The sequence below is a fragment of the Escherichia sp. MOD1-EC6819 genome (genome assembly GCF_002965765.1).
Classification (GTDB): Bacteria; Pseudomonadota; Gammaproteobacteria; order Enterobacterales; family Enterobacteriaceae; genus Escherichia; species Escherichia ruysiae.
In genome coordinates, this window is sequence record NZ_PTRG01000001.1 from 230,687 (window position 1) to 288,357 (window position 57,671).

Genomic DNA, 57,671 nt, shown 5'->3' on the forward strand with positions numbered 1-57,671 from the left:
GCTTTCCATATCTGTTAACGCATAAAAAACTCTGCTGGTGTTCACAAATGCGCAGGGGTAAAACGTTTCCTGTCGCACCGTGAGTTATACTTTGTATAACCTAAGGAGGTGCGGATGCGTATAACCATAAAAAAATGGGGGAACAGTGCAGGTATGGTCATTCCCAATATTGTGATGAAAGAGCTTAACTTGCAGCCGGGGCAGAGCGTTGAGGCACAGGTGAGCAACAATCAACTGATTCTGACCCCCATCTCCAGGCGCTACTCGCTTGATGAACTGCTGATGCAGTGCGACATGAATGCACCGGAACTTAGCGAGCAGGATGTCTGGGGTAAATCCACCCCTGCGGGTGACGAAATATGGTAAAGAAAAGTGAATTTGAACGGGGAGACATTGTGCTGGTCGGCTTTGATCCAGCAAGCGGCCATGAACAGCAAGGTGCTGGTCGGCCTGCGCTTGTGCTCTCCGTTCAAGCCTTTAATCAACTGGGAATGACGTTGGTTGCTCCCATTACTCAGGGCGGAAATTTTGCCCGTTATGCCGGATTTAGCGTTCCGTTACATTGCGAAGAAGGCGATGTGTATGGCGTGGTATTGGTGAATCAGGTACGAATGATGGATTTACGCGCCCGTCAGGCAAAACGTATTGGTCTGGCTGCGGACGAGGTGGTGGAAGACGTGTTATTACGTTTGCAGGCGGTGGTGGAATAAGATGTGTTTATTTATCGCGGACATAAAAAACCCTTACTAACCGAAGCCCGGCGTTCAGGGTTATTGCGCTAGAAGAACTTATTTATTCTTTGCGCGCTCGAAGGAAGCAACGATTTCAGCTTTAGCGGCTTCGGCGTTATCCCAGCCGTCAACTTTAACCCATTTGCCTTTTTCGAGGTCTTTGTAGTGCTCGAAGAAGTGAGCGATCTGAGCCTTCAGCAGTTCCGGCAGATCGTTAACGTCTTTGATGTGATCGTATTCTTTGCTCAGCTTGCTGTGCGGAACAGCAACCAGTTTCGCATCTTCACCGGCTTCGTCGGTCATTTTCAGAACGCCAACCGGACGGCAACGGATCACAGAACCCGGCTGCAGCGGGTACGGAGTCGGAACCAGTACGTCAACCGGATCACCGTCCAGAGACAGGGTGTGGTTGATGTAACCGTAGTTGCACGGATAGAACATCGCGGTGGACATGAAGCGGTCAACGAACAGTGCGCCGCTCTCTTTGTCGATTTCGTATTTGATCGGATCTGCGTTAGCCGGGATTTCGATAACAACGTAGATGTCTTCCGGCAGATCTTTACCCGCAGGGACGTTGAGTAAGCTCATGTCTGTTTCCTTTAAAATATGTGGCAAACAAGTGCCGAGTATTATAGCCAACTCGCGCCGAATGTCTTCGCTTGTTTTCGTCCTCATATTCCTTTTTCGCCAGTTTTAAGACGGCTTGTGGAGCAGGAAAATCCATAACCGTAGCCGCATTTTTCATAGTGATATGAAAGCGATTACAAACTTGTGATTAACGTTTTATTTACTTTTTTGAAGTGTGATGTAACGCAATCCGTTACATAACGAATTGTCTATAGTTTTTTCGCGAACATCTTTTCACCAATAATAACTATCCCGACGAGGACAACCCTATGTGGAAACGCTTACTTGTAGTCTCTGCAGTCTCGGCAGCCATGTCGTCTATGGCGTTGGCCGCTCCATTAACCGTAGGATTTTCGCAGGTCGGATCAGAATCCGGCTGGCGCGCCGCAGAAACCAACGTGGCGAAAAGTGAGGCCGAAAAACGCGGTATCACGCTGAAAATTGCCGATGGTCAGCAAAAGCAGGAAAACCAGATTAAAGCGGTACGTTCCTTTGTTGCACAAGGGGTAGATGCAATCTTTATTGCTCCAGTGGTGGCGACGGGTTGGGAACCGGTATTAAAAGAGGCGAAAGATGCCGAAATTCCGGTCTTTTTGCTCGACCGTTCCATCGACGTGAAAGACAAATCTCTCTATATGACCACCGTTACTGCCGACAACATTCTGGAAGGCAAGTTGATTGGTGACTGGCTGGTGAAAGAGGTCAACGGTAAACCATGTAACGTGGTTGAGTTGCAGGGTACTGTTGGGGCAAGTGTTGCCATCGACCGTAAAAAAGGCTTTGCCGAAGCTATTAAGAATGCGCCAAACATCAAAATCATCCGCTCACAGTCCGGTGACTTCACCCGCAGTAAAGGCAAAGAAGTTATGGAGAGCTTTATCAAAGCGGAAAACAACGGCAAAAATATCTGCATGGTTTACGCCCATAACGACGACATGGTGATTGGTGCAATTCAGGCAATTAAAGAAGCGGGCCTGAAACCGGGTAAAGATATCCTCACGGGTTCCATTGACGGCGTACCGGATATCTACAAAGCGATGATTGATGGCGAAGCGAACGCCAGCGTTGAACTGACGCCGAATATGGCAGGCCCCGCTTTTGATGCGCTGGAGAAATACAAAAAAGACGGCACTATGCCTGAAAAGTTGACCCTGACCAAATCCACCCTTTACCTGCCTGATACTGCAAAAGAAGAGTTAGAGAAGAAGAAAAATATGGGGTATTGAGGGACATCAATACCTGATGCCAACTTGTACGCCGCCGGATAAGGCGTTTAGGCCGCATCCGGCAGTTGTGCAGTACCGGACTTAACACCATGCACAATCTGTCCCCTCGCCCCTTCGGGGAGAGGGTTAGGGTGAGGGGGACAAACGGCGCAGCTCTTAACATCAGGCACGATCTATTCCCAGACTTTTAGAGCGTGGCTAAGGGGGAAACCATGACGACCGACCAACACCAGGAAATCCTCCGTACCGAAGGATTAAGTAAATTTTTCCCCGGCGTCAAAGCGTTAGACAGCGTCGACTTCAGCCTACGGCGCGGTGAAATTATGGCGCTGCTCGGTGAAAACGGAGCCGGTAAATCGACGCTGATCAAAGCACTTACCGGTGTCTACCACGCCGATCGCGGTACTATCTGGTTGGATGGTCAGACTATTTCACCAAAAAACACCGCCCACGCACAACAACTTGGCATCGGCACCGTCTATCAGGAAGTCAACCTGTTACCCAACATGTCGGTAGCCGACAATCTATTCATAGGCCGCGAACCCAGGCGTTTTGGCCTGCTACGCCGTAAAGAGATGGAAAAGCGCGCTACAGAACTGATGGCATCGTATGGCTTCTCCCTCGACGTGCGTGAACCGCTCAACCGTTTTTCGGTGGCGATGCAGCAAATCGTCGCCATTTGTCGGGCTATCGATCTCTCCGCCAAAGTGCTGATCCTTGATGAACCTACCGCCAGCCTCGACACTCAGGAAGTAGAGTTGCTGTTTGGCCTGATGCGCCAGTTGCGCGATCGCGGCGTCAGCCTGATCTTTGTTACGCACTTTCTCGATCAGGTTTATCAAGTCAGCGATCGGATCACCGTCTTACGCAACGGCAACTTCGTTGGCTGTCGGGAAACCCGCGAGCTACCGCAGATCGAACTGGTCAAAATGATGCTTGGGCGCGAACTCGACACCCACGCGCTACAACGTGCCGGGCGGACATTACTTAGCGACAAACCCGTTGCCGCGTTCAAAAATTACGGTAAAAAAGGCACGATCGCACCGTTTGATCTCGAAGTACGCCCCGGCGAGATCGTCGGTCTGGCAGGATTGCTGGGATCAGGGCGTACCGAAACCGCTGAAGTTATCTTCGGTATCAAACCCGCTGACAGCGGTACTGCGCTGATCAAAGGCCAACCACAAACCCTGCGATCGCCACATCAGGCTTCGGTACTGGGCATTGGTTTTTGTCCGGAAGACAGAAAAACCGATGGCATCATTGCCGCCGCCTCGGTGCGGGAAAATATCATCCTTGCCTTACAAGCCCAGCGCGGCTGGCTGCGACCAATTTCCCGCAAAGAACAGCAAGAGATTGCCGAACGTTTTATCCGCCAGCTTGGCATTCGCACACCTTCAACTGAACAACCGATAGAGTTTCTCTCTGGTGGCAATCAGCAAAAAGTGTTGCTCTCACGCTGGCTGCTGACTCGTCCGCAATTTCTGATCCTCGACGAGCCAACGCGCGGCATTGACGTTGGCGCCCATGCTGAGATCATCCGCCTGATTGAAACGCTGTGTGCCGATGGCCTGGCGCTGCTGGTGATCTCCTCAGAACTGGAAGAGCTGGTGGGCTATGCCGATCGGGTGATCATCATGCGCGATCGCAAACAGGTGGCGGAGATCCCGCTGGCAGAGCTTTCCGTTCCGGCGATCATGAATGCCATTGCGGCGTAAGGAGAACAGTGTGATGCCTCAATCTCTCCCTGACACCGCGTCGTCGAAAAGGCGTTTTCGCTGGCCGACGGGAATGCCGCAACTGGCGGCGCTGTTGCTGGTGCTGCTGGTCGATAGTCTGGTCGCCTCACATTTCTGGCAGGTGGTACTTCAGGATGGGCGTTTGTTCGGTAGCCCCATCGACATTCTTAACCGTGCAGCACCCGTTGCGCTGTTGGCGATTGGCATGACGCTGGTGATCGCCACTGGCGGTATCGATCTTTCAGTTGGTGCGGTGATGGCTATCGCAGGAGCCACAACTGCCGCGATGACGGTGGCGGGATTCAGCCTGCCGATTGTTTTGTTAAGCGCCCTTGGCACCGGCATCCTGGCGGGATTGTGGAACGGCATTCTGGTGGCGATCCTCAAAATCCAGCCGTTTGTCGCCACTCTGATCCTGATGGTTGCCGGGCGCGGCGTGGCGCAACTGATCACCTCCGGGCAGATCGTCACGTTTAACTCGCCGGATCTCTCGTGGTTCGGCAGTGGATCGCTGCTGTTCCTGCCAACGCCAGTCATTATCGCCGTGCTGACGCTTCTCCTGTTCTGGCTGTTGGCCCGCAAAACGGCGCTGGGGATGTTTATCGAAGCCGTTGGTATCAACATTCGGGCGGCAAAAAATGCCGGAGTAAACACGCGGATCATCGTCATGCTTACCTACGTGTTGAGCGGGCTGTGTGCGGCAATCGCGGGCATTATCGTGGCGGCGGATATTCGCGGTGCCGATGCCAACAACGCCGGATTATGGCTGGAACTGGACGCTATACTCGCGGTGGTGATCGGCGGTGGATCGCTGATGGGCGGGCGTTTTAACCTGCTGCTTTCGGTAGTGGGGGCGCTGATCATTCAGGGAATGAACACCGGGATTTTACTTTCGGGCTTTCCGCCAGAGATGAACCAGGTGGTGAAAGCGGTGGTGGTGCTTTGTGTACTGATTGTTCAGTCGCAACGCTTTATCAGTCTGATTAAAGGAGTGCGTAGCCGTGATAAAACGTAACTTGCCACTGATGATCACCATCGGCGTTTTTGTGCTGGGCTATCTCTACTGCTTGACGCAGTTTCCCGGTTTTGCTTCCACGCGAGTGATATGCAATATCCTGACCGATAACGCCTTTTTGGGGATTATTGCTGTCGGTATGACCTTTGTGATCCTCTCCGGCGGGATCGATCTTTCCGTCGGTTCGGTGATTGCTTTTACCGGCGTGTTTCTGGCAAAAGTGATTGGCGACTTTGGGATTTCACCACTATTGGCCTTCCCGCTGGTGCTGCTGATGGGGTGTGCATTCGGCGCATTTATGGGGCTTCTGATCGACGCGCTGAAGATCCCGGCATTCATTATTACCCTTGCGGGAATGTTCTTTTTGCGTGGCGTCAGCTATCTCGTTTCGGAAGAGTCGATCCCGATTAACCATCCGATTTACGACACACTCTCAAGCCTTGCGTGGAAAATTCCCGGCGGTGGGCGTTTAAGCGCGATGGGATTACTGATGCTGGCGGTCGTGGTTATCGGTATTTTCCTCGCGCATCGCACCCGCTTTGGTAATCAGGTGTATGCCATTGGCGGCAACGCGACGTCGGCAAACCTGATGGGGATTTCTACCCGCAGCACCACGATTCGCATTTATATGCTTTCCACCGGACTGGCAACGCTGGCGGGGATTGTCTTCTCGATTTACACCCAGGCCGGATACGCGCTGGCAGGCGTAGGTGTGGAACTGGACGCTATCGCGTCGGTGGTGATTGGCGGCACGTTGTTAAGTGGTGGGGTAGGGACGGTATTGGGGACGCTTTTTGGCGTGGCGATTCAGGGACTCATTCAGACTTACATAAACTTTGACGGTACGCTGAGTTCATGGTGGACGAAAATCGCCATCGGCATTTTGTTGTTTATTTTTATTGCATTACAGCGTGGGCTAACGGTGCTGTGGGAGAATCGTCAGAGTTCACCAGTGACAAGAGTCAACATTGCGCAGCGATAAAAACGCCTCTCCGTGTGGAGAGGCGCAGGAGATTACGCGTCCGGGAACTCACGGATAAAGCGTTCGACATCTTCAACCATATGGTCATTGCCGACGAAGAACGAACGGCGCTGGTGCAGGGTTTCCGGGATGATATCCAGAATACGCTCTTTGCCATCGCTCGCTTTACCGCCCGCTTGTTCCGCCAGGAATGCCATCGGGTTGCACTCATACAGCAAACGCAGTTTGCCGTCCGGGTGGCTGGCGGTGCTTGGGTAGAGATAAATTCCACCTTTCAGCAGGTTACGGTGGAAATCCGCAACCAGTGAACCGATATAACGCGAGGTATACGGGCGGTTGGTGGATTTATCTTCTTCCTGGCAGAATTTAATGTACTTCTTCACCCCGTTAGGGAACTTAATGTAGTTTCCTTCGTTGATGGAGTAGGTTTTGCCTTTCTCCGGGAAGCGCATCCGTTCCTGGCACAGGCAGAAAACGCCGAGTGAAGGATCATAGGTAAAGGCGTGAACACCGCATCCTGTGGTGTAAACCAGCATGGTAGAGGAGCCGTATACCACGTAACCTGCGGCAACCTGTTTGTTACCAGGCTGGAGGAAATCTTCTTCCGTTACCGGCGTACCGACAGGTGTAACGCGGCGGTAGATGGAGAAAATCGTACCGACAGAGACGTTAACATCGATGTTGGACGAGCCATCCAGTGGATCCATCAGCACAACGTATTTTGCGTGTTCACAGCCTTCAAAGACGACAATCTCATCTTCTTCTTCAGATGCAATGCCCGCAACGATATCGCGCGCTTTCAATGCGGCTTTCAGTTTTTCATTAGCGAACAGATCGAGTTTCTGCTGAACCTCGCCCTGCACGTTCTCAGCACCGCTGGCACCCAGGATATCAACCAGTCCTGCTTTGTTGATATCGCGATGGATAATCTTGGCGCCCAGTTTTATTGCCGACAGCAAAGCAGTGAGCTCACCGGTAGCATGAGAAAACTCGTGCTGCTTTTCGACAATAAATTCACCTAACGTTTTCATAAAACTTTCCCTGCAATGTTTATGGAGTAAAGCGACCGCAACAATCTTAACAAATAATCTGAATGTTGCGCTCAGGTGAATCGCGCCAGCAAATTACGGATTATCCTGAAATGCGTTTCTCACTTGCCCGACATATGCGTAAAATGAGCGGTAGATTAAAAAAGGATAATGACGTATGCGCATTCATATTTTAGGAATTTGTGGCACGTTTATGGGTGGTCTGGCGATTCTGGCACGCCAGTTAGGCCATGAAGTAACGGGGTCGGACGCCAATGTGTATCCGCCGATGAGCACCTTACTTGAGAAGCAAGGCATTGAGCTGATTCAGGGTTACGATGCCAGCCAACTCGATCCGCAGCCGGATCTGGTGATTATTGGTAATGCCATGACCCGTGGAAATCCGTGTGTGGAAGCGGTACTGGAAAAAAACATTCCGTATATGTCGGGGCCGCAGTGGTTGCACGATTTCGTGCTGCGCGACCGCTGGGTGCTGGCCGTTGCCGGTACACACGGCAAAACCACCACGGCGGGAATGGCGACCTGGATTCTGGAACAGTGCGGCTATAAACCGGGTTTTGTTATTGGCGGTGTGCCTGGAAACTTTGAGGTTTCGGCGCGTCTGGGCGAAAGCGACTTCTTTGTTATCGAAGCGGACGAGTATGACTGCGCCTTCTTCGACAAACGCTCCAAATTTGTCCATTACTGCCCGCGCACGCTGATCCTCAACAACCTTGAGTTCGATCATGCCGATATCTTTGACGACCTGAAAGCGATCCAGAAACAATTCCATCATCTGGTGCGTATTGTTCCTGGGCAGGGGCGTATTATCTGGCCGGAAAACGACATCAACCTGAAACAGACCATGGCGATGGGCTGCTGGAGCGATCAGGAACAGGTGGGCGAGCAGGGGCGCTGGCAGGCGAAAAAGCTGACCACCGATGCTTCCGAATGGGAAGTATTGCTGGACGGCGAAAAAGTGGGTGAGGTGAAATGGTCACTGGTTGGCGAACATAACATGCACAACGGCCTGATGGCGATTGCTGCGGCTCGCCATGTTGGTGTTGCGCCGGCAGATGCTGCTAATGCGCTGGGGTCGTTTATCAACGCTCGTCGTCGTCTGGAGTTACGCGGTGAAGCGAATGGCGTGACGGTGTATGACGATTTTGCCCATCATCCGACGGCGATTCTGGCAACGCTGGCGGCGCTGCGCGGTAAAGTCGGTGGTACGGCGCGTATTATTGCCGTTCTGGAACCGCGCTCAAACACCATGAAGATGGGCGTCTGCAAAGACGATTTGGCACCGTCATTAGGTCGTGCCGATGAAGTCTTCCTGCTGCAACCGGCGCATATTCCGTGGCAGGTAGCTGAAGTGGCAGAAGCCTGTATTCAGCCTGCGCACTGGAGTGGTGATGTCGATGCGTTGGCAGATATGGTGGTGAAAACCGCCCAGCCTGGCGACCATATTCTGGTGATGAGCAACGGCGGTTTTGGTGGGATTCATCAGAAACTGCTGGATGGTCTGGCGAAGAAGGCGGAAGCTGCGCAGTAATTCTGAAGCTTAAGCCTGGAGTAGCATTGCCGGATAAAGCGTTTACGCCGCATCCGGCAAACCATACTCATATCAACAACAAAACTTACCCTTCGTTCTCTGCCAGCTCGCGCAGATACTGGAAAATCTGGCGTGCAGATTTCGGCGGCTTATTCCCTTCTTTCTCTTTCTTCGCGTTGCGGATCAGAGTACGCAGTTGCTGGCGATCGGCATCAGGCCACAGATTCAATACATCAGCGATGGCATCATCACCGTGATCGATCAAACGATCGCGCAGGTTTTCCAGTTTATGGAACAGCACCACCTGCTGGTTGTGGCGGTTTTTTAGCTTATCCAGCGCCTGACGAATAGGCTCTACGTCGCGCTGGCGTAGCATTTTACCGATGAGCTGCAACTGGCGGCGGCGACCTTCCATTTTAATACGCTGGGCTAACTCGATAGCCGCACGCAGATCCGCATCTAACGGGATCTTATCCAGCGCGTTTTTCCCCAGATCAACAATTTCCGCGCCCAGGCGTTTTAGCTCCTCGGCATCACGTTTAATTTCACTTTTACTGACCCAGATAATTTCATCGTCTTCGTCTTCGATATCATCACCGGGAACGTCGTCGAGCCAGTCTTCGGGCTGCTTAGTCATGTCAGGCTCCTTAAAAAAAGAGGCTAATGTTACCAGTTAAGATGCGCACTGAAAAACGGTTCTCTGTTAGACTTCAGAGAAACTCTCTACATTATGGCACTTGCAATGAAAGTAATCTCTCAAGTTGAAGCGCAGCGCAAGATTCTGGAAGAAGCAGTTTCGACTGCGCTGGAGTTGGCCTCAGGCAAATCGGACGGTGCGGAAGTTGCCGTCAGCAAGACCACCGGCATTAGCGTAAGCACGCGCTATGGTGAAGTGGAGAATGTCGAATTCAATAGCGATGGCGCGCTGGGGATCACCGTTTATCACCAGAACCGCAAAGGTAGCGCATCATCCACCGATTTAAGCCCGCAGGCTATTGCCCGCACCGTACAGGCGGCGCTGGATATTGCCCGTTATACCTCGCCAGATCCTTACGCAGGCGTGGCAGATAAAGAGCTGCTGGCCTTTGACGCGCCGGATCTCGACTTGTTCCACCCTGCGGACGTTTCCCCGGATGAAGCCATTGAACTGGCGGCTCGTGCTGAACAGGCGGCATTGCAGGCGGACAAACGCATCACCAATACCGAAGGCGGCAGCTTTAACAGCCACTACGGCGTCAAAGTATTTGGCAACAGCCACGGTATGTTGCAGGGCTATTGTTCAACGCGTCATTCACTTTCCAGCTGTGTGATTGCCGAAGAAAATGGCGATATGGAACGTGATTACGCCTACACCATTGGCCGTGCGATGAGCGATCTACAAACGCCGGAGTGGGTTGGGGCAGATTGCGCCCGCCGCACTTTATCGCGCTTGTCGCCGCGTAAACTTTCCACCATGAAAGCGCCGGTGATTTTTGCCAATGAAGTCGCAACCGGATTGTTTGGTCATTTGGTTGGCGCAATTGCCGGGGGTGCTGTCTACCGTAAATCCACCTTCCTGCTCGACTCGCTGGGTAAACAAATTCTGCCGGACTGGCTGACCATTGAAGAACATCCGCATCTGCTGAAAGGGCTGGCATCTACTCCATTCGACAGCGAAGGGGTGCGTACCGAGCGTCGCGATATTATTAAAGATGGCATCCTGACTCAGTGGTTGCTGACCAGCTATTCCGCGCGCAAACTGGGGCTGAAAAGTACCGGTCATGCGGGCGGCATCCACAACTGGCGTATTGCCGGGCAAGGACTCAGCTTTGAGCAGATGCTCAAAGAAATGGGCACCGGCCTGGTGGTGACGGAACTGATGGGCCAGGGCGTGAGTGCAATTACCGGTGATTATTCCCGTGGTGCAGCGGGCTTCTGGGTAGAGAATGGCGAAATCCAATATCCGGTTAGCGAAATCACCATCGCAGGTAATTTGAAAGATATGTGGCGCAATATCGTCACTGTTGGTAACGATATTGAAACACGCAGTAATATACAGTGTGGTTCTGTTCTGTTACCGGAGATGAAAATCGCCGGACAGTAAAAAACTGGCGCGACCTGCCGCGCTTAAACTAAAAAATTACACAAAATCATTCGCACAGCATCGAGACGGAAAGTGAATGAGAGCCGGGGAGCGTACTCGTAGTACGTGACTCGGGCGAATGAGCGTAGCCGTCGATGAGGTAGTGTGAAGGATGAAGTGTAAATAAAAAAGGAAGTGAGCAATGCGTAAAAGCCTGTTAGCTATTCTTGCAGTCTCCTCGTTGGTATTCAGTTCGGCGTCGTTTGCCGCTGAGCTGGAAGACAATATGGAAACCCTCAACGACAATTTAAAAGTGGTCGAAAAAGCCGATAACGCGGCGCAAGTCAAAGACGCGTTAACCAAAATGCGTGCTGCGGCGCTGGATGCGCAAAAAGCGACGCCACCGAAGCTGGAAGGCAAATCACCGGACAGCCCGGAGATGAAAGACTTCCGCCACGGTTTCGACATTCTGGTCGGTCAGATTGACGACGCGCTGAAGTTGGCTAATGAAGGTAAAGTCAAAGAAGCACAGGCCGCCGCAGAGCAACTGAAAACGACCCGCAACGCCTATCACCAGAAGTATCGTTAATTCCTTATTGGGCGGTGAAACGTTACCGCCCCACGCTTTCTTCTCCCTTCGTAAAATCACCGCAATATCTATTTTCACCACGGCATATTCCTGCGTGTCGTCCTCATTTTTGCGAGGCGTTTTCCAGAAATGAATGTAATGCATATGTAATGCTATAATGCATTACACTTCTCATAATTACCGGAGGCATAATGGCCACACTTAACGTCCGCCTGGATGACAAACTGAAAAATGAGGCTTATGCGGTGCTGGAAAAATTAAATATCACGCCTACTGAAGCAGTGCGGCTGCTGTTTCAGTACGTTGCGGAAAATGGACGAATGCCGGTAAAAACGCTCACTGTCAGTGATAGTGAAGAAGCCTTGTTACGCACTGTCAGGGAACGACTGGCCAACCCACAAGAGGCCATTAAGGTCCGACTGGATGAACTATGAGCTGGCTTTTGATCTGCGGGCGCTGAAAGAGTGGCAAAAACTGGGCGTGACAGTCCGGGAACAATTTAAAAAAAGCTTGAGGATGTGCTGAAAAGGCCGCGCAATCCATCGGCTAAACTGCGGGATTTACCGGACTGCTACAAAATTAAGCTGCACACACTGGGATATCGCCTGGTTTATCAGGTTAACGATAAAGAGTTGCTCGTGTTGGTGATAGCTATTGGTAAGAGAGAGAACTCAGCCGTTTATGAAGACGCGACTAAACGGCTGGATGAGTGATTAACGCAAATGATGCACCACCTGATTGCTGCTGCCGCGCCAGATCAAGGAAGGGTCTTTTAAATCCTGCACAAATTTGCCGTCGACCAGCACGTTAATCAAATCAACAACCTGCATTTGCGCAGCGTTGAGTTCGTCGAGTTTATAGCCTGTCCACACCCAGATGTCTTTACCCGGACACTCGGCGCGGATGCGTTGTACCAGTTTCAGAATATCCGGCACGTTTTGCGGATGCAGCGGATCGCCGCCGGAGAGGGAAATACCCTGGCGTTTGATACGAGTGTCATTCAGATCGTTAATGATCTGGTCTTCCATTGCTTTGGTAAATGGCTGACCGGAATTTACCCGCCAGGTGCTTTTGTTATAGCAACCGGGGCATTCATGAACACACCCGGAGACAAACAGAGTGCAGCGAGTGCCGGGGCCGTTGACGATGTCGACAGGATAGTACTGATGATAATTCATTTTCGCTTCTCAATTGACGCCATGACTGCTCTGGTGCGTACGGGGCGAAGTCCTCTGAGGCTTACGCATTTGCCACCTTGCGACGACACCAACTGGCTAGAGGCAACTCATTATGTCGGGAGTCAAGAAGGGGCACGGAACGGTCCCCTCTCCCTGAGGGAGAGGGTTAGGGTGAGGGGGGAAGGCTTAACCTATCTGCCCATTTCCCAAATGTTTAACGCGGCGCTTAACTTCTTCCTGCTTACCGGCGTTAAACGGACGCGCATCCGGGCTACCTAAATATCCGCACACGCGGCGAGTCACCGACACACGGGAGGTGTCATGGTTACCACATTTCGGGCAGGTGAAGCCTTTGCTGGTGCACTCAAACTCACCGGTAAAGCCACACTCGTAGCACTCATCAATCGGTGTATTGGTGCCGTAATACGGTACATGCTGATAGCTGTAATCCCAGACATCTTCCAGCGCCTTCAGGTTGTGCTGAATGTTTGGATACTCGCCGTAGCAAATGAAACCACCGTTAGCCAGCGGCGGGTAAGGTGCTTCAAAGTCGATCTTGTCGTACGGGTTCACCTTTTTCTCCACATCAAGGTGGAAACTGTTGGTGTAGTAACCCTTATCGGTCACGCCCGGCACCACGCCAAACTCAGCGGTATCGAGACGGCAGAAGCGGTCGCACAGGTTTTCACTTGGCGTGCTGTAAAGGCTGAAACCATAGCCAGTCTCTTCTTTCCACTGATCCACCGCCTGACGCAGACGTTCAACAATCGCAATACCTTTCGCGCGAAGCTGCTCGTTGTCATAAACATGCTCGCCGCCGAACAGCGCGTTAATGGTTTCGTGGATACCGATGTAACCCAGCGAAATAGACGCACGACCGTTTTTGAAGATTTCAGAAACATCATCGTCGGCATTCAGACGCACGCCACAAGCACCTTCCATATAGAGGATAGGAGCCACGCGCGCTTTCACGCCTTCGAGACGAGCGATACGGGTCATCAGCGCCTTACGTGCCAGCAGCAGACGTTCATCCAGCAACTTCCAGAAGGTGGCTTCATCGCCTTTCGCTTCCAGCGCAATACGCGGCAGGTTCAGGCTGATCACGCCGAGGTTGTTGCGACCATCGTGGATCTGCTCGCCGTTTTCGTTTTCCCATACGCCGAGGAAGCTGCGGCAACCCATCGGGGTTTTAAACGAACCGGTTACTTTCACTACCTGATCGTAGTTCAGGATATCCGGATACATGCGCTTGCTTGCGCACTCCAGCGCCAGCTGTTTGATGTCGTAGTTCGGATCGCCTTTTTTATGGTTCAGGCCATCGCGAATCGCAAACACCAGTTTCGGGAACACGGCGGTTTTGCGGTTTTTACCCAGGCCTGCGATGCGGTTACGCAGGATGGATTCCTGAATCAGGCGCGACTCCCAGCTGGTGCCCAGACCAAAGCCAAAGGTTACAAACGGTGTTTGACCGTTGGCGGTGTGCAGGGTATTTACTTCGTACTCCAGCGACTGGAAGGCGTCGTAGCACTCTTTGATGGTACGAGAGTTGGCGTAGCCTTCAGCATCCGGAATGCTCCACTCCTCCGCCGTTTTACGGTGCTTGTTGTAGCTGGCGGTGACAAACGGAGCCAGAACTTCGTCGATACGGTTAATGGTGGTGCCGCCATAAATATGGCTGGCAACCTGGGCGATAATCTGCGCAGTTACTGCGGTGGCAGTGGAGATCGACTTCGGTGGTTCGATCTCGGCGTTCCCCATCTTAAAGCCCTGAGTTAGCATACCTTTCAGGTCGATCAACATGCAGTTGAACATCGGGAAGAACGGCGAGTAATCGAGGTCGTGGTAGTGAATATCGCCACGCTCATGCGCCTGCACCACGTCACGCGGCAGCAGGTGCTGGCGTGCATAGTGTTTAGCAACAATACCGGCCAGCAGGTCGCGCTGGGTTGGAATTACCTTGCTGTCTTTGTTGGCGTTTTCATTGAGTAACGAAGAGTTGGTCTGCTCGACCAGGCCACGGATCTCCTGGTTCAGGCGACCGCGTTTTTCACGTTCGATGTCGCGATCGTGACGGTACTCGATGTAAGCACGAGCCAGTTGTTTGTACGGGCCTGACATCAGCTGGTTTTCAACTGCGGTCTGGATTTCGTTGATATCGACCTGGTTGCGGCCTTGCATTTGCTCGCTGACGACAGCGGCAACAGTGGCACAATAATCTGCATCATCGACTTCCGCTGCTTTAGCTGCACGCAGAATGGCTTCTTTGATGCGCTCTGATTTAAACGGCACTTTGCAGCCGTCTCGTTTCATCACATGCGGTGTCATGATCGCTCCATATTTTTAAGAACAGGTTATACACAGAAAGTTGGGAAGTGCGCCCCGCTTTATTTAGCTCTTTTTACGGGGAGTTACTGCAATCCCAATCCGCTTTATCCACAATTTTGTCGGCTTTGTTGGCGTGTGTCTTGGTGCAAGTATAGTCGACGGATACAACATATTGGGTTGAGAGGCATTTTAAAGTCTATATATAGTGCTTTGCATTAAGGATGTTTAAGGTTTTTTTGATTTAGCTCAAAGTAAAAAGCAGAGTGTACGGATGACGGGCGCTACAGCGATGTGTAAATTTTTTAATAATTTTCTGTTCAAAAAACCAACAAAAACAATGCGCTGACAGATAAGGCCCCGGAAATACTCGCTTTACCGGGGCCTGGAGAAGAATTATCTCTGCAACCACCAGACAGCCTCAAATGGCCGCAATGTCATGGCTCCCGGTTGAGAGGAGGCTTCTTCATAGTTATGCATTAACAGTTGCCAGTCGCCGCTGATTTGCGTTGGTTGCCAGGGCTGTACGTCACGGCTAAGGTTGGCAATCACCAATAAAGTTTGCCCCAGCCATTCGCGGCGATAGCACCACAATACAGGACTGTTTGGCAGGAGATCCTGGTAATTGCCCCATGTCAGAATGGGTTCTTGTTTACGCAACGTGATTAACTTCTGGTAGGTGTAAAACACCGAAGATTCATCGGCCAGCGCAGATTCTACGTTGATTTCGCGATAGTTATCACACAGACCAATCCACGGCTTGCCGGTAGTAAACCCTGCGTTATCGCCGTTGCTCCATTGCATTGGCGTGCGGCTGTTGTCACGGGATTTACTGGCGAGGATTGCCAATAGCTCTTCGGCGTCACGCCCATCGTTGCGCAGCTCGGCAAACATATTGAGGCTCTCCACGTCGCGATAGTCAGTAATGCGCGTGAAATGTGGGTTGGTCATACCAATCTCTTCGCCCTGGTAGATATACGGCGTTCCCTGCATACCATGCAGCACCATCGCCAGCATTTTTGCCGCAGGCACGCGGTATTCACCTTCATCACCAAAGCGAGAAACAATGCGCGGCTGATCGTGGTTACACCAGAACAAAGCATTCCACGCAACGTTGTGCATTCCCTGTTGCCAGTGGCGGAACAATGTTTTTAACGCCACAAAGTCAGGTTTAGCCAGCGTCCATTTTTCACCGCCGGGATAATCGACCTTCAGGTGATGAAAATTAAAGGTCATCGACAATTCACTGCCTGTCAGTGCCGCGTATCGCTGACAATGTTCAAGGCTGGTGGAGGACATTTCACCCACAGTCATTAATCCGCGTGGCGTAAAGACATCGCGGTTCATTTCGTGCAAAAACTCGTGTGCTCGTGGTCCGTCGGTGTAGAAGCGACGCCCATCGCCATCCAGATCGTTGGGGAAGTTCTGGTCTTTGGAAATCAGATTCACCACATCCAGGCGCAGCCCGTCTACCCCGCGATCGGCCCAGAACTCACAGACTTTTTTCAGTTCTGTGCGTACTGCTGGGTTTTCCCAGTTGAGATCGGCCTGTTCTGGTGCAAACAGATGCAAGTAATACTGTTCGCTTTCTGCGTGCCAGCGCCAGGCATTGCCACCGAATTTAGAACGCCAGTTATTTGGTGGTATTCCTGGTTCGCCGTCACGCCAGATATAAAACTGACGATAAGGACTTTCTTTGTTCTGCGCCTCGCGAAACCAGGCGTGTTGGGTAGAAGTATGGTTAAACACCATATCAAGGATAATGCGAATACCGCGCGATTTCGCCTGCGCCACCAGTTCATCAAAGTCGTCCAGCGTACCGTAGGTGGGATCAATCGCCGTATAGTTCGCTACGTCGTATCCGTTATCGATCTGTGGGGAGACATAAAAAGGTGTCAACCATATAGCATTAACGCCCAGTTTTTGTAGATAGTCGAGGCGCAGGGTGACTCCTCGCAGATCGCCGGTGCCGCTGCCCGTGGTGTCCTGAAAACTCTTTGGATAAATCTGGTAGATAACGCCGTTTTGCCACCAGTGGGGAAGATTAGTCATTACGTCATTCCTGCAAATGCGAGGGGGCGCAAGTGCGCCCCGAAGAAAATTAAACAATGTTCAGCGTGCCCAGGCGGTGTTTTCGCTGGTAGATAAACGAGGTGAGCACAATCGGGATGATGATGGCGATAGCCATTGCCAGCGCAAATACCTGCCAGTAGCTCGGCTGAATGGAGAGAATACCAGGCAGACCACCGACGCCGATGCCATTCGCCATAACGCCGTTCAGGCCGCAGAGCAATCCCGCCAGACCGGAACCAATCATCGCGCACAGCATCGGGAAGCGATATTTCAGGTTGATGCCGTACATTGCCGGCTCAGTAACCCCAAGATAAGCGGAGATCGCCGCTGGAACCGAAATTTCCCGCTCGTTCTGTTTACGGCTGGCGATAATAATTCCTACCACTGCCGACGCCTGAGCAATATTCGAAAGGGCAATCAGCGGCCAGACTGGCGTACCGCCCATGCTTTGAATCATCTGCATATCAATGGCAAGCGTGGTCTGGTGTACGCCGGTAATGACCAGCGGCGCATAGAGGAAGCCAAACAATGCCGCGCCAATAGGGGCAAAGCTGCCAGTCATCAGATGACGAACCGCAAAGGCAACGCCATCGCCAATCATGCGACCAAACGGACCAATCAGCGCATGGGCGAGGAACACCGCGAGGATCAGCGAGCAGACCGGTACAACCACCAGATAGAGATAATCCGGCACGATGCGCTTAAGGCGAGTTTCAATAAAGCCCAGCGCCAGCCCGGCTAACAGCGCCGGGATCACCTGCGCCTGATAGCCTACTTTCGCAATACTGAACATGCCAAAGTCCCACACTTCCGGCACCTGCTGCCCGAGTAGATAGGCGTTCATCAGTTGTGGAGAAACCAGCGTTACGCCAAGCACGATACCGAGGATCGGCGTGCCGCCCATCTTTTTCACCGCCGACCAGCAAATCCCGACCGGCAGATAGAAGAAGATCGCCTCACCGATCAACCACAGAAAATCGTAGATCGTTTGCAGGGAAGGGTACATTTGCGCCAGCGTCTGGCCGTTGCTCATGGGCAGATCGCCGATCACATTACGAAAACCGAGGATCAAACCGCCGCTAATCAGCGCGGGCAGTAACGGGAAGAAGATCTCTGCGAAATGGGAGATCAACTGCTCATGCCATTTCATATTCTGCCTGGCGGCTTTTTTCACCTGCTCTTTATCGACCTGCGCCTGTCCGGTGGTCGCTATCAGTGCTTGATAGTAATCGCCAACGTTGGTGCCAATCACCACCTGAAATTGTCCGGCATTGGTGAAACAGCCTTTCACCATGGGGAGTTGCTCAATTTCTTTCGGTCTGGCATTGGCCGGTTGGTTGAGGACAAAGCGCAGGCGAGTAATACAGTGGCTCACCGTCGCAATATTGCCGCGCCCACCGACCAGTTCAATCAACCGATCGATATCCGTTTGGTTCACTTTGCTCATCATAAGGCCCCGTGGCAGATGACATATTAGGTTGACGGCAGAATATAGTGGGAAGGAAAAATTAAAAATGGGAACGTTCCCGAAACACGGCAAAGATCACAATTTATCGTTCAGGAAACGATCAGGACAGGGTGGCTGGGATGATGATTTGTTGCGGTTCGCTACGCCCGGTTATCTGTTTGATTAACTGGCAGGCCGCCTGGCGCCCGGCTTCTGCGTAGCCTGGATCAACGGTGACGATCTCCGGATGGAGGAACTTCATCAACGGTGTATTACCAACGCTCGCCAGCTGTAAGGTATCGATGCGTTGCTCTTGCAGGTATTTACTTGCGCCAAGTGCCAGCGTGTCAGTTGCGCACAGCAACGCGGTGGTTTCAGGGGTAATGACTTTTGCTACATTATCGTAACCTTGCTTCATGGCGAGGCCAGGCAGAGCGGCGACGGGATGCAGTTTATGCGCTTTGCAGAACACCAGATAGGCTTCGTGACGTCGCTTACCGGTCGTCACGTCACTGTGCGGGACGCCGAGATAACTGATATTGCGATGCCCCTGGTCATACAGTCGTTGCATCAGGATTTTGATCGCCCCTTCGTCGTCATAACAGACTGAAGCAAAGCCCTTTGCGTCGCGTGCCAGCAGCACCAGCGATGACTGCCAGTGGGCTAACATCTCTTCGGTTATACCGGTAAAACCAAACAGCACTACGCCGTCGATATTACGACGTTTCAAAACGCCCAGATGTTCGGCAACTAATTGTGGTGAAAACTGGCTTTCCATCATGATGGGGTCGTAACCCTGTTCATAGAACGCCGGCAGCATGGTCTGAACCGCGAGATTTTCTGACAGCGAATCCAGACGTGTCACGATGATGGCGACCACTTTATCGCTTTGCCCACGCATGGCGCGCGCAGAGCGGGAAGGGGAAAATCCATGCTGATTCATCACTGCTTCAACACGTTCACGTGTGCGCTGGCTCACGCCGCTTTCGTTATTCAGCACCCGGGAAACAGTGGATTTTCCCACGCCGCTCAAGCGCGCGATGTCTTTGATGGTCAGCCGATTTTGCATCCTGTTATCCCGTAACGTGTTGTTTAATTATTAGAGACTAACTTTACCCGCGCATTCAGCAATGGGCAAAGTCTGGTTTATCGTTGGTTTAGTTGCCGACAGGTATTATATCGGCATAAATGCTACGAATATTATTGGATTCGCGGCGCTATTTATTCACTTACCGGAGGTTATATGGAACCTGATCCCACGCCTCTCCCTCGACGGAGATTAAAACTTTTCCGGTAAGCCCGTCTTTTCACGGCGTTACCGGATGCGTAAGGCCGTGACGTTTTAACGTCCCTGCTCATATTTATTACCTTCAGGTAAGGCTTCGCCACGCCTGAAGATATTTCTGCACTGTTCCAGACAGTGCGGAGGGACACCCTATGTTTAAAGAAATTTTTACCCGGCTCATTCGCCATTTACCTTCCCGTCTGATCCGTCGCGATCCGCTACCGGGTGCGCAGCAGACAGCGAATGCACCAATCCCGCCTTCCTTAAGCGCGCATTGCCTGAAAATGGCGGTGATGCCCGAAGAAGAATTATGGAACACGTTCGACACCCACCCGGAAGGGTTGAATCAGGCGGAAGTGGAAGTTGCCCGTGAAAAACATGGCGAAAATAAATTACCTGCGCAACAACCATCGCCGTGGTGGGTACATTTGTGGGTCTGCTATCGCAACCCCTTTAATATTTTGCTCACGATCCTTGGCGGCATTTCTTACGCCACGGAAGATTTATTTGCCGCAGGCGTTATCGCGTTAATGGTGGCTATTTCCACGCTGCTGAACTTTATTCAGGAAGCGCGTTCCACCAAAGCGGCAGATGCCCTGAAAGCGATGGTCAGCAATACCGCGACGGTGCTGCGCGTTATTAACAGCAAAGGCGAAAATGGCTGGCTGGAGATCCCGATCGACCAGCTGGTGCCCGGCGATATTATTAAACTGGCGGCGGGGGATATGATCCCGGCAGATTTGCGTATCTTGCAGGCGCGGGATCTGTTCGTCGCTCAGGCGTCGTTAACCGGTGAGTCTCTGCCCGTAGAAAAAGCTGCAACCACTCGCCAGCCGGAGCACAGCAATCCGCTGGAGTGTGACACCCTGTGTTTTATGGGCACCACCGTGGTGAGCGGCACGGCACAAGCGATGGTGATTGCCACAGGTGCCAACACCTGGTTTGGTCAACTGGCGGGGCGTGTTAGTGAGCAGGAAAGTGAGCCGAATGCCTTTCAGCAAGGGATCAGCCGCGTCAGTATGCTGCTGATTCGCTTTATGCTGGTGATGGCACCGGTGGTGCTGTTGATCAACGGTTACACCAAAGGCGACTGGTGGGAAGCGGCGCTGTTTGCGCTTTCGGTAGCGGTGGGTTTAACGCCGGAAATGTTGCCGATGATTGTCACCTCAACGCTGGCGCGTGGCGCAGTAAAGCTGTCGAAACAGAAGGTGATCGTCAAACATCTGGATGCCATTCAGAACTTTGGCGCTATGGATATTCTGTGCACCGATAAAACCGGCACCCTGACGCAGGATAAAATTGTGCTGGAGAATCATACCGATATCTCCGGTAAAACCAGCGAACGCGTGCTGCATAGCGCGTGGTTGAACAGTCATTACCAGACTGGACTTAAAAACCTGCTTGATACAGCGGTGCTCGAAGGTACGGATGAAGAGTCGGCGCGTTCGCTGGCCAGCCGTTGGCAGAAAATTGATGAGATTCCGTTTGATTTTGAGCGTCGCCGGATGTCGGTGGTAGTGGCAGAAAATACCGAACATCATCAGCTGGTGTGCAAAGGCGCATTGCAGGAGATCCTTAATGTGTGTTCACAGGTGCGCCACAATGACGAGATTGTGCCGCTCGATGACACTATGCTGCGTAAGATTAAGCGGGTTACTGATACGCTGAATCGTCAGGGGCTGCGCGTGGTTGCGGTGGCGACGAAATATCTGCCCGCGCGTGAAGGAGATTACCAGCGGGCGGATGAATCCGACCTGATCCTCGAAGGATATATCGCTTTTCTTGATCCACCAAAAGAGACAACGGCTCCGGCACTGAAGGCATTAAAAGCGAGTGGAATTACCGTGAAAATCCTCACTGGTGACAGTGAATTAGTGGCGGCGAAAGTGTGCCATGAAGTGGGGCTGGACGCGGGAGCGGTGGTAATTGGTAGTGATATTGAAACGCTATCTGACGACGAACTGGCAAATCTCGCGCAGCGTACCACGCTGTTTGCTCGCCTGACGCCGATGCATAAGGAACGCATCGTAACGTTGCTAAAGCGCGAAGGGCATGTGGTTGGCTTTATGGGCGATGGTATTAATGATGCGCCCGCCTTACGCGCTGCGGATATCGGCATTTCTGTGGACGGCGCGGTAGATATTGCCCGTGAAGCGGCTGATATCATCCTGCTGGAAAAAAGCCTGATGGTGCTGGAAGAGGGGGTTATTGAAGGGCGCCGGACTTTCTCTAACATGCTGAAATACATCAAAATGACGGCGAGTTCTAACTTCGGTAATGTGTTCAGCGTGCTGGTGGCGAGTGCTTTCTTGCCCTTCCTGCCGATGCTGCCGTTACACTTACTGATCCAGAACCTGCTGTACGATGTGTCACAGGTGGCGATCCCGTTTGATAACGTTGATGACGAGCAAATTCAAAAGCCGCAGCGTTGGAATCCGGCGGATCTGGGGCGTTTTATGATCTTCTTCGGACCGATCAGTTCGATCTTCGATATTCTGACGTTTTGTCTGATGTGGTGGGTATTCCATGCCAACACGCCGGAAACGCAAACACTGTTCCAGTCGGGCTGGTTCGTGGTGGGATTACTGTCGCAAACGCTGATTGTGCATATGATCCGTACCCGTCGTGTACCGTTTATTCAGAGTCGTGCATCGTGGCCGTTAATGATCATGACCGTAATCGTGATGATTGTCGGGATCGCGTTGCCGTTTTCGCCGCTGGCCAGTTATCTGCAATTGCAGGCGCTACCGTTAAGTTACTTCCCGTGGCTGATTGCGATTCTGGCAGGGTATATGACGTTAACGCAGTTGGTGAAAGGGTTCTATAGCCGTCGTTATGGTTGGCAGTAAAGAATAAGCTGGGCATGGTGGCCCGGATTCAGATTGCAGATAAAGTGAGCTTTGTTCATGCCGGATGCGGCGTAAACGCCTTATCCAGCCTACAAATTCAATAAATTGCAGGAATCACCCAGGCCTGATAAGCGTAGCGCATCAGGCGATTTTGCTTTTGTCATCAGACTTAATCCGGGCACGATAGCCCGGATTTCCATCAAGATTAGCGACGAACAGCGATCGCTTCGATCTCAATCTTCACGTCTTTCGGCAGACGGGCAACTTCAACGCAAGAACGTGCCGGGAAGGTGGCGTTGTGTTCGGTGAAGAAGGCTTCGTAAGTGGCATTTACGGTTGCGAAGTCGTTCAGATCTTTCACAAACACGGTGGTTTTAACGATGTCGCCCACTTTCAGGCCAGCGGCTTCGACGATCGCTTTTACGTTATCCAGCGACTGACGTGCCTGTGCAGCGACGTCTGCCGGTACTTCGCCCGTTTTCGGATTTACCGGGATCTGACCGGAGGTGATGATCATATTGCCCAGATCAACGCCCTGTACGTAAGGACCGATAGCTGCCGGTGCATTTTCCGTCGCGATAGTTTTGCTCATGATTTCTCCTTTATTACAGCGGTAAAAAGTCTGGCTCATTATAGGGAGCCAGACTTTTATTACCAACCGCAATTAATTGGCCAGCACCACATTATGGGAAAACTCTTTTTCACAGTATTTGCATTTGAGCGCGATGTCATTGGCGCGTTTTCGCACGGCAAAGCTGGAAGAAACCGGTTCGGCATGGCTGATACAGTTGCTGTTCGGGCAAACCAGCACATTGTCGATGCGCTCCGGCAGGCTGGGGCGCGATTTACCAACCACTTCATAGTTGTCGATACGATTTACCGTGGCTTGCGGTGCGTACAGCGCCAGTTGGTCTACCTGATCTTCACTCAAAAAGGTATTTTCGATCTTGATCAGATCCTTGCGCCCCATCTCGCCAGAAGGCAGGTTCAGACCGATGGTGATACGCTGATCCGTTTCGGTCAGCTTGAACAGACTCAATAGCTTAAAACCGATCTGGGCGGGGATATGGTCAATTACCGTGCCGCGTTTAATAGCTTCAACCTGCAATTTATTATCGTGTGTCATCTCAATTTCCCCTTACATTACCAGATCGCGATTCAGAACCAGTGCCAGTAACGCCTGGCGAGCGAAAATCCCATTGCCTGCCTGCTGGAAGTACCAGGCGTGCGGCGTTTTATCGACATCCGTCGCAATTTCATCAATACGCGGCAGCGGATGCAGCACTTTCATATTGGCTTTGGCGTTGTGAAGATCGCTGGCGCGCAGGACAAACTGCGCTTTTACGTTGGCGTATTCGGACGGGTCCAGGCGCTCTTTTTGCACGCGGGTCATATACAAAATGTCCACTTCCGCCATCACTTCTTCAATGGAACTATGCAGGCTCCAGGCGATACCTTTTTCATCAAGCATGTCCAGAATGTACTGCGGCATTGCCAGCGCATCCGGGGCGATGAAGTAGAAACGGTTGCCGTCGAATTTCGCCAGCGCCTGGGTCAGGGAGTGAACGGTGCGACCATATTTCAGGTCGCCGACCATTGCGACACGAAGATTGTCCAGACGTCCCTGGGTTTCCTGAATGGTGAACAGATCCAGCAAGGTTTGCGTCGGATGTTGGTTGGAACCATCACCGGCGTTCAGCACCGGCACATTGCCGGAAAACTCGGTTGCCAGGCGCGCCGCACCTTCCTGCGGATGGCGCATCACAATTGCATCGACGTAAGTGCTGATAACCGAGATGGTATCAGCCAGCGTTTCACCTTTTTTTCCCAGTGAGGTGTTTGCGCTGTCAGAGAATCCCACCACACTAGCGCCCAGGCGGTGCATCGAGGTTTCGAAAGAGAGGCGGGTGCGGGTTGATGCTTCGAAGAAGCAACTGGCAATCACTTTATGTTTCAACAACTCTGGTTGCGGGTTTGCTTTCAGTTTCGCCGCTGTCGCCAGCACCAGATTAAGGTCATCGCGACTAAGGTCATTTATGGAAATGATGTGTTTTTGATATAGCGGATTAGCCATGTTTATCTCCTGACGCCTGGGCAAAAAAAAGCCCCTCGATTGAGGGGCTGGGAATGGGTGATCAACGGGAAGAAAAACGGCAGGCCAGCGTCTTTTTTCAGACGCGGTAAGACAAAATGTCGAACACACTGAACCATACATCCTCCCGGCAAATTGTCCGGCATTATACTCAGCCAGAAAGTGGGATCAAGCGATTAATGCAAGAAACTTCCAAGGTAAACGATTGTTGTGAATTTATATGCTTCAAATTTGAATTTATAACGAAATGAATTTAGGGGGGAATGTGGGGGGAAAATATGCGCTGGCGCAATCAGGCGGCAAAAAATGCTGGTATGGCAGTAAGGAATTACGTATAACAAGAGAAATGAAACGATGTTTTAATTGAGGGAATGAAAAAATGATCATCGGAAATATTCATAATCTCCAGCAATGGTTGCCGGAAGAATTACGTCAGGCGATTGAGTATATTAAAGCGCACGTTACGGCAGAAACGCCAAAAGGTAAGCACGACATCGAAGGCAACCGTCTGTTTTATCTTATCTCTGAAGATATGACCGAGCCGTATGAAGCACGCCGCGCCGAGTACCATGCCCGCTATCTCGATATTCAGATTGTGCTAAAAGGGCAGGAAGGCATGACCTTCAGCACACAACCTGCGGGCACGCCGGATACCGATTGGTTAGCCGATAAAGACATCGCCTTTTTGCCAGAAGGTGTTGAGGAGAAAACAGTTATCCTCAATGAAGGCGACTTTGTCGTGTTCTATCCGGGTGAAGTACACAAGCCACTGTGCGCAGTGGGCGAGCCAGCCCAGGTTCGCAAAGCGGTTGTGAAAATGTTGATGGCGTAAGTGGATTATGCCGGAGGCGACGTTACGCCGCCTCCGGTACTGGCGTTATTGGGCGAGCGTCGCAACCATTACCGCTTTGATGGTATGCATGCGGTTTTCCGCCTGATCAAAAACAATACTGGCGGCAGATTCAAAGACCTCATCCGTCACTTCCATCCCACCGTGCAGGCCAAACTCTTCTGCCATCTTTTTACCTAGCGTCGTTTGGTCGTCATGAAACGCGGGCAGGCAGTGCAGGAATTTGACGTCTGGATTACCGGTTAACTGCATCATTTTGCTATTCACCTGATAATCACGCAGTAATGCAATACGTTCTGCCCATTTCTCTTTCGCTTCCCCCATCGATACCCACACATCGGTGTAAATAAAGTCGGCACCTTTAACGCCTGCTGCGATATCTTCTGTCAGCGTTATATTCCCGCCATTTTGCTGTGCCAGGGCGCGGCATTCCGTAACCAGCGAAGCTTCCGGCCAGCACGCTTGTGGCGCTACCAGGCGTAAATCCAGACCGGTCAACGCCGCAGCTTCCAGCATTGAGTTACCCATGTTGTTGCGTGCATCTCCGGCATAAACCAGCGTCATCTCATTGAACGCTTTACCTGGTAAATGCTCCTGCATGGTCAGCAAATCCGCCAGAAGCTGTGTAGGATGAAACTCATTAGTCAGGCCGTTCCATACCGGCACACCTGCATATTCCGCCAGCGTTACGACAATCTCCTGACCATAGCCGCGATACTGAATACCGTCATACATGCGACCAAGCACGCGGGCGGTATCTTTAACCGACTCTTTATGGCCAATCTGGCTGCCGCTGGGGCCGAGATAAGTGACGCGAGCACCCTGGTCATATGCGGCAACTTCGAAAGAGCATCGGGTACGGGTCGAGTCTTTTTCGAAGATGAGCGCGATATTTTTACCTGTGAGTCTGGCTTCTTCTTTGCCGTTTTTCTTATCGGCTTTCAGCTTCGCAGCTAACTGCAGCAGGCTGTTGAGTTCAGCTGGCGTGAAATCGAGTAATTTCAGGAAATGTTTATGATAAAACCCGGACATAGATCCCTCCTGTGGTTAACGCCGTAATGAATTAAAATTCAATTTATATGGATGATTATTCATTTGCAAGCCTAAAACATAAATCTTTGTCACAAAGGTGGAGGCAATGTCAGTGGTGTGTGACAATAAGAGTATCGGCAGGACATTAAGAGGAATGAGCCATGGCAAACCCGGAACAACTGGAAGAACAGCGTGAAGAAACGCGTTTGATTATTGAAGAATTACTGGAAGATGGCAGCGATCCGGACGCGCTGTACACCATCGAACATCACCTTTCCGCAGACGATCTGGAAACCCTGGAAAAAGCAGCGGTTGAAGCGTTTAAACTCGGTTACGAAGTGACCGATCCGGAAGAGTTGGAAGTGGAAGATGGCGATATCGTAATTTGCTGTGACATCCTCAGCGAATGCGCGTTGAATGCCGATCTGATCGACGCCCAGGTTGAGCAATTGATGAACTTGGCAGAGAAATTCGACGTTGAATACGACGGTTGGGGCACTTACTTTGAAGATCCTAACGGCGAAGATGGCGACGATGAAGATTATGTCGACGAAGACGATGACGGTGTTCGTCACTAATTAATTGATTAAAATGCCCGCTAGTACACACTAGCGGGCATTTTTTTAGAGTTTACGCAGCATCCGCACTTCACAATCGACATGGCCCGTGCAACCAAGTGCGTAATCGATATGTTGAAAACCTAAATGTTCATACAAACCAATCGCTTCTTTTAAAAAAGCGGTCGTTTCCAGATAGCAGCGTTTGAAGCCCATTTCTCGCGCCTGCTCCATCGCCATTAAGGCCAGTTTTTTCGCCAGTCCTTTACCGCGAATAGCAGGAAGAAAATACATCTTTTGCAGTTCGCAAATGTCCGATTCACTACCTGCTAATGGCGCAATCCCGCCGCCACCCACCACTTCGCCATTGTATTCAACTACCCAATACGCATGACTGGGCTGACTATACACTTGATACAATTCGTCGAGATTGGGATCGGCGACGGTGTAGCCTTTATCAGCGGTAAGACCGTATTCTGCGGATACCTGGCGGATGACGCTGGCGATGGCGGGATTATCGGCGGCAGTAAGTTTGCGCAAACGGAGCGCGGGAGAAGTGACAACATTCATAGCATAGCTCAATTTCAAATGTATGATTTATAGCTCACTTTAATACCACCCTCGCTTATGCGGTGCAAGAAGAAGATAAATCAGAAAATATTAAGCATATATCTCTTTGAGAAAGCGTATTCTAGGCGTACCAGTATTAATTTACTGGGATTATTATCTATATGAATAGAATTTATTTTAGGGATATGATTCATGAATGGTGTAAACGTCGGGAAAGATAACTCTCGTCACGCGTTTGTTTTTACAGGCAAAGGTGGTGAGTATTTTCTTATTTGTCTTGTGAATTTTTTACTGACAATTATTACTCTGGGAATATATGGGCCGTGGGCATTGGTGAAATGCCGTCGTTATATTTATCAACATGTGACACTCAATGGGCAACCATTTAGTTATAAGGGAACTGGTGGTGCCATTTTCGTTAGCATGTTCCTTATTATTGTCGTTTATCTTCTCAGTATTTCTTGTTTTTCAGGCCAGCACTTTGTTCTTGGTTTTCTCCTGTTTGCTCTCTTGAGCTGCGGTATTCCTTGCATGGCAGTGAAGAGTCTACAATATCAGGCGAACATGACCTCACTGAATGGCATTCGCTTTGGCTTTAACTGCTCGATGCTCCGTGCATGGTGGGTTATGTTAGGTCTGCCTGTTTTGTTGGCGTTAGCGTTTTGGTTCGCACTGTATCTTATTGCGCAATTGACGACATCGATAGGAGGATTATTCTTTAACTTAGTCGCGTTAAGTTTGCTTTCTGCCATCGGGCTGGGTGTCGTCAATGGTATAACCTACAGTAAATGGATGCCATTGCTGGGTAACAATGCAACTTTTGGCATTCATAAGTTTTCTGTTCAGGTAAACGTAAAAGAATGCATTAAAGGTTGTATGCTCGCAATATTAACCATGGTTCCTTTCATCATTGTGATTGGTATTATGATTGCGCCAGTATTTCAGCAGGTAATGATGATGACCATGTTGGGTAGGTCTGATGCTGGTGGTGAGCTTGTATTGCAATATTACCCACAGATTATGGCTTCTTATTTCCTTTATTTTGTTGCGATTTTTGTTTTTGCCAGTTATCTCTATGTCACGTTACGTAGTTTGTTTCTGAATAACCTGACACTGGCAAATGGAACAATTCGTTTTCATTCGTCCGTTACCACGTTCGGTGTGCTTTTACGCATGTTTGCGGTATTAATGGGTTCTTCAATTACCTGTGGACTGGCTTATCCTTGGCTGAAAATGTGGATGATTAGCTGGATTGCCAATAATACCCATGTGCAGGGTGACCTTGATTCACTGGCGTTAGCGAATGATGAAAAACCGCAGGATAGCGGTCCGTTAATGTGGATATCTCGCGGTATTATGCCGTATGTTCCGTTTATCTAAATAAAAAGGCCGGAGCATTCTCCGGCCTTCGTTTTCACTGTGCGTATTACAGCGCGGCAATAACCGCCTGTTGTTCAATCAGCTTCGCTTTCGCTTCCGCATAACCTTCCAGCTTCTCACGCTCTTTCGCGATGACCGCTTCCGGTGCACGTGCGACAAAGCCTTCGTTCGCCAGCTTGTTCTCGATACGGCTGATTTCACCTTCGATCTTCGCCACTTCTTTTGCCAGACGCGCCAGCTCATCTTCTTTGTTGATGAGTCCAGCCATCGGGATCAGCAGCTCAGCGCCGTCGACGATCTTAGTAACGGAAACCGGACCTTTGTCATCGGCAGGCAGCACGGTGATGCTTTCCAGACGTGCCAGCGTTTGCAGGAAGCCACGGTTTTCATTTACGCGACGTTCTGCATCCGCGCTGCAACCACGCAGCAGCAGCTCCAGCGGTTTGCCCGGAGCAATGTTCATTTCTGCACGGATGTTACGTACCGCAACGATCGCCTGTTTCAGCCACTCGGTGTCGGCCAGCGCCGCTTCATCAACCTGAGATGCATCGTACTGCGGGAACGGCTGCAGCATGATGGTGTCAGCGGTGATGCCGCAAAGCACTTTCACACGCTGCCAGATAGTTTCGGTGATGAACGGAATGATCGGATGCGCGAGGCGCAGCAGACCTTCCAGTACCGTAACCAGCGTGTGGCGAGTACCGCGCAATTCGGCCTCAGTTCCACCGTTCATTACCGGCTTGGTCAGCTCCAGATACCAGTCACAGAACTGGTTCCAGGTGAATTCATACAGAATGCCTGCGGCGATATCGAAGCGGAAACTATCCAGTGCTTCGCGGTACGCTTTGATGGTTTGGTTGAACTCCGCCAGAATCCAGCGATCCGCCAGCGACAGCGTCATTTCGCCACCGTTGAAGCCGCAATCCTGACCTTCTGTGTTCATCAGCACAAAGCGGCTGGCGTTCCACAGTTTGTTACAGAAGTTACGGTAACCTTCCAGACGCTTCATATCCCAGTTGATGTCACGACCGGTAGAAGCCAGCGCCGCCAGGGTGAAGCGCAGCGCGTCAGTACCGTGCGGCTCAATGCCGTTCGGGAACTGCTTCTCGGTGCGCTTACGGATTTTGTCCGCCAGCTGCGGCTGCATCATATTACCGGTACGTTTTTCCAGCAGTTCTGGCAGCGAAATACCGTCGACCATATCCAGCGGGTCAATCACGTTACCCTTGGATTTAGACATCTTCTGGCCTTCGTCGTCACGAATCAGACCGGTCATGTAAACAGTGTGGAACGGCACCTGCGGTTTGCCATTTTCATCTTTGATGAAGTGCATGGTCATCATGATCATGCGGGCAATCCAGAAGAAGATGATGTCGAAGCCAGAAACCATCACGCTGGTCGGGTGGAACTGACGCAGGGCGTCGGTGTTTTCCGGCCAGCCGAGCGTAGAGAAAGTCCACAGCGCGGAAGAGAACCAGGTGTCGAGAACGTCTTCGTCCTGACGCAGGGCAACGTCGGCACCGAGGTTATTTTCTTTACGCACTTCGTCTTCGTTGCGGCCAACATAAACGTTACCCGCTTCGTCATACCATGCCGGGATACGGTGACCCCACCACAGTTGACGAGAGATACACCAGTCCTGAATATCGCGCATCCAGGAGAAGTACATGTTTTCGTACTGCTTCGGTACGAACTGAATATCGCCGTTCTCAACCGCTTCAACTGCCGGTTTCGCCAGTACATCGGCACGCACGTACCACTGGTCAGTCAGCATCGGTTCGATAACCACGCCGCCACGGTCGCCGTAAGGAACGGTCAAATCGTGCGGTTTAATTTCTTCCAGCAGGCCGAGCGCGTCAACCGCAGCAACGACTGCTTTACGCGCAGCAAAACGCTCGAGTTTCTGGAACTCTGCCGGGATTTCGCTGGAATAAACGTCGGATTCGTTGCCTTTGGTATCGAACACCTGGGCGCTTTCACGGATATCACCGTCAAAGGTCAGGATGTTGATCATCGGCAGGGCGTGACGTTTACCCACTTCATAGTCGTTAAAGTCGTGCGCCGGAGTGATCTTCACGCAGCCGGTGCCTTTTTCCATGTCGGCGTGTTCGTCACCAACGATCGGGATACGACGGTTAACCAGCGGCAGAATGACAAATTTGCCAATCAGATCTTTGTAACGCGGATCTTCCGGGTTAACAGCCACGCCGGTGTCGCCCAGCAGGGTTTCCGGACGGGTAGTCGCAACGACCAGATAATCTTTGCCATCAGCAGTTTTCGCGCCGTCAGCCAGCGGATAGCGGATATGCCACATCGAACCTTTCGATTCGCGGTTTTCCACTTCCAGGTCAGAGATAGCGGTGCGCAGTTTCGGATCCCAGTTTACCAGGCGCTTACCACGGTAAATCAGATCTTCTTTATACAGACGAACGAAAACTTCTTTCACCGCATTGGACAGGCCTTCGTCCATGGTGAAGCGTTCACGCTCCCAGTCGACGGAGTTGCCGAGACGGCGCATCTGACGGGTAATCGTACCGCCGGATTCCGCTTTCCATTCCCAAATTTTGTCGATGAAAGCTTCGCGGCCGTAGTCGTGACGGGTTTTACCTTCTTCTGCGGCAATCTTGCGCTCAACGACCATCTGGGTAGCGATCCCTGCGTGGTCAGTACCGACCTGCCACAGGGTATTTTTACCCTGCATACGCTGATAGCGGATCATGGTATCCATGATGGTTTGCTGGAAGGCGTGACCCATATGCAAACTGCCGGTGACGTTCGGCGGCGGGATCATGATGCAGAAACTTTCCTGGCTTTCATCGCCATTAGGCTTAAAGTAGCCCTGCTTTTCCCAGTGCTCGTAAAGCGGCTGTTCGATATCTTGTGGGTTATATGTCTTTTCCATTATTTCCAGGTTGCCGTATTCAGGTTGAAACCAGCCACGCGGTAGGCTTTATAGCGTTCGCGCGCCAGTTGTTTCAGAGAATCTTCATAAGGAACGAAGTCTACCACTTCTGTGAAAGCGGTGGCAAAATCTGCAAAGCTTGTTCGCAGACTAATCAATATATCGCGCGGGCTGCTGCTACGTTTTTGCGGCCAGGCGATCTCCACCGGCGCGCCGCCGCGCGGTCCTTCTCCCGCTAAATTGTGCGGAACAAAACTTTCTGCCGGACGCGCCCACAGGGCTTCATCCAGCCGGTAAGCCTGTTTTTCATCTTCACAGGCGATGAGCACGCGCTTACCGCTGCGCCAACGTTCTGCGGCAATTTCACACACCAGTTGCTCAACGGCGCTTAAGCCATCGACGGTGGTGTCATTGTCCAGAAGGTAGAACGTTGCGTTTTTCATATATGGGGCTTCTTGTGGTGGATTTAAATATTGCTGCATTCCTCACCCTGAAAGATGAGCAATGAATTTCTATTGCGCTCGATCGGTTCCCTCTCCCTTAGGGAGAGGGTTAGGGTGAGGGTAAAACGCAAACTTACTCTTCGCCGTTAAACCCGGCGCGGTTTAACAGGAACTGTGCCAGCAACGCTACCGGACGACCGGTTGCGCCTTTTGCTTTACCAGAACGCCAGGCGGTTCCCGCGATATCCAGGTGCGCCCAGTTGTACTTACGGGTAAAGCGCGACAGGAAGCAACCTGCGGTAATCGCCCCGCCAGGACGTCCGCCAATGTTCGCCATATCGGCAAAATTGGATTCCAGTTGTTCCTGGTACTCGTCACCCAGCGGTAAACGCCATGCGCGGTCGCCAGACTGCTCAGACGCGGCAATCAGCTCATGGGCCAGCGGATTATGGTTCGCCATCAGGCCGGTGATGTGATGACCCAGCGCGATCACGCAGGCACCGGTCAGCGTCGCCACATCAATTACCGCTTCCGGCTCAAAACGTTCAACATAAGTTAATACATCGCACAGCACCAGACGGCCTTCGGCGTCGGTGTTCAGCACTTCTACGGTTTGACCGGACATAGTGGTTAACACATCGCCCGGACGATAGGCACGACCGCCAGGCATGTTTTCGCAGCCTGCCAGTACGCCGATAACGTTAATCGGCAGTTGCAGCTCTGCAACCATGCGCATCACGCCGTAAACCGCCGCCGCGCCGCACATATCGTACTTCATCTCATCCATGCCTTCTGAAGGCTTGATGGATATACCGCCGGAGTCGAAGGTTAAACCTTTACCCACCAGCACAATCGGGCGCGCATCTTCCGACGCGTTGCCTTTGTACTCAATCACCGACATCAGCGATTCGTTTTGCGAACCCTGACCCACCGCCAGATAGGAGTGCATCCCCAGCTCTTTCATTTGCTGTTCGCCGATAACGCGGGTAATGACATTCTTGCTGTAGCTGTCAGCCAGCTGGCGCGCCTGAGAGGCGAGGTAAGCGGCGTTACAGATATTCGGCGGCATATTGCCGAGATCTTTCGCGGCTTTGATCCCGGCGGCAATCGCCAGACCGTGCTGGATCGCGCGCTCACCGCTGGTCAGCTCACGGCGGGTCGGCACGTTGAACACCATTTTACGCAGCGGACGACGCGGCTCGCTCTTATTCGTTTTAAGCTGGTCAAAGCTGTAGAGCGTCTCTTTTGCTGTCTCGACAGCCTGACGCACTTTCCAGTAATTATTGCGACCTTTAACGTGCAGTTCAGTCAGGAAACAGACCGCTTCCATTGAGCCAGTATCATTCAGCGTATTAATGGTTTTCTGAATAACCTGCTTGTACTGACGCTCATCCAGCTCACGTTCTTTGCCGCAACCAATAAGGAGGATGCGCTCGGAGAGCACATTCGGAACATGGTGCAGCAACAGTGTCTGCCCCGGTTTTCCTTCCAGTTCGCCCCGACGTAGCAGGGCGCTGATGTACCCATCGCTGATTTTATCGAGCTGTTCTGCAATCGGAGAAAGGCGACGTGGTTCGAAGACGCCCACGACGATGCAGGCACTCCGCTGTTTCTCCGGGCTACCGCTTTTTACACTAAACTCCATGCACTACGCTCCTGAATCTTAAAGACAACGGCGGTGGCTACAGATAGAATTGCAAGCTTTCGTAACTCATGTCCGCTGTTGCGATGACTTCGTGTTAATCTTAACGTTATTACGGCATTGGCACGTCAGAACAAAATCTGAGAGGTGAATCCGTTGAGTATAATTATCTTAGCGACGATTTCGACGACTCAAGAGAATAAATGACGTTTAAGCCATGAAACAAGCTAAAATCCTGCAAAAGACGAGTTTTTACGGGCGTATTTAAAGTGATAATCATAAGATATCTGGTTCGGGAGACGCTCAAAAGCCAGCTGGCGATACTCTTCATCTTGCTTTTGATCTTCTTCTGTCAAAAGTTAGTGAGGATCCTCGGCGCAGCGGTTGACGGCGACATTCCGGCGAACCTGGTGCTCTCCCTTCTCGGGTTGGGCGTGCCGGAAATGGCGCAGCTTATCCTGCCATTAAGCCTGTTCCTCGGGCTGCTGATGACGTTGGGTAAACTGTATACCGAAAGTGAAATTACGGTAATGCATGCCTGCGGCCTGAGCAAAGCGGTTCTGGTGAAAGCGGCAATGGTTCTCGCGGTGTTCACGGCGATTGTCGCGGCGGTTAACGTCATGTGGGCGGGGCCGTGGTCATCGCGTCATCAGGATGAGGTGCTGGCAGAAGCGAAAGCTAACCCAGGCATGGCGGCGCTGGCGCAAGGGCAATTCCAGCAAGCGACCAATGGCAGCTCGGTGCTGTTCATCGAAAGCGTTGACGGCAGCGACTTCAAAGATGTGTTCCTCGCGCAAATCCGACCAAAAGGTAATGCACGTCCTTCCGTGGTAGTGGCCGATTCCGGACATTTAACTCAGTTGCGGGATGGCTCTCAGGTGGTGACTCTCAATCAGGGAACGCGTTTCGAAGGCACTGCACTGTTACGTGATTTCCGCATCACTGACTTCCAGGATTATCAGGCGATCATTGGTCACCAGGCGGTGGCGCTCGACCCGAACGATACCGACCAGATGGACATGCGTACATTGTGGAACACCGACACCGATCGCGCCCGTGCGGAGCTAAACTGGCGTATCACGCTGGTATTCACCGTGTTTATGATGGCGTTGATGGTCGTACCGCTGAGTGTGGTTAACCCGCGTCAGGGGCGTGTACTGTCGATGCTGCCTGCCATGCTGCTATATCTGCTTTTCTTCCTGATCCAGACCTCCCTGAAATCGAACGGCGGCAAAGGTAAGCTGGATCCGACGCTGTGGATGTGGACCGTTAACCTGATTTATCTGGCTTTGGCGATTGTTCTCAACCTTTGGGATACGGTGCCGGTTCGCCGCCTGCGCGCCAGTTTTTCGCGTAAAGGAGCGGTGTGATGCAACCTTTTGGCGTACTTGACCGCTATATCGGTAAAACTATTTTCACCACCATCATGATGACGCTGTTCATGCTGGTGTCACTCTCCGGCATTATCAAATTTGTCGATCAGCTGAAAAAAGCCGGGCAGGGGAGTTACGACGCGTTAGGCGCAGGAATGTATACCCTGCTGAGCGTGCCGAAAGATGTGCAAATCTTCTTCCCGATGGCGGCTCTGCTGGGTGCGTTGCTTGGTCTTGGGATGTTGGCGCAACGCAGCGAACTGGTGGTGATGCAGGCTTCTGGTTTTACCCGTATGCAGGTAGCGTTGTCGGTAATGAAAACCGCCATTCCGCTGGTATTGCTGACGATGGCGATCGGAGAATGGGTCGCGCCGCAGGGCGAGCAGATGGCACGTAACTACCGTGCGCAGGCGATGTACGGCGGCTCGTTGCTCTCTACCCAGCAAGGCTTATGGGCGAAAGATGGCAACAACTTTGTTTACATTGAGCGGGTTAAAGGTGACGAAGAGTTAGGGGGTATTAGTATTTATGCCTTTAACGAAAATCGTCGTCTGCAATCTGTGCGCTATGCCGCTTCCGCGAAGTTTGATCCTGAACATAAAGTCTGGCGTCTGTCGCAGGTTGATGAATCTGACCTGACCAATCCAAAACAAATCACCGGTTCTCAGACCGTGAGCGGCACCTGGAAAACCAACCTCACGCCAGACAAACTGGGCGTGGTGGCGCTGGATCCGGATGCACTCTCCATCAGCGGTTTGCACAACTATGTGAAGTATCTGAAGTCGAGCGGTCAGGACGCCGGACGTTATCAGCTCAACATGTGGAGCAAAATCTTCCAGCCGCTATCCGTGGCGGTGATGATGCTGATGGCACTGTCGTTCATCTTCGGTCCACTGCGTAGCGTGCCGATGGGCGTGCGCGTGGTTACCGGTATCAGCTTCGGTTTTGTGTTCTATGTACTGGATCAGATCTTCGGCCCGCTGACGTTGGTTTACGGCATCCCGCCGATCATCGGCGCACTGTTGCCAAGTGCAAGTTTCTTCTTAATCAGCCTGTGGCTGTTAATGAGAAAATCGTAACCAGATGAGTGAAGAAAGGGAGCGAAAGCTCCCTTTTACATTGTTGGCAAAGTGCGCTTTGTTCATGCCGGATGCGGCGTGAATGCCTTGTTCGGCCTACAAAATCATGCAAATTCAATATATTGCAGTGGCGTAGGCCTGATAAGACGCGATAGTGTCGCATCAGGCAAAGACAAATCGCACCAGACTTACCTTTTTCTCCCCCCAAGCAAGCTCCCCAGCACACCGCGTATAATCTGGTTCGTGACCTGGCGGGCGGCACTTTTCGCCATAGTCTGTACTACGCCATCTTTCTTTCCGCCACGCGGTCCGGTAGTGCCAAACAAAATGTCCTTTAACCCACCGAGAATACCGTCATCCACAGCCATCTCTTTTCCTTTGGCTGGTGGATTATTTTGCTGTTCGGTACTGGTTTGCACACCTTTTTGCAGCATCTCATAGGCAGATTCCCGATCCACGTCATCTTCATACTTGCCATACACCGGGGAGTGATTAATCAGGCCGTTACGCTCATCTTCTGTCACCGGTCCCATCCGTGAACAAGGTGCAATCACCATTGCACGCTCCACCACAGAAGGACTACCTTTCGCATCAAGAAATGAGATCAACGCTTCGCCGGTTCCCAGCTCCTGGATCGCCTTTTCTGTATCAAACGCTGGATTGGGTCGCATGGTTTGCGCTGCCGTCTTCACCGCTTTCTGGTCTTTCGGCGTAAAGGCGCGCAGAGCGTGTTGAACGCGATTCCCCAACTGCCCAAGCACGTTGTCGGGTATATCCGAAGGGTTTTGCGAGACAAACCAGACGCCCACGCCTTTCGAGCGGATAAGCCGTATGACCTGCTCAATTTTATCCAGCAGCACTTGCGGTGCATCGTTAAACAGCAGATGCGCCTCGTCGAAGAAAAAGACGAGTTTCGGTTTATCCAGATCCCCCGCTTCCGGCAGTTGCTCATACAATTCAGAAAGCATCCACAGCAGACTGGCAGCGTACAGTTTTGGCATCTGGTAGAGCTTTTCGGCGCTAAGGATATTGATAACGCCTTTGCCGTTAGCATCGGTACGCATCCAGTCTTTGATATCCAGCATTGGCTCACCAAAGAAATGCGTCGCTCCTTGCTGCTCCAGCGACAGTAATCCGCGTTGGATTGCACCAACAGATGCGTTACTGATATTGCCATACTGATTCTGGAATGATTTGGCGTTATCTCCGATGTACTGGGTAATAGCCCGAAGATCTTTAAAGTCGAGCAACAACAGTCCCTGATCGTCAGCAATGCGGAAGATGATATCCAGCACGCCAGTTTGCACGTCGTTAAGATTTAACAGTCGTGCAAGCAACAGCGGCCCCAGATCGGAGACCGTTGCCCTTACTGGATGGCCTTTCTCACCAAAAATATCCCACACCACCGCTGGATTCGAATGCGGTTGCCAGTCGTTGACACCGATACTTTTTAACCGAGCGAGCAGTTTTTCCGAGGTCGTACCTTCCTGTGCAACCCCGGTCAAATCGCCTTTCACATCGGCCATAAACACAGGTACACCGATTTCTGACAGTGATTCCGCTAGTTTTTGCAGCGTGACAGTTTTACCCGTCCCCGTTGCGCCAGTAATCAGCCCGTGACGGTTAGCCATAGCGGGTAATAAAAACAGTTCCGTGTCAGGCGTGCGTGCAATTAAAAGTGGTTCGCTCATGAGATTTCCTCCAGTTCCCTGCCTGGAGTATAGGCACGGTTGAAAAGTTTTCACCACTAAATTCAGCCGATTGCGAGATGTCTTAAAGGCCGGGCAGAATCGACCTGGTAAAGGGATCAGAAGACAGCTTTCAGAACCACGCGGTAGCGCGCCTTACCGTCACGTACATGCTGGATGGCATCGTTAATTTTCGACATCGGGAACAGTTCGGTTGTTGGTGCGACTTTGCTGTGGGAAGTGTAGACCATGGTCGGGTGGGGTTCCTGGAGTGTGATAGAGGTTACACATCGTGGAAGACAATGCTGAAATTTTCAGCACTTAGCGAGGCAGGCGTAAGCTGGCGCTTGCATGGTGACGCGTGACAGGTATAATCCACAACGTTTTCCGCATACCTCTTCAGTGCCGAAGTGGCGAAATCGGTAGACGCAGTTGATTCAAAATCAACCGTAGAAATACGTGCCGGTTCGAGTCCGGCCTTCGGCACCATACCGTATGCAATAACATGTTTTTCAACGAGTTGTGGTGAAAACCCTGTCTATTGCTACTAATCTTTTCCCGTAATCTATTACCTTGGACTGCCGCTATGGTTGATGATGGTAATGGGAGATCTTAACTGTAACGGCCTCTAGTTGTACTGCTCGAACAGGTATTAAAAACTCGAAGCTGATGACGATACCACGTCTATAAATCCTTCCAAAGCAGACTAACTAAGCATTCAAGCCCGATGTGCTGTCTTCCTGTATCTGATTTTGAGATCTGAATGGCGGCGTAAACAAGTCTATGGTGGTGTGTATCTGTAAACGATATGCAGGCTCTGCCAGCATTTCAGCCATGCCCCTGCAAAGGTACACAGTTATCCTGATAATGTTCCGGAGTTATCGGGGGAGGCTTTGGGTGTTTTGCCCTGACACTCATTACGCAGTTGTTTGACCCACCTTGTAATCGTGGAAAGGCCGACATCCATAGCTTTGAAGGTATCTGCCACTGTGTAGTTCTGGTCAACAACCAGTTGAGTGGATTCGCGTTTGGATTCTGGACTAAAACTTCTTCTTTTCATTGGTGCACCTGTGTTGTTATGAGGTGGGCTTATCACTTCTGTTCAGGTGGCCAAATTCAGTAAACCACGACATAAGTTGTGAGAGAGTAAAACTTTTGCTGTAACTTTCAAAGTCAGAAAATTATACTACATCCAAACACTTAATGGATGTCGGGAGAATACAATGTCAAAAGAGACGTCTTTTGTTAAGAATGCTGAGGAACTTGCAAAGCAAAAAATGGATGCTATTAACCCTGAACTTTCTTCAAAATTTAAATTTTTAATAAAATTCCTGTCTCAGTTTCCTGAAGCTTGCTCTAAACCTCGTTCAAAAAAAATGCAGAATAAAGTTGGTCAAGAGGAACATATTGAATATTTAGCTCGTAGTTTTCATGAGAGTCGATTGCCAAGAAAACCCACGCCACCTACAACGGTTCCTGATGAGGTGGTTAGCATAGTTCTTAATATAAGTTTTAATATACAGCCTGAAAATCTTGAGAGAATAAAAGAAGAACATAGATTGTCGATGGCTGCTGAGAATATTGTAGGTGATTTGCTTGAAAGGTATCTTGCTGAAAAACTAGAACCTTCTGGATGGATATGGTGTTCAGGCACAAGTGTTAAAGCAGTTGATTTTATTCACTATGATGAAAAAAACAATGAATGGAACCTGCTCCAAGTTAAAAATAGAGATAATACCGAAAACTCATCGAGTAGTAAGATTAGAGATAATACAACAATAAAAAAATGGTTTAGAACTTACTCACAGCGTGATGCTACTAATTGGGAAAATTTTCCAGATGAAGTATCATCTAAGAATTTAAATGAAGAAGACTTCAGAGCTTTTGTTAAAAATTATTTGGTAAAAATAATATAAAGAGGAGGAAAACACTTCATTTTTATCATAATAATTATTCTGGAATAAATCTAACGCATCCAACATAGAGTAAGAATAAAAGGGTAGGCCATGAAACCTACCCTGTAGAGACTGTGATTAAAATTGTGTAATTGCCTGATTTTGATATGTTCACTCCAGTAACGGAGACAGGCAATTATGGACGAAAAGAAACTCAAAGCCCTTGTGGCTGAACTGGCTAAAGGCCTTAAAACCGAAGCAGATCTCAATGCTTTTTCCCGCATGTTGACGAAGCGTACCGTCGAAACGGCGCTCAATGCGGAGCTGACTGACCACCTCGGGTATGAGAAAAATGTGCCCAAAACAGGCTCAAACACCCGCAATGGCTACTCGTCAAAACGGTGTTATGCGATGACGGCGAGATCGAACTGAACACGTCGCGTGACCGTGAAAACACCTTCGAACCGCAGTTGATTAAGAAGCACCAGACGCGCATTACGCAGATGGACAGCCAGATTTTATCCCTCTACGCCAAAGATATGACTACCCGCGAAATTGTCGCCACCTTCAAAGAGATGTACGACGCAGATGTGTCACCCACGCTGATATGTAAAGTCACTGATGCGGTCAAAGAGCAGGTTGCAGAATGGCAAAATCGACCTCTGGATGCACTGTATCCCATTGTTTACCTTGACTGTATCGTGGTGAAAGTTCGTCAAGGTGGCACCGTAATTAACAAAGCGGTGTTCCTTGCACTCGGTATTAATACTGGAGGCCAGAAAGAGTTGCTGGGCATGTGGCTGGCCGAGAACGAAGGGGCGAAGTTCTGGCTGGGTATGCTGACAGAGCTTAAGAATCGGGGGCTTCAGGATATCCTTATTGCCTGCGTGGACGGTCTGAAAGGCTTCCCGGATGCGATAAACAGCGTGTATCCGCAGACGCACATCCAGTTGTGCATCATTCATATGGTGCGCAACAGCCTGAAATACGTATCGTGGAAGGACTACAAAGCCGTCACCGGCGGGTTAAAAACGGTGTATCAGGCGCCAACAGAAGAGGCGGCGCTAGTGGCACTGGAGCAGTTCTCGGATGTCTGGGACGATAAATACCCGCAAATCAGCAAAAGCTGGCGTGCGCACTGGGAAAATCTCAACACGTTCTTCGGCTATTCGCCCGATATCCGCAAGGCCATCTACACCACGAACGCTATCGAATCGCTGAACAGCGTGATCCGTGCGGCCATTAAGAAGCGTAAAGTGTTCCCGACTGACGACTCGCTGCGGAAGGTCATTTCTCTGGCGATCAAGGATGCATCAAAAAAATGGAATATGCCAATCCAGAGCTGGCGGCTGGCGATGAGTCGCTTTATTATCGAGTTCGGTGACCGCCTGAGCGATCACCTTTAATATGGCAGCAATTACACAGAATTATTTACAGGGTCTATCTTTTATTTATCTTATCTAAAAGATGTACCACAGATTTGCCAACAGCAAATGACAGATTAACAGGAACAGCGTTTCCTATTTGCTTATATTTCGCTGACATTGGGCCTTCAAATACCCATTCATCGGGGAAGGTCTGTATTCTTGCATACTCACGCACAGTTAATGGTCTTGTTTCTTCTGGGTGGCAACGCTCTGTTTGTTTCTGTGCTGGGGCGCATGTTAATGTTAGGCTTGGTTCATCCCATGACAAGCGACGAGCCATACCAGTTTTGCCCCCACCTAAGTAAAAACTCTTGAGCATGTATTCTTTTTGAATATCTTCAGGAAGATCTCTCCAGTAGCCACCGGGAGGAACCATACTTAGGATCTCTGCTTTTCTTTTGGGATATTTTTGTCCTTCAGATTCTGGCACGTCGCTATCGTACAGCTCTCCCTTTTTTAATGCATCTTTAAGGGTTAATATTTTATTGTAAGAAGAAGGCCACTCATAATCGATGCCATCAGCAAGATCATTTCTTACAGCTACAATGATCAAACGCTCGCGTTTTTGCGGTACTTTGTAGAAAATAGCCTTAAGCACTCTTGGCTCAAATAAAGTGTAGCCCAAGTCTGTGATAATATTTTTTATTGTTTCTAAAGTTCGTCCATCATCATGATTTAGCAACCCTCGAACATTCTCTGCTAAAAGAACTTTCGGATTGATTTCTTTAGCGGCTCGGGCGAATTCAAAGAAAAGGGTGCCCCGTGTATCTTCAAAACCAAGTTTTTTGCCTGCATAAGAGAATGCCTGGCAAGGAAAGCCACCAGCCAGCACATCAACGGTATTCCTATAAGGGGTGAAGTCTACTTGGCTCACATCACCTTCAACCACATTCCATTCAGGCCTATTTTTTCGTAACGTCTTACAAGCATGGGAGTCAATTTCATTTAGTAAAACAGATTTTAAACCGGCTTTTTCTAAACCTAAAGCCATCCCCCCTGCGCCAGCAAATAACTCTAATACAGTATAAACATTATTGCTTATTTTAGTCTCATCAGGCCACTGGCTTTTAAATAAAAACTGAGCTTGTTCAAAATTTTTAAGTTGCTCTTTTTTATAAAATCGATAGTTGTTTTCGTCATTTCTTTGAGAAACTAATTTTCCAGCAGTATCCCAACGCCTTAAAGTTTCTTTTGAAACGCCCAAAATGTCTGCAACTTCTGAAAGTGAAAACTCTTCCTTTAACATATTTAGTAACCATGCCAACATTAGTCATGGTTACTACTGTATGGGTTTACATGTGCTTTGTCAAACATTGATCATGGTTATCAGCCGTAAGCGAGCCCAAAATACTTAATAAAACTATCTTTATCAGGGATGGAAAAACCTTGCTGCCCAAGACGTTCGCTCAAAATATACTCAATTGCGTGAGGGAGAGCACTATGGAGTTCTTGCAGAGCATCTGGTCTGCCAGTGACAAGCTCATAGAAACTCGCACCATCAATGATTCGAATGTTAGGGTTCGAAGGACACAGAGTACCACTACCTTTATTGGAAGGGGTAAAGGGGCTGTTATATCTGATAGGTTTACGAGGGATTATATTAACAAAGTACGCACAGTAATCCTTAAATCGGCTATGTTTCGGTGATACCAACTCATCTAAGCCTTTATATTTATCTGCTAAATCCCCGCCAGTAACCGTTGAGTATTTATTTTTCACCTCAGCGATGATTCTTCTTTCTTCGTTGAGAAGATCAACGATGCCACCAATCCCCATATCCCTCCATCCTTCAACATGGCCGAGAATTTTTTGGTGAAACGTACCAACATGATTTTGAATGGTTTTCTGCTGTTGTCGTGCAAGTTCGGAGTTTCGCCACTCTTCATGGGATGAGAACCCCGGAGCTTCAAAAAGTGCACCAAAAGGGTCAATCACATTGCTGGTAAAAGTCTTCTCAGCGGCGTCTTTTTTCTTTTTAGCTTTCGTTAATAAGGTTTCAACTTCGTTAAAAAGATCTTCATCACTGATATATTCAAGTAATGACATAGTTGTCTCTCCATCATTCTTTATAATTCAATAAGTTTTTCGCGTAATAACCTTTGGGGACTATTGCGGTTGCGGCTAATTACACGACAGCTCTCAAAAACGACACTGGAGCAAGTTTTCTAATCATAACGATTACAGACATAGATGAAAACGATCAATAAGCACTTAAAGGGCGTATGTTTGTTGTGGCGGGATTTGAATGGCTTGTGCTGAGGATTCGAGCAATATGTTACAGTGATAGAGGATTTTAACACCTAAATTTTAAGATAAATAATTAATTCTATATATCGCGATACACCAATAGTCGTTACCACCTTCATCTTATCATCAAGAAAGACATAGACCTTCGTCTGCTCTCCCGGTGTGAAGACGTTATAGCTAACCTTACTGCTTTTTGTTCCGAGAGCATGACTGCGCTGAGGATTGTCTGAAGTGGTTTATCATGATAGCGATGGTGTGCCAGATCCCATCTCTGCGCTTAGTTCTGGATGGTTTGGGGTTGTAAGTAGATCCGTTTTAGTTCCCCACCAAATAATGGTGCTGTCGATATTCCTCTGGTGTCATATTGTTCAGTGATTCATGTGGGCGTTCACAGTTATATTCTGATAACCATTTCTCCGTGATTTCCCGTACTTCATTCAGCGTTCTGCATCGGCTTATCCACTAGATAAACTCCAGTGTTACTGCATGTTTCTCTGCTCATCCCCATGAGCAGATATTTGATGACGAGTTATTTATCCTTCCCTATGACCCGAAGGGCAGCAGGCATATCATTTTCCATTGACTGGTTCGGGTGGATAAGATGAATGACATCGTGTCAAAGCACTCTCTGACGGCGTTGCCAGTAAAATGAGATGTGATGTTTTTATAAGCGGTGAGGAAAAGAGTTTTTCAAAGGCTATGAACTCCGCAATGTTGACATCTACTTCGCTGCTCACTGGCACACATTGTTAATGCAAATCATGACATCTTTGCTTATTTGACTGTCAGCAAAGATTTTACAGAGGAAATCCAGATAACCCCGCCCTTGATGGGCAGGGTTAACGTCGAATTACTGGCCTTTGTTTTCCAGATTCTCAACCTGCGGTACGCCGGAAGCGGCAGAAGATGAGAGCAGACCCGTTTTGGCATAACCGAAAAGTTTCTCGCGAGTATCGGTGATATCCAGGTTACGCATGGTCAGTTGACCGATACGATCATCTGGCGAGAACGCCGAGTCACCTTTTTCCATCGTCAGACGTTCTGGTTTGTAAGTCAGGTTGTCAGAGACGGTATTGAGGATGGAGTAATCATTCCCGCGACGCAGCTCCAGAGTAACTTCACCTGTAATCTGGCTGGCAACCCAGCGTTGCAGAGAGTCACGTAGCATCAATGCCTGGGAATCGAACCAACGTCCCTGGTACAGCAAACGGCCTAACTGACGACCATGCGCGTGATACTGCTCGATGGTGTCTTCATTGTGAATACCGGTCAGTAGACGTTCATAAGCGATATGCAGCAGCGCCATCCCCGGAGCTTCGTAGATGCCACGGCTTTTCGCTTCGATGATACGGTTTTCGATTTGGTCGCTCATGCCCAGGCCGTGACGACCGCCGATGCGGTTGGCTTCCAGCATCATTTCCACATCATCGCTAAAGGTTTTGCCGTTCAGCGCCACCGGATGACCCTGTTCAAAACGTACCGTGACTTCTTCTGCCGGGATCTTCACACTCTCATCCCAGAATTTCACGCCCATAATCGGGTTGACGATTTTGACGCTGGAATTGAGATATTCCAGATCTTTCGCTTCGTGCGTCGCACCAAGCATATTGGAGTCGGTGGAGTAGGCTTTCTCGACCGACATTTTGTAGTCGAAACCGCAGGCAATCATAAATTCAGACATTTCATGACGACCGCCTAACTCATCAATAAAGTCAGTATCAAGCCACGGTTTGTAAATTTGCAGTTCTGCGTTGGTCAACAGGCCGTAACGATAGAAACGTTCGATATCGTTTCCTTTATAGGTGCTGCCATCACCCCAGATGTTAACGCCATCTTCTTTCATCGCAGCAACCAGCATGGTGCCAGTCACGGCACGGCCCAGCGGCGTGGTGTTGAAATAGGTCAGGCCGCCAGTGGTGTTATGGAAAGCACCACACTGAATAGCAGCAATGCCTTCGGCCACCAGTTGTTTGCGGCAGTCGATTAGACGAGCGTTCTCCGCGCCGTATTCCATGGCACGACGAGGGATCGCATCATAATCCTCTTCGTCTGGCTGACCCAAATTTGCAGTATATGCATAAGGAACAGCTCCCTTTTGTCGCATCCACAGCAGTGCGGCACTGGTGTCCAGACCGCCAGAAAAAGCGATGCCAATACGTTGACCTACCGGGAGATGCTTGAGAATCGTCGTCATAAAATAACACCCTGCTTGATTAACTGATGATGAGCCTGGATTTCCGCTCTCACTGAATTTTTATGCAAAATAAATGAGTTTTCATTTAATCATCTTTTATCGGAGACCGGAAGAGTTTAGTGCGTTTTTTGTAAAATAATGCGCTTAAGAGAAGTAAGGTGAGGTAGAAATTATTCAATCAATGAAAGTGAACAGGATATCCATTCACGTGAGTAGCAATAAATGTTGACAAAATGTGGCGTGGATCACTATAATGACCGCAGATTTTACGTCCCGTCTCGGTACACCAAATCCCAGCAGTATTTGCATTTTTTACTCAAAACGAGTAGAATTTGCCACGTTTCAGGCGCGGGGTGGAGCAGCCTGGTAGCTCGTCGGGCTCATAACCCGAAGGTCGTCGGTTCAAATCCGGCCCCCGCAACCACTTTCCCTTAGAGTTCTTTTTCAAATATACTGTGAAGACTTCGGCCTTCGTAGTGGGATTTGAAAAAATCCTTCTGGAAAGTGCTCCAGACCGCATTTGCGGTTATAGGGTTCAGTTATATAAAGCCCCGATTTATCGGGGTTTTTTGTTATCTGACTACAGAATAACTGGGCTTTAGGCCCTTTTTTTATGTCTTGGGGGTGGGCTTGTCCACATTAGAGCAAAAATTAACAGAGATGATTACTGCGCCAGTTGAGGCCCTGGGTTTTGAACTGGTTGGCATCGAGTTTATTCGCGGTCGCACATCCACACTGCGCATCTATATTGATAGTGAAGATGGCATCAATGTTGATGATTGTGCTGATGTGAGCCACCAGGTAAGTGCCGTGTTGGATGTTGAAGATCCCATCACCGTTGCTTATAACCTGGAAGTCTCCTCACCGGGTCTCGATCGCCCACTGTTCACGGCTGAACACTACGCCCGTTTCGTCGGAGAAGAGGTGACTCTGGTTCTCCGCATGGCGGTACAAAACCGTCGTAAATGGCAGGGCGTTATCAAAGCGGTAGACGGTGAAATGATCACAGTTACCGTCGAAGGTAAAGATGAAGTGTTCGCGCTGAGTAATATCCAGAAGGCGAACCTGGTTCCCCACTTTTAATAGTCTGGATGAGGTGAAAACCCCGCGATGAACAAAGAAATTTTGGCTGTAGTTGAAGCCGTCTCCAATGAAAAGGCGCTGCCTCGCGAGAAAATTTTCGAAGCGTTGGAAAGCGCGTTGGCTACAGCAACCAAGAAAAAATATGAACAAGAGATCGACGTTCGCGTACAGATCGATCGCAAAAGTGGTGATTTTGACACCTTCCGTCGCTGGCTGATTGTTGATGAAGTCACACAGCCGACCAAAGAAATCACCCTTGAAGCTGCGCGTTTTGAAGATGAAAGCCTGAACCTGGGCGATTACGTTGAAGATCAGATTGAGTCTGTCACCTTTGACCGCATTACGACCCAGACGGCAAAACAGGTTATCGTGCAGAAAGTTCGTGAAGCCGAACGCGCGATGGTTGTTGATCAGTTCCGTGAACACGAAGGTGAAATCATCACCGGCGTGGTGAAAAAAGTAAACCGCGATAACATCTCTCTGGATCTGGGTAACAATGCTGAAGCTGTCATCCTGCGTGAAGACATGCTGCCGCGTGAAAACTTCCGCCCTGGCGACCGCGTTCGTGGCGTGCTTTATTCCGTTCGCCCGGAAGCGCGTGGCGCGCAGCTTTTCGTCACCCGTTCCAAACCGGAAATGCTGATCGAACTGTTCCGCATTGAAGTGCCGGAAATCGGCGAAGAAGTGATTGAAATTAAAGCTGCCGCTCGCGATCCTGGCTCTCGTGCGAAAATCGCGGTGAAAACCAACGATAAACGTATCGATCCAGTAGGTGCTTGTGTCGGTATGCGTGGTGCCCGTGTTCAGGCAGTTTCCACCGAGCTTGGCGGCGAGCGTATCGATATCGTCCTGTGGGATGATAACCCGGCGCAGTTCGTTATTAATGCAATGGCACCGGCAGACGTTGCTTCTATCGTGGTGGATGAAGATAAACACACCATGGATATCGCCGTTGAAGCTGGTAATCTGGCGCAAGCAATTGGCCGTAACGGTCAGAACGTGCGTCTGGCTTCGCAGCTGAGTGGTTGGGAACTCAACGTAATGACCGTTGACGACCTGCAGGCTAAACATCAGGCGGAAGCACACGCAGCGATCGATACCTTCACCCGTTATCTCGACATTGACGAAGACTTTGCCACTGTCCTGGTAGAAGAAGGCTTCTCGACGCTGGAAGAACTGGCCTATGTGCCGATGAAAGAGCTGTTGGAAATTGAAGGCCTTGATGAGCCGACTGTTGAAGCACTGCGCGAGCGTGCTAAAAATGCACTGGCCACCATTGCACAGGCCCAGGAAGAAAGCCTCGGTGATAACAAACCGGCTGACGATCTGCTGAACCTTGAAGGGATGGATCGTGATTTGGCATTCAAACTGGCCGCCCGTGGCGTTTGTACGCTGGAAGATCTCGCCGAACAGGGCATTGATGATCTGGCTGATATCGAAGGGTTGACCGACGAAAAAGCCGGAGCACTGATTATGGCTGCCCGTAATATTTGCTGGTTCGGTGACGAAGCGTAATAAACTGTAGCAGGAAGGAACAGCATGACAGATGTAACGATTAAAACGCTGGCCGCAGAGCGACAGACCTCCGTGGAACGCCTGGTACAGCAATTTGCTGATGCAGGTATCCGGAAGTCTGCTGACGACTCTGTGACTGCACAAGAGAAACAGACTTTAATTGACCACCTGAATCAGAAAAATTCAGGGCCGGACAAATTAACGCTGCAACGTAAAACACGTAGCACCCTTAACATTCCTGGTACCGGTGGAAAAAGCAAATCGGTACAAATCGAAGTCCGCAAGAAACGCACCTTTGTGAAACGCGATCCGCAAGAGGCTGAACGCCTTGCAGCGGAAGAGCAAGCGCAGCGTGAAGCGGAAGAGCAAGCCCGTCGTGAGGCAGAAGAATTGGCCAAACGCGAGGCGCAACAAAAAGCTGAACGTGAGGCCGCAGAACAAGCTAAACGTGAAGCCGCTGAACAAGCGAAACGTGAAGCTGCGGAAAAAGACAAAGTGAGCAATCAACAAGACGATATGACTAAAAACGCCCAGGCTGAAAAAGCCCGCCGTGAGCAGGAAGCTGCAGAGCTCAAGCGTAAAGCTGAAGAAGAAGCGCGTCGTAAACTCGAAGAAGAAGCACGTCGCGTTGCTGAAGAAGCACGTCGTATGGCGGAAGAAAACAAATGGACTGATAGCGCGGAACCGACCGAAGATTCCAGCGATTATCACGTTACAACCTCTCAACATGCTCGCCAGGCAGAAGACGAAAGCGATCGTGAAGTCGAAGGCGGCCGTGGCCGTGGTCGTAACGCGAAAGCAGCGCGTCCGAAAAAAGGCAACAAACACTCTGAATCTAAGGCCGATCGCGAAGAAGCGCGCGCAGCAGTACGTGGCGGTAAAGGCGGAAAACGCAAAGGTTCTTCACTGCAGCAGGGCTTCCAGAAGCCAGCTCAGGCCGTTAACCGTGACGTGGTGATCGGTGAAACCATCACCGTTGGCGAACTGGCTAACAAGATGGCGGTTAAAGGCTCTCAGGTCATCAAAGCGATGATGAAACTGGGCGCAATGGCAACCATCAACCAGGTCATCGACCAGGAAACCGCACAGCTGGTTGCCGAAGAGATGGGTCACAAAGTTATCCTGCGTCGTGAAAACGAACTGGAAGAAGCGGTAATGAGCGACCGTGATACTGGTGCTGCGGCTGAACCGCGTGCTCCAGTTGTGACCATCATGGGTCACGTTGACCACGGTAAAACCTCCCTGCTGGACTACATTCGTTCAACGAAAGTGGCCTCTGGCGAAGCAGGTGGCATTACCCAGCACATCGGTGCATACCACGTTGAAACTGAAAACGGCATGATCACCTTCCTGGACACCCCGGGGCACGCCGCGTTTACTTCAATGCGTGCACGTGGTGCGCAGGCAACGGATATCGTAGTTCTGGTTGTCGCTGCAGATGACGGCGTAATGCCGCAGACCATTGAAGCAATCCAGCACGCGAAAGCGGCGGGTGTGCCGGTTGTGGTTGCTGTGAACAAAATCGATAAGCCAGAAGCCGATCCGGATCGCGTTAAGAACGAACTGTCCCAGTACGGCATTCTGCCGGAAGAGTGGGGCGGTGAAAGCCAGTTCGTACACGTATCTGCAAAAGCAGGTACAGGTATCGACGAACTGCTGGATGCGATCCTGCTGCAGGCTGAAGTCCTGGAACTGAAAGCCGTGCGTAACGGGATGGCGAGCGGTGCGGTTATCGAATCCTTCCTCGATAAAGGCCGTGGTCCGGTTGCAACTGTACTGGTACGTGAAGGTACTCTGCACAAGGGCGACATCGTTCTGTGTGGCTTCGAATACGGTCGTGTTCGTGCAATGCGTAACGAACTCGGTCAGGAAGTGCTGGAAGCAGGCCCGTCCATTCCGGTGGAAATCCTTGGCCTGTCCGGTGTTCCGGCTGCGGGTGACGAAGTTACCGTTGTTCGTGACGAGAAGAAAGCTCGTGAAGTTGCACTGTACCGTCAGGGCAAATTCCGTGAAGTTAAACTGGCGCGTCAGCAGAAATCTAAACTCGAGAACATGTTCGCCAACATGACCGAAGGCGAAGTTCACGAAGTGAATATCGTCCTGAAGGCAGACGTACAGGGTTCTGTGGAAGCGATTTCCGACTCCTTGCTGAAACTGTCTACTGACGAAGTTAAAGTGAAGATCATCGGTTCTGGCGTAGGTGGTATCACCGAAACCGACGCCACCCTGGCGGCTGCATCCAACGCCATCCTGGTTGGCTTTAACGTTCGTGCTGATGCCTCTGCACGTAAAGTGATTGAAGCGGAAAGCCTGGATCTGCGTTACTACTCCGTCATCTATAACCTGATCGATGAAGTTAAAGCGGCGATGAGCGGTATGCTGTCTCCGGAACTGAAACAGCAGATCATCGGTCTGGCAGAAGTGCGTGACGTGTTCAAATCACCGAAATTCGGCGCCATCGCAGGCTGTATGGTTACCGAAGGTGTGGTTAAACGTCACAACCCGATCCGCGTTCTGCGCGACAACGTGGTTATCTACGAAGGCGAGCTGGAGTCCCTGCGCCGCTTCAAAGATGACGTTAACGAAGTCCGTAACGGTATGGAATGTGGTATCGGCGTTAAGAACTACAACGACGTCCGCACTGGCGATGTGATCGAAGTATTCGAAATCATCGAGATTCAGCGTACGATTGCCTAAGGTTGATTGGGTGTAGGCCGGATAAGGCGTTTGAGTCACTTCCGGCAGCCGTTGCCTGATGTGACGCTGGCGCGTCTTATCAGGCCTACGCGAACAGCCCTTCCACCTGAAATTAATTTTAAAAAGGGGCTTATGGCCCCTTTTTTGTCAGGAGAATTTATTATGGCGAAAGAATTTGGTCGCCCGCAGCGCGTAGCGCAGGAAATGCAAAAAGAGATCGCTCTCATCCTGCAACGCGAAATTAAAGATCCTCGTCTGGGCATGATGACCACCGTTTCCGGTGTCGAAATGTCTCGTGACCTGGCGTATGCGAAAGTATATGTGACGTTCCTTAACGACAAAGATGAAGACGCGGTTAAAGCAGGCATCAAAGCGTTGCAGGAAGCCTCTGGTTTCATCCGCAGCCTGCTGGGCAAAGCGATGCGCCTGCGTATCGTGCCGGAACTGACCTTCTTCTACGACAACTCATTGGTTGAAGGGATGCGTATGTCAAACCTGGTGACCAGCGTGGTCAAACATGACGAAGAACGTCGTGTTAACCCGGACGACAGCAAGGAGGACTAATGAGTCGTCCTCGTCGTCGCGGTCGCGACATTAACGGCGTTTTGTTGCTGGATAAACCGCAGGGTATGTCCAGCAACGATGCGCTGCAAAAAGTGAAACGCATTTATAACGCCAACCGTGCCGGACACACCGGCGCGCTGGATCCGCTGGCAACCGGCATGTTACCGATTTGCCTTGGGGAAGCGACGAAGTTTTCCCAGTATCTGCTGGACTCCGACAAACGTTATCGGGTGATTGCGCGTCTTGGGCAGCGTACCGATACTTCCGACGCTGACGGACAAATCGTTGAGGAGCGTCCGGTAACCTTTAGTGCAGAGCAACTGGCGGCAGCACTGGATACGTTCCGTGGCGATATCGAACAGATCCCTTCGATGTATTCGGCGCTGAAATATCAGGGCAAAAAACTGTATGAGTACGCGCGTCAGGGCATTGAAGTCCCACGCGAAGCGCGTCCGATTACCGTTTATGAACTGCTGTTTATTCGTCATGAAGGCAATGAGCTGGAGCTGGAAGTTCATTGCTCAAAAGGCACCTATATCCGCACCATCATTGATGACCTGGGTGAAAAACTCGGCTGTGGCGCGCATGTTATTTACCTGCGCCGTCTGGCGGTAAGTAAATATCCAGTCGAACGGATGGTGACTCTGGAACATCTGCGTGAATTGGTTGAGCAAGCTGAACAGCAAGAGATTCCGGCGGCACAATTGCTTGATCCATTATTGATGCCAATGGACAGTCCAGCTTCGGACTACCCGGTAGTGAATCTTCCGTTAACATCTTCTGTTTACTTCAAAAATGGTAACCCGGTTCGTACATCTGGTGCGCCGCTGGAAGGACTGGTTCGTGTTACAGAAGGTGAGAACGGCAAGTTTATCGGTATGGGCGAAATTGACGATGAAGGCCGTGTCGCGCCTCGTCGCCTGGTGGTTGAATACCCGGCGTAATGTTAACCGTCTTGCGATAACAGGTCGCTACGAGTAGAATACTGCCGCTTAACGTCGCGTAAATTGTTTAACACTTTGCGTAACGTACACTGGGATCGCTGAATTAGAGATCGGCGTCCTTTCATTCTATATACTTTGGAGTTTTAAAATGTCTCTAAGTACTGAAGCAACAGCTAAAATCGTTTCTGAGTTTGGTCGTGGTGAAAACGACACCGGTTCTACCGAAGTTCAGGTAGCACTGCTGACTGCACAGATCAACCACCTGCAGGGTCACTTTGCAGAGCACAAAAAAGATCACCACAGCCGTCGTGGTCTGCTGCGCATGGTTTCTCAGCGTCGTAAACTGCTCGACTACCTGAAACGTAAAGACGTAGCACGTTACACCCAGCTCATTGAGCGTCTGGGTCTGCGTCGCTAATTCTTGCGAGTTTCAGAAAAGGGGCCTGAGTGGCCCCTTTTTTCAAGCTAACGGCAGCAATTCACTGGAAACTAATGTATTGTTGCTATGAATGATCTTCCGTTGCAGAGGTTCGCGCGGCTAATGAGAGGCTTTACCCACATCAGGCTGGGTTAGGGTTGTCATTAGTCGCGAGGATGCGCAGAAGATCGGGTATTAACACCAGCGCCGTTAAGGTGCTGTCTAAGAAAGAGAAAGGATATTACATTGCTTAATCCGATCGTTCGTAAATTCCAGTACGGTCAACACACCGTAACTCTGGAAACTGGCATGATGGCGCGTCAAGCCACTGCCGCTGTTATGGTTAGCATGGATGACACTGCGGTATTCGTTACCGTTGTTGGTCAGAAAAAAGCCAAACCAGGTCAGGATTTCTTCCCACTGACCGTTAACTATCAGGAGCGTACCTACGCTGCTGGTCGTATCCCGGGTAGCTTCTTCCGTCGTGAAGGCCGCCCAAGCGAAGGCGAAACCCTGATCGCGCGTCTGATTGACCGCCCGATTCGCCCGCTGTTCCCGGAAGGCTTCGTCAACGAAGTTCAGGTTATCGCCACCGTTGTTTCTGTTAACCCGCAGGTTAACCCGGATATCGTCGCGATGATTGGTGCTTCTGCAGCACTGTCTCTGTCTGGTATTCCGTTCAATGGTCCGATTGGTGCTGCCCGCGTGGGTTACATCAATGATCAGTACGTATTGAACCCGACCCAGGACGAGCTGAAAGAGAGCAAACTGGATCTGGTTGTTGCGGGTACTGAAGCCGCTGTACTAATGGTTGAATCTGAAGCTGAACTGCTGAGCGAAGACCAGATGCTGGGCGCAGTGGTGTTCGGTCATGAACAACAGCAGGTTGTTATTCAGAACATCAATGAACTGGTGAAAGAAGCCGGTAAACCGCGTTGGGACTGGCAGCCGGAGCCGGTAAACGAAGAGCTGAACGCACGCGTTGCTGCACTGGCTGAAGCTCGTCTGAGCGATGCTTACCGCATCACCGACAAACAAGAGCGTTATGCGCAGGTTGACGTGATCAAATCTGAAACCATCGCGACGCTGCTTGCTGAAGACGAAACCCTGGACGAAAACGAACTGGGTGAAATTCTGCACGCTATCGAGAAAAACGTTGTTCGTAGCCGCGTACTGGCAGGCGAACCGCGTATCGACGGTCGTGAAAAAGATATGATCCGTGGTCTGGATGTCCGTACTGGCGTGCTGCCGCGTACTCACGGTTCTGCGCTGTTCACCCGTGGTGAAACTCAGGCGCTGGTTACCGCAACGCTGGGTACTGCACGTGACGCGCAGGTTCTTGATGAACTGATGGGCGAGCGTACCGATACCTTCCTGTTCCACTACAACTTCCCTCCGTACTCCGTAGGCGAAACTGGCATGGTCGGTTCTCCGAAGCGTCGTGAAATTGGTCACGGTCGTCTGGCGAAGCGTGGCGTGCTGGCTGTAATGCCGGATATGGACAAATTCCCGTACACCGTACGTGTTGTGTCTGAAATCACCGAATCCAACGGTTCCTCTTCTATGGCTTCCGTGTGCGGCGCTTCTCTGGCGCTGATGGACGCAGGTGTGCCGATCAAAGCCGCCGTTGCGGGTATCGCAATGGGTCTGGTGAAAGAAGGCGACAACTACGTTGTACTGTCTGACATTCTGGGTGACGAAGACCATCTGGGCGATATGGACTTCAAAGTTGCGGGTTCCCGCGACGGTATCTCTGCATTGCAGATGGATATCAAAATTGAAGGTATCACCAAAGAGATCATGCAGGTTGCGCTGAACCAGGCTAAAGGTGCGCGTCTGCATATCCTTGGCGTAATGGAACAGGCGATCAACGCGCCACGTGGCGATATCTCTGAGTTCGCTCCGCGTATCCATACCATCAAGATCAACCCGGACAAGATCAAAGACGTTATCGGTAAAGGCGGTTCTGTTATCCGTGCCCTGACCGAAGAAACCGGCACAACCATCGAAATCGAAGATGACGGTACTGTGAAGATCGCAGCGACCGACGGCGAGAAAGCGAAACATGCTATTCGTCGTATCGAAGAGATCACTGCAGAAATCGAAGTGGGCCGCGTCTACAATGGTAAAGTGACCCGTATCGTTGACTTTGGCGCATTTGTTGCCATCGGTGGCGGTAAAGAAGGTCTGGTACACATCTCTCAGATCGCTGACAAACGCGTTGAGAAAGTGACCGATTACCTGCAGATGGGTCAGGAAGTGCCGGTGAAAGTTCTGGAAGTTGATCGCCAGGGCCGTATCCGTCTGAGCATTAAAGAAGCGACTGAGCAGTCTCAACCTGCTGCAGCACCGGAAGCTCCGGCTGCTGAACAGGGCGAGTAAGGTTGCCATTTGCCCTCCGCTGCGGCGGGGGGCTTTTAACCGGGCAGGACGCCTTGTTAGCAACCGGGAACAGGACGTTCATTCAACCGTGGTCTTCGGGAGTGGGAAATGAAGCCTTTTTTGCGCTGGTGTTTCGTTGCGACAGCACTTACGCTTGCAGGATGCAGTAATACTTCCTGGCGTAAAAGTGAAGTCCTCGCAGTGCCATTGCAACCGACTTTACAGCAGGAAGTGATTCTGGCACGTATGGAACAGATCCTTGCCAGTCGGGCTTTAACCGATGACGAGCGCGCACAGCTTTTATATGAGCGCGGAGTGTTGTATGATAGTCTCGGTCTGAGGGCATTAGCGCGTAACGATTTTTCGCAGGCGCTGGCAATCCGACCGGATATGCCTGAAGTATTCAATTACTTAGGCATATATTTAACGCAGGCAGGCAATTTTGATGCTGCCTATGAAGCGTTTGATTCTGTACTTGAGCTTGATCCAACTTACAACTACGCGCACTTGAATCGCGGGATCGCATTATATTACGGCGGTCGTGACAAGTTAGCGCAAGATGATCTGCTGGCGTTTTATCAAGACGATCCCAATGATCCTTTCCGTAGTCTGTGGCTTTATCTCGCCGAGCAGAAGCTCGATGAGAAGCAGGCTAAAGAAGTGTTGAAACAGCACTTCGAAAAATCGGACAAGGAGCAGTGGGGATGGAACATTGTCGAGTTCTACCTGGGCAACATTAGCGAACAAACGTTAATGGAAAGGCTCAAGGCGGACGCAACGGATAACACCTCGCTCGCTGAGCATCTCAGTGAAACCAACTTCTATTTAGGTAAGTACTACCTAAGTCTGGGGGATTTGGACAGCGCCACGGCACTGTTCAAACTGGCGGTTGCCAACAACGTTCATAACTTTGTTGAGCACCGATACGCATTGTTGGAATTATCGCTCCTGGGCCAGGACCAAGATGACCTGGCAGAATCGGACCAGCAATAGCTGACGTACACATCAGCCCGTAATCTTATTTGATTGCCATCACCTTAACGGGTGAGGGCGTTGTTGTTCGTTAATACACCTACTTTGAGCCGGTTCACACTTTTCAATGAAAATTGCTGATCAATTTCATGATGAGTTATGTAGACTGGCCGCCATTAATTTTGAGGCACACGTACTACATGGCTGAATTCGAAACCACTTTTGCAGATCTGGGCCTGAAGGCTCCTATCCTTGAAGCCCTTAACGATCTGGGTTACGAAAAACCATCTCCAATTCAGGCAGAGTGTATTCCACATCTGCTGAATGGCCGCGACGTTCTGGGTATGGCCCAGACGGGGAGCGGAAAAACTGCAGCATTCTCTTTACCTCTGTTGCAGAATCTTGATCCTGAGCTGAAAGCACCACAGATTCTGGTGCTGGCACCGACCCGCGAACTGGCGGTACAGGTTGCTGAAGCAATGACGGATTTCTCTAAACACATGCGCGGCGTAAACGTGGTTGCCCTTTACGGCGGCCAGCGTTATGACGTGCAATTACGCGCCCTGCGTCAGGGGCCGCAGATCGTTGTCGGTACTCCGGGCCGTCTGCTGGACCACCTGAAACGTGGCACTCTGGATCTCTCTAAACTGAGCGGTCTGGTTCTGGATGAAGCTGACGAAATGCTGCGCATGGGCTTCATTGAAGACGTTGAAACCATTATGGCGCAGATCCCGGAAGGTCATCAGACCGCTCTGTTCTCCGCCACTATGCCGGAAGCGATTCGTCGCATTACCCGCCGCTTTATGAAAGAGCCGCAGGAAGTGCGTATTCAGTCCAGCGTGACTACCCGTCCTGACATCAGCCAAAGCTACTGGACTGTCTGGGGTATGCGTAAAAACGAAGCACTGGTACGTTTCCTGGAAGCGGAAGATTTTGATGCGGCGATTATCTTCGTTCGTACCAAAAATGCGACTCTGGAAGTGGCTGAAGCCCTTGAGCGTAACGGCTACAACAGCGCCGCGC

At 50.6% G+C, this 57,671-nt stretch carries 49 protein-coding genes, 2 tRNA genes and 6 pseudogenes (1 of these 57 cut by a window edge); 33 read left to right on the top strand and 24 right to left on the bottom strand.

Annotation, left to right across the window (positions count from 1 at the left end; translation table 11 throughout):
• The first annotated feature begins 114 nt into the window (after positions 1-114).
• Complete coding sequence (gene chpS / locus A7Z06_RS01135; protein ID WP_001223205.1) at positions 115-366, top strand: type II toxin-antitoxin system antitoxin ChpS; 252 nt, start codon at positions 115-117, stop codon at positions 364-366.
• Positions 360-710: an endoribonuclease toxin ChpB gene (gene chpB / locus A7Z06_RS01140; RefSeq protein WP_000239583.1), complete on the top strand. Its 351-nt coding sequence runs from the start codon at positions 360-362 to the stop codon at positions 708-710. The genes chpS and chpB overlap by 7 nt, the downstream gene beginning before the upstream one ends.
• A 78-nt stretch (positions 711-788) precedes the next feature.
• Here the strand turns inward: chpB and ppa are convergent, their stop codons facing one another.
• Positions 789-1,319 (bottom strand): inorganic diphosphatase, encoded by a 531-nt coding sequence (ppa, locus tag A7Z06_RS01145; RefSeq protein ID WP_000055074.1) that lies wholly within the window; start codon positions 1,317-1,319, stop codon positions 789-791.
• A 308-nt stretch (positions 1,320-1,627) separates the two neighbouring features.
• On the opposite strand from ppa, the gene ytfQ reads away from it, so the two are divergent.
• The 4 genes from ytfQ (at position 1,628) to yjfF (ending at position 6,317) form a co-directional block, all read left to right on the top strand.
• Positions 1,628-2,584: a galactofuranose ABC transporter substrate-binding protein YtfQ gene (ytfQ, locus tag A7Z06_RS01155; protein ID WP_000265933.1), complete on the top strand. Its 957-nt coding sequence runs from the start codon at positions 1,628-1,630 to the stop codon at positions 2,582-2,584.
• Positions 2,585-2,796: 212 nt separating this feature from the next.
• Entirely contained in the window at positions 2,797-4,299 is a 1,503-nt protein-coding gene (ytfR, locus tag A7Z06_RS01160; protein WP_000205844.1) for a galactofuranose ABC transporter, ATP-binding protein YtfR, read from the top strand.
• A 13-nt stretch (positions 4,300-4,312) separates the two neighbouring features.
• Entirely contained in the window at positions 4,313-5,335 is a 1,023-nt protein-coding gene (gene ytfT, locus A7Z06_RS01165; RefSeq protein WP_010346247.1) for a galactofuranose ABC transporter, ATP-binding protein YtfT, read from the top strand.
• Complete coding sequence (yjfF, locus tag A7Z06_RS01170) at positions 5,322-6,317, top strand: galactofuranose ABC transporter, permease protein YjfF (protein WP_000596004.1); 996 nt, start codon at positions 5,322-5,324, stop codon at positions 6,315-6,317. The genes ytfT and yjfF overlap by 14 nt, the downstream gene beginning before the upstream one ends.
• A gap of 32 nt (positions 6,318-6,349) precedes the next feature.
• Here yjfF and fbp read toward each other — a convergent pair whose 3' ends face one another.
• The gene (fbp, locus tag A7Z06_RS01175; protein ID WP_000853753.1) at positions 6,350-7,348 is read right to left on the bottom strand and encodes a class 1 fructose-bisphosphatase; all 999 of its coding nucleotides are present in this window, start codon (positions 7,346-7,348) and stop codon (positions 6,350-6,352) included.
• Positions 7,349-7,523: 175 nt separating this feature from the next.
• Between fbp and mpl the strand changes: the two genes are divergently transcribed.
• The gene (mpl, locus tag A7Z06_RS01180; protein WP_001219777.1) at positions 7,524-8,897 is read left to right on the top strand and encodes a UDP-N-acetylmuramate:L-alanyl-gamma-D-glutamyl-meso-diaminopimelate ligase; all 1,374 of its coding nucleotides are present in this window, start codon (positions 7,524-7,526) and stop codon (positions 8,895-8,897) included.
• Positions 8,898-8,982: 85 nt separating this feature from the next.
• On the opposite strand, the gene yjgA is transcribed toward mpl, so the two are convergent.
• Positions 8,983-9,534 carry a ribosome biogenesis factor YjgA gene (gene yjgA / locus A7Z06_RS01185; RefSeq protein ID WP_000166265.1) on the bottom strand — a complete coding sequence of 184 codons (552 nt, stop codon included), beginning with the start codon at positions 9,532-9,534 and terminating at the stop codon, positions 8,983-8,985.
• Between the two features lie 93 nt (positions 9,535-9,627).
• On the opposite strand from yjgA, the gene pmbA reads away from it, so the two are divergent.
• The 4 genes and pseudogenes from pmbA (at position 9,628) to A7Z06_RS01210 (ending at position 12,261) form a co-directional block, all read left to right on the top strand.
• The gene (gene pmbA / locus A7Z06_RS01190; RefSeq protein ID WP_001162186.1) at positions 9,628-10,980 is read left to right on the top strand and encodes a metalloprotease PmbA; all 1,353 of its coding nucleotides are present in this window, start codon (positions 9,628-9,630) and stop codon (positions 10,978-10,980) included.
• 181 nt (positions 10,981-11,161) lie between these two features.
• Complete coding sequence (gene cybC / locus A7Z06_RS01195) at positions 11,162-11,548, top strand: cytochrome b562 (protein WP_001232258.1); 387 nt, start codon at positions 11,162-11,164, stop codon at positions 11,546-11,548.
• A 191-nt stretch (positions 11,549-11,739) separates the two neighbouring features.
• Positions 11,740-11,982: a type II toxin-antitoxin system RelB/DinJ family antitoxin gene (locus tag A7Z06_RS01205; protein WP_000212715.1), complete on the top strand. Its 243-nt coding sequence runs from the start codon at positions 11,740-11,742 to the stop codon at positions 11,980-11,982.
• Positions 11,972-12,261 (top strand): annotated as a pseudogene (locus tag A7Z06_RS01210) (type II toxin-antitoxin system RelE family toxin). The gene A7Z06_RS01205 and the pseudogene A7Z06_RS01210 overlap by 11 nt, the downstream one beginning before the upstream one ends.
• Here the strand turns inward: A7Z06_RS01210 and nrdG are convergent.
• From nrdG to treR, 5 genes and pseudogenes are all read right to left on the bottom strand, one after another.
• Positions 12,262-12,726, bottom strand: a complete 465-nt coding sequence (gene nrdG, locus A7Z06_RS01215) for an anaerobic ribonucleoside-triphosphate reductase-activating protein (RefSeq protein WP_001106233.1) — start codon at positions 12,724-12,726, stop codon at positions 12,262-12,264. It abuts the pseudogene before it with no gap.
• Between the two features lie 186 nt (positions 12,727-12,912).
• Entirely contained in the window at positions 12,913-15,051 is a 2,139-nt protein-coding gene (gene nrdD / locus A7Z06_RS01220; protein ID WP_000187801.1) for an anaerobic ribonucleoside-triphosphate reductase, read from the bottom strand.
• A 393-nt stretch (positions 15,052-15,444) separates the two neighbouring features.
• Positions 15,445-17,100, bottom strand: coding sequence for an alpha,alpha-phosphotrehalase (gene treC / locus A7Z06_RS01225; protein ID WP_000183360.1), 1,656 nt, complete (start codon positions 17,098-17,100; stop codon positions 15,445-15,447).
• A 49-nt stretch (positions 17,101-17,149) separates the two neighbouring features.
• Complete coding sequence (gene treB / locus A7Z06_RS01230) at positions 17,150-18,571, bottom strand: PTS trehalose transporter subunit IIBC (protein ID WP_077699190.1); 1,422 nt, start codon at positions 18,569-18,571, stop codon at positions 17,150-17,152.
• Between the two features lie 118 nt (positions 18,572-18,689).
• Positions 18,690-19,640 (bottom strand): annotated as a pseudogene (gene treR, locus A7Z06_RS01235) (trehalose operon repressor TreR); the annotation flags it as partial.
• 171 nt (positions 19,641-19,811) lie between these two features.
• On the opposite strand from treR, the gene mgtL reads away from it, so the two are divergent.
• Positions 19,812-19,865 carry a mgtA regulatory leader peptide MgtL gene (gene mgtL / locus A7Z06_RS01240; protein ID WP_001387276.1) on the top strand — a complete coding sequence of 18 codons (54 nt, stop codon included), beginning with the start codon at positions 19,812-19,814 and terminating at the stop codon, positions 19,863-19,865.
• A 140-nt stretch (positions 19,866-20,005) separates the two neighbouring features.
• Complete coding sequence (gene mgtA, locus A7Z06_RS01245; RefSeq protein ID WP_105279311.1) at positions 20,006-22,702, top strand: magnesium-translocating P-type ATPase; 2,697 nt, start codon at positions 20,006-20,008, stop codon at positions 22,700-22,702.
• A 205-nt stretch (positions 22,703-22,907) separates the two neighbouring features.
• On the opposite strand, the gene ridA is transcribed toward mgtA, so the two are convergent.
• From ridA to pyrL, 4 genes are all read right to left on the bottom strand, one after another.
• Entirely contained in the window at positions 22,908-23,294 is a 387-nt protein-coding gene (ridA, locus tag A7Z06_RS01250; protein ID WP_000047539.1) for a 2-iminobutanoate/2-iminopropanoate deaminase, read from the bottom strand.
• A gap of 72 nt (positions 23,295-23,366) precedes the next feature.
• On the bottom strand, positions 23,367-23,828 hold the full coding sequence (gene pyrI, locus A7Z06_RS01255) for an aspartate carbamoyltransferase regulatory subunit (RefSeq protein WP_000148581.1): 462 nt from the start codon (positions 23,826-23,828) through the stop codon (positions 23,367-23,369).
• A 12-nt stretch (positions 23,829-23,840) separates the two neighbouring features.
• Entirely contained in the window at positions 23,841-24,776 is a 936-nt protein-coding gene (pyrB, locus tag A7Z06_RS01260; RefSeq protein ID WP_105279312.1) for an aspartate carbamoyltransferase, read from the bottom strand.
• Positions 24,777-24,778: 2 nt separating this feature from the next.
• The gene (pyrL, locus tag A7Z06_RS01265; RefSeq protein ID WP_001296693.1) at positions 24,779-24,913 is read right to left on the bottom strand and encodes a pyr operon leader peptide; all 135 of its coding nucleotides are present in this window, start codon (positions 24,911-24,913) and stop codon (positions 24,779-24,781) included.
• 260 nt (positions 24,914-25,173) lie between these two features.
• On the opposite strand from pyrL, the gene tabA reads away from it, so the two are divergent.
• Complete coding sequence (gene tabA / locus A7Z06_RS01270; RefSeq protein ID WP_000583474.1) at positions 25,174-25,626, top strand: toxin-antitoxin biofilm protein TabA; 453 nt, start codon at positions 25,174-25,176, stop codon at positions 25,624-25,626.
• 45 nt (positions 25,627-25,671) lie between these two features.
• On the opposite strand, the gene argF is transcribed toward tabA, so the two are convergent.
• Positions 25,672-26,676 (bottom strand): ornithine carbamoyltransferase, encoded by a 1,005-nt coding sequence (gene argF, locus A7Z06_RS01275; protein WP_000012896.1) that lies wholly within the window; start codon positions 26,674-26,676, stop codon positions 25,672-25,674.
• A 161-nt stretch (positions 26,677-26,837) separates the two neighbouring features.
• On the opposite strand from argF, the gene rraB reads away from it, so the two are divergent.
• The gene (rraB, locus tag A7Z06_RS01280) at positions 26,838-27,254 is read left to right on the top strand and encodes a ribonuclease E inhibitor RraB (RefSeq protein WP_000002947.1); all 417 of its coding nucleotides are present in this window, start codon (positions 26,838-26,840) and stop codon (positions 27,252-27,254) included.
• 45 nt (positions 27,255-27,299) lie between these two features.
• Here rraB and A7Z06_RS01285 read toward each other — a convergent pair whose 3' ends face one another.
• A complete protein-coding gene (locus A7Z06_RS01285; RefSeq protein ID WP_010346276.1) occupies positions 27,300-27,803 on the bottom strand; it encodes a GNAT family N-acetyltransferase in 504 nt (167 codons plus the stop codon).
• A gap of 192 nt (positions 27,804-27,995) precedes the next feature.
• Here A7Z06_RS01285 and A7Z06_RS01290 point away from each other — a divergent pair, with 192 nt between their 5' ends.
• Positions 27,996-29,183 (top strand): YjgN family protein, encoded by a 1,188-nt coding sequence (locus A7Z06_RS01290; protein WP_001014713.1) that lies wholly within the window; start codon positions 27,996-27,998, stop codon positions 29,181-29,183.
• Between the two features lie 46 nt (positions 29,184-29,229).
• Here the strand turns inward: A7Z06_RS01290 and valS are convergent, their stop codons facing one another.
• The 3 genes from valS to pepA all read right to left on the bottom strand — a co-directional run bounded on the left by valS (position 29,230) and on the right by pepA (position 34,173).
• Positions 29,230-32,085, bottom strand: a complete 2,856-nt coding sequence (gene valS / locus A7Z06_RS01295) for a valine--tRNA ligase (RefSeq protein WP_000416362.1) — start codon at positions 32,083-32,085, stop codon at positions 29,230-29,232.
• Positions 32,085-32,528: a DNA polymerase III subunit chi gene (holC, locus tag A7Z06_RS01300; RefSeq protein ID WP_000786399.1), complete on the bottom strand. Its 444-nt coding sequence runs from the start codon at positions 32,526-32,528 to the stop codon at positions 32,085-32,087. The genes valS and holC overlap by 1 nt, the downstream gene beginning before the upstream one ends.
• 133 nt (positions 32,529-32,661) lie before the next feature.
• Complete coding sequence (gene pepA / locus A7Z06_RS01305) at positions 32,662-34,173, bottom strand: leucyl aminopeptidase (protein WP_000397144.1); 1,512 nt, start codon at positions 34,171-34,173, stop codon at positions 32,662-32,664.
• A 153-nt stretch (positions 34,174-34,326) separates the two neighbouring features.
• Here pepA and ytgA point away from each other — a divergent pair, with 153 nt between their 5' ends.
• From ytgA to lptG, 3 genes are all read left to right on the top strand, one after another.
• On the top strand, positions 34,327-34,377 hold the full coding sequence (ytgA, locus tag A7Z06_RS21920) for a protein YtgA (protein WP_211180521.1): 51 nt from the start codon (positions 34,327-34,329) through the stop codon (positions 34,375-34,377).
• A 62-nt stretch (positions 34,378-34,439) separates the two neighbouring features.
• The gene (gene lptF, locus A7Z06_RS01310; protein ID WP_000584137.1) at positions 34,440-35,540 is read left to right on the top strand and encodes an LPS export ABC transporter permease LptF; all 1,101 of its coding nucleotides are present in this window, start codon (positions 34,440-34,442) and stop codon (positions 35,538-35,540) included.
• Positions 35,540-36,622: an LPS export ABC transporter permease LptG gene (gene lptG / locus A7Z06_RS01315; RefSeq protein WP_010346283.1), complete on the top strand. Its 1,083-nt coding sequence runs from the start codon at positions 35,540-35,542 to the stop codon at positions 36,620-36,622. Before lptF ends, lptG begins: the two co-directional genes overlap by 1 nt.
• 188 nt (positions 36,623-36,810) lie before the next feature.
• On the opposite strand, the gene A7Z06_RS01320 is transcribed toward lptG, so the two are convergent.
• Complete coding sequence (locus A7Z06_RS01320; protein ID WP_001294530.1) at positions 36,811-38,313, bottom strand: helicase HerA-like C-terminal domain-containing protein; 1,503 nt, start codon at positions 38,311-38,313, stop codon at positions 36,811-36,813.
• Positions 38,314-38,429: 116 nt separating this feature from the next.
• Positions 38,430-38,546 (bottom strand): annotated as a pseudogene (locus A7Z06_RS01325) (alcohol dehydrogenase); the annotation flags it as partial.
• 168 nt (positions 38,547-38,714) lie between these two features.
• On the opposite strand from A7Z06_RS01325, the gene A7Z06_RS01330 reads away from it, so the two are divergent.
• Positions 38,715-38,799: transfer RNA gene (locus A7Z06_RS01330), tRNA-Leu, on the top strand.
• Between the two features lie 394 nt (positions 38,800-39,193).
• On the opposite strand, the pseudogene A7Z06_RS01335 reads toward A7Z06_RS01330, so the two are convergent.
• Positions 39,194-39,370: pseudogene (locus A7Z06_RS01335) on the bottom strand (transposase); the annotation flags it as partial.
• Positions 39,371-39,533: 163 nt separating this feature from the next.
• On the opposite strand from A7Z06_RS01335, the gene A7Z06_RS01340 reads away from it, so the two are divergent.
• A complete protein-coding gene (locus A7Z06_RS01340) occupies positions 39,534-40,226 on the top strand; it encodes a SinI family restriction endonuclease (RefSeq protein WP_000032527.1) in 693 nt (230 codons plus the stop codon).
• 177 nt (positions 40,227-40,403) lie between these two features.
• Positions 40,404-41,611 (top strand): annotated as a pseudogene (locus tag A7Z06_RS01345) (IS256 family transposase).
• Positions 41,612-41,645: 34 nt separating this feature from the next.
• On the opposite strand, the gene dcm reads toward A7Z06_RS01345, so the two are convergent.
• The 4 genes and pseudogenes from dcm to argG all read right to left on the bottom strand — a co-directional run bounded on the left by dcm (position 41,646) and on the right by argG (position 46,073).
• Complete coding sequence (gene dcm / locus A7Z06_RS01350) at positions 41,646-42,878, bottom strand: DNA (cytosine-5-)-methyltransferase (protein WP_000910483.1); 1,233 nt, start codon at positions 42,876-42,878, stop codon at positions 41,646-41,648.
• An 80-nt stretch (positions 42,879-42,958) separates the two neighbouring features.
• On the bottom strand, positions 42,959-43,678 hold the full coding sequence (locus tag A7Z06_RS01355; protein WP_000054478.1) for an Eco47II family restriction endonuclease: 720 nt from the start codon (positions 43,676-43,678) through the stop codon (positions 42,959-42,961).
• A 516-nt stretch (positions 43,679-44,194) separates the two neighbouring features.
• A pseudogene (locus A7Z06_RS01365) lies at positions 44,195-44,326 on the bottom strand (integrase core domain-containing protein); the annotation flags it as partial.
• A gap of 403 nt (positions 44,327-44,729) precedes the next feature.
• Entirely contained in the window at positions 44,730-46,073 is a 1,344-nt protein-coding gene (argG, locus tag A7Z06_RS01370) for an argininosuccinate synthase (protein ID WP_105279313.1), read from the bottom strand.
• Between the two features lie 347 nt (positions 46,074-46,420).
• Between argG and A7Z06_RS01375 the strand changes: the two genes are divergently transcribed.
• The 11 genes from A7Z06_RS01375 to deaD all read left to right on the top strand — a co-directional run.
• Positions 46,421-46,497: transfer RNA gene (locus A7Z06_RS01375), tRNA-Met, on the top strand.
• Positions 46,498-46,703: 206 nt separating this feature from the next.
• Positions 46,704-47,156: a ribosome maturation factor RimP gene (gene rimP, locus A7Z06_RS01380; RefSeq protein WP_001300397.1), complete on the top strand. Its 453-nt coding sequence runs from the start codon at positions 46,704-46,706 to the stop codon at positions 47,154-47,156.
• 27 nt (positions 47,157-47,183) lie between these two features.
• Positions 47,184-48,671 carry a transcription termination factor NusA gene (gene nusA / locus A7Z06_RS01385; protein ID WP_001031044.1) on the top strand — a complete coding sequence of 496 codons (1,488 nt, stop codon included), beginning with the start codon at positions 47,184-47,186 and terminating at the stop codon, positions 48,669-48,671.
• 24 nt (positions 48,672-48,695) lie between these two features.
• Positions 48,696-51,368 (top strand): translation initiation factor IF-2, encoded by a 2,673-nt coding sequence (gene infB, locus A7Z06_RS01390; RefSeq protein WP_000133059.1) that lies wholly within the window; start codon positions 48,696-48,698, stop codon positions 51,366-51,368.
• A 162-nt stretch (positions 51,369-51,530) separates the two neighbouring features.
• Positions 51,531-51,932 (top strand): 30S ribosome-binding factor RbfA, encoded by a 402-nt coding sequence (gene rbfA, locus A7Z06_RS01395; RefSeq protein ID WP_001040205.1) that lies wholly within the window; start codon positions 51,531-51,533, stop codon positions 51,930-51,932.
• The gene (truB, locus tag A7Z06_RS01400; protein WP_000089710.1) at positions 51,932-52,876 is read left to right on the top strand and encodes a tRNA pseudouridine(55) synthase TruB; all 945 of its coding nucleotides are present in this window, start codon (positions 51,932-51,934) and stop codon (positions 52,874-52,876) included. The genes rbfA and truB overlap by 1 nt, the downstream gene beginning before the upstream one ends.
• A gap of 148 nt (positions 52,877-53,024) precedes the next feature.
• A complete protein-coding gene (gene rpsO / locus A7Z06_RS01405) occupies positions 53,025-53,294 on the top strand; it encodes a 30S ribosomal protein S15 (RefSeq protein WP_000059470.1) in 270 nt (89 codons plus the stop codon).
• 246 nt (positions 53,295-53,540) lie between these two features.
• Positions 53,541-55,676, top strand: coding sequence for a polyribonucleotide nucleotidyltransferase (pnp, locus tag A7Z06_RS01410; protein ID WP_000933927.1), 2,136 nt, complete (start codon positions 53,541-53,543; stop codon positions 55,674-55,676).
• Positions 55,677-55,784: 108 nt separating this feature from the next.
• Complete coding sequence (nlpI, locus tag A7Z06_RS01415) at positions 55,785-56,669, top strand: lipoprotein NlpI (RefSeq protein ID WP_000802080.1); 885 nt, start codon at positions 55,785-55,787, stop codon at positions 56,667-56,669.
• Positions 56,670-56,775: 106 nt separating this feature from the next.
• Positions 56,776-56,856 (top strand): protein YrbN, encoded by an 81-nt coding sequence (gene yrbN, locus A7Z06_RS01420; RefSeq protein WP_010723222.1) that lies wholly within the window; start codon positions 56,776-56,778, stop codon positions 56,854-56,856.
• Positions 56,849-57,671: the start of an ATP-dependent RNA helicase DeaD gene (gene deaD / locus A7Z06_RS01425; protein ID WP_001301504.1), read on the top strand. Its footprint extends 1,067 nt past the window's final position; 823 of the gene's 1,890 nt are visible here — the first part of the coding sequence; it begins with the start codon at positions 56,849-56,851; the stop codon falls past the right edge of the window. Before yrbN ends, deaD begins: the two co-directional genes overlap by 8 nt.

What these genes read in the sequence shown, in the direction of transcription:
- cybC (WP_001232258.1), top strand. Translation starts at nt 11,162, where the DNA reads ATGCGTAAAAGCCTGTTAGCTATTCTTGCAGTCTCCTCGTTGGTATTC.
- nlpI (WP_000802080.1), top strand. Translation starts at nt 55,785, where the DNA reads ATGAAGCCTTTTTTGCGCTGGTGTTTCGTTGCGACAGCACTTACGCTT.
- argF (WP_000012896.1), bottom strand. Translation starts at nt 26,676, where the DNA reads ATGTCCGGGTTTTATCATAAACATTTCCTGAAATTACTCGATTTCACG.
- nusA (WP_001031044.1), top strand. Translation starts at nt 47,184, where the DNA reads ATGAACAAAGAAATTTTGGCTGTAGTTGAAGCCGTCTCCAATGAAAAG.
- ridA (WP_000047539.1), bottom strand. Translation starts at nt 23,294, where the DNA reads ATGAGCAAAACTATCGCGACGGAAAATGCACCGGCAGCTATCGGTCCT.
- pmbA (WP_001162186.1), top strand. Translation starts at nt 9,628, where the DNA reads ATGGCACTTGCAATGAAAGTAATCTCTCAAGTTGAAGCGCAGCGCAAG.
- A7Z06_RS01320 (WP_001294530.1), bottom strand. Translation starts at nt 38,313, where the DNA reads ATGAGCGAACCACTTTTAATTGCACGCACGCCTGACACGGAACTGTTT.
- rpsO (WP_000059470.1), top strand. Translation starts at nt 53,025, where the DNA reads ATGTCTCTAAGTACTGAAGCAACAGCTAAAATCGTTTCTGAGTTTGGT.
- rbfA (WP_001040205.1), top strand. Translation starts at nt 51,531, where the DNA reads ATGGCGAAAGAATTTGGTCGCCCGCAGCGCGTAGCGCAGGAAATGCAA.
- A7Z06_RS01290 (WP_001014713.1), top strand. Translation starts at nt 27,996, where the DNA reads ATGAATGGTGTAAACGTCGGGAAAGATAACTCTCGTCACGCGTTTGTT.
- lptG (WP_010346283.1), top strand. Translation starts at nt 35,540, where the DNA reads ATGCAACCTTTTGGCGTACTTGACCGCTATATCGGTAAAACTATTTTC.
- argG (WP_105279313.1), bottom strand. Translation starts at nt 46,073, where the DNA reads ATGACGACGATTCTCAAGCATCTCCCGGTAGGTCAACGTATTGGCATC.
- valS (WP_000416362.1), bottom strand. Translation starts at nt 32,085, where the DNA reads ATGGAAAAGACATATAACCCACAAGATATCGAACAGCCGCTTTACGAG.
- holC (WP_000786399.1), bottom strand. Translation starts at nt 32,528, where the DNA reads ATGAAAAACGCAACGTTCTACCTTCTGGACAATGACACCACCGTCGAT.
- fbp (WP_000853753.1), bottom strand. Translation starts at nt 7,348, where the DNA reads ATGAAAACGTTAGGTGAATTTATTGTCGAAAAGCAGCACGAGTTTTCT.
- rraB (WP_000002947.1), top strand. Translation starts at nt 26,838, where the DNA reads ATGGCAAACCCGGAACAACTGGAAGAACAGCGTGAAGAAACGCGTTTG.
- treC (WP_000183360.1), bottom strand. Translation starts at nt 17,100, where the DNA reads ATGACTAATCTTCCCCACTGGTGGCAAAACGGCGTTATCTACCAGATT.
- ppa (WP_000055074.1), bottom strand. Translation starts at nt 1,319, where the DNA reads ATGAGCTTACTCAACGTCCCTGCGGGTAAAGATCTGCCGGAAGACATC.
- nrdG (WP_001106233.1), bottom strand. Translation starts at nt 12,726, where the DNA reads ATGAATTATCATCAGTACTATCCTGTCGACATCGTCAACGGCCCCGGC.
- pyrI (WP_000148581.1), bottom strand. Translation starts at nt 23,828, where the DNA reads ATGACACACGATAATAAATTGCAGGTTGAAGCTATTAAACGCGGCACG.
- pyrL (WP_001296693.1), bottom strand. Translation starts at nt 24,913, where the DNA reads ATGGTTCAGTGTGTTCGACATTTTGTCTTACCGCGTCTGAAAAAAGAC.
- yrbN (WP_010723222.1), top strand. Translation starts at nt 56,776, where the DNA reads ATGAAAATTGCTGATCAATTTCATGATGAGTTATGTAGACTGGCCGCC.
- nrdD (WP_000187801.1), bottom strand. Translation starts at nt 15,051, where the DNA reads ATGACACCGCATGTGATGAAACGAGACGGCTGCAAAGTGCCGTTTAAA.
- chpB (WP_000239583.1), top strand. Translation starts at nt 360, where the DNA reads ATGGTAAAGAAAAGTGAATTTGAACGGGGAGACATTGTGCTGGTCGGC.
- mgtA (WP_105279311.1), top strand. Translation starts at nt 20,006, where the DNA reads ATGTTTAAAGAAATTTTTACCCGGCTCATTCGCCATTTACCTTCCCGT.
- ytfR (WP_000205844.1), top strand. Translation starts at nt 2,797, where the DNA reads ATGACGACCGACCAACACCAGGAAATCCTCCGTACCGAAGGATTAAGT.
- ytfQ (WP_000265933.1), top strand. Translation starts at nt 1,628, where the DNA reads ATGTGGAAACGCTTACTTGTAGTCTCTGCAGTCTCGGCAGCCATGTCG.
- A7Z06_RS01355 (WP_000054478.1), bottom strand. Translation starts at nt 43,678, where the DNA reads ATGTCATTACTTGAATATATCAGTGATGAAGATCTTTTTAACGAAGTT.
- A7Z06_RS01205 (WP_000212715.1), top strand. Translation starts at nt 11,740, where the DNA reads ATGGCCACACTTAACGTCCGCCTGGATGACAAACTGAAAAATGAGGCT.
- mpl (WP_001219777.1), top strand. Translation starts at nt 7,524, where the DNA reads ATGCGCATTCATATTTTAGGAATTTGTGGCACGTTTATGGGTGGTCTG.
- A7Z06_RS01340 (WP_000032527.1), top strand. Translation starts at nt 39,534, where the DNA reads ATGTCAAAAGAGACGTCTTTTGTTAAGAATGCTGAGGAACTTGCAAAG.
- pyrB (WP_105279312.1), bottom strand. Translation starts at nt 24,776, where the DNA reads ATGGCTAATCCGCTATATCAAAAACACATCATTTCCATAAATGACCTT.
- yjgA (WP_000166265.1), bottom strand. Translation starts at nt 9,534, where the DNA reads ATGACTAAGCAGCCCGAAGACTGGCTCGACGACGTTCCCGGTGATGAT.
- pepA (WP_000397144.1), bottom strand. Translation starts at nt 34,173, where the DNA reads ATGGAGTTTAGTGTAAAAAGCGGTAGCCCGGAGAAACAGCGGAGTGCC.
- ytfT (WP_010346247.1), top strand. Translation starts at nt 4,313, where the DNA reads ATGCCTCAATCTCTCCCTGACACCGCGTCGTCGAAAAGGCGTTTTCGC.
- infB (WP_000133059.1), top strand. Translation starts at nt 48,696, where the DNA reads ATGACAGATGTAACGATTAAAACGCTGGCCGCAGAGCGACAGACCTCC.
- truB (WP_000089710.1), top strand. Translation starts at nt 51,932, where the DNA reads ATGAGTCGTCCTCGTCGTCGCGGTCGCGACATTAACGGCGTTTTGTTG.
- dcm (WP_000910483.1), bottom strand. Translation starts at nt 42,878, where the DNA reads ATGTTAAAGGAAGAGTTTTCACTTTCAGAAGTTGCAGACATTTTGGGC.
- treB (WP_077699190.1), bottom strand. Translation starts at nt 18,571, where the DNA reads ATGATGAGCAAAGTGAACCAAACGGATATCGATCGGTTGATTGAACTG.
- tabA (WP_000583474.1), top strand. Translation starts at nt 25,174, where the DNA reads ATGATCATCGGAAATATTCATAATCTCCAGCAATGGTTGCCGGAAGAA.
- A7Z06_RS01285 (WP_010346276.1), bottom strand. Translation starts at nt 27,803, where the DNA reads ATGAATGTTGTCACTTCTCCCGCGCTCCGTTTGCGCAAACTTACTGCC.
- chpS (WP_001223205.1), top strand. Translation starts at nt 115, where the DNA reads ATGCGTATAACCATAAAAAAATGGGGGAACAGTGCAGGTATGGTCATT.